Raw genomic sequence first — 57,671 nt, 5'->3', positions numbered from 1 at the left:
CTGAATGTCATGGTCCTGGTTCGGCCCCGGCTGCACTCTGAGCCCCTCGAGTACCGACCAGACGTTGGCTGGATCACCCGACAGGAAGATGCGGTCGCGGTGCATCTGGTCGGCGCGCTCGCGGCGAAGGTGCTCTGGCGTATCGGTGAGAGGATCGAGCGTGAGCGTGACGAGCTTCCAACGCCGAAGCCCGTCTTTCCCGAGACGCTGCGCGACGAGGTCCATGATAACGTCGCTCGGAGGGCATAACTGGACGCAGCCGGTGAAGGTGAACGACAGCAGGATCGGCTGCTTCGCGATGAGGCCGCTCACGAAATTCACTTCCGCGCCTTGCGCAGTGACGAGACGGCGATCGATAAGGTGAACGGTGGGCGGCTGCGTCTCGACCGCGAGGTCCTTGGCCCGCGCCTCCGGCCATACGCCGGACTCAGGGGCAAGCATGCCGCCTGCCATGCATATCGAAATGACTGCGGCTGCGCGAATGAAACGGCGCTGCGTCATCGCTTCACATCCACCACAGCGGGGGCAATGCGTCCATCGGAGGCTTCGACCCAAACGGCATAGCGGCCTTCGCGCGGAAAGGTGAGGGGGAGCGCCATTGAAGCATCCTTGTCCGGCTTCGCCGCCACCCGCGCGGACCAGCCGAAAGCAAGATCGTCGACGCGGATCATCAGCGATTCCGTCCGGTGGGTCCAGTTGTCGAGCGTCAACATCAGCGTGCCGGGAACCTTCGCCACTGGCGGCGCGCTTACGACGCGTAATGCGATAGGCGGCGGCTCGTCGGATCCAGGGCCGTCGACGGAGAACCCCGCGCACATCGTCGTGCCGCCGGCTCCTGTGGTGCTGACAACCTCGTAGGCGCCGCCTTTCGCGAGACGGAGGTTCGCCTCAAAGCGGCCTGTCGATGTTTCGTAGAGTCGTTGGTCGAAGCGCGAGATCATGCGCGGCTGATCGCCCCTTATCGTTACGGCTGCCATCGGCGCATCGCTGAGGCCGCCACCGGCCGCGATTGTATACGCAACATTGGAGCCGGGCCGAACGGTCAGCACGCTTGCCGTCGCCGGCGACGTGGCGATGCGTCCTGGGCCTCTCTCCTTTTGCAGGGTGTCGGGCAAGGGAAGCCGAACACGTCGCTCGACGGGTGCCGCCTCGGGCGAGGACAGCGGCGCGAGATCGATCACCGTCACTGTCGATGACGTGCGGTGGGTAAGGAAGATCGCGGAGCCCGATGCGGCGGTCTCGTCGACGATATCATCCGTTCGGATCGTGCTCACGACGCGCGCGCGTGCGATGTCGAGGATGACGGCCTTCGGCTCCTGTGCCGACCAGGCGATAAGATAGCGGCCGTCGTCGCGAACGAACAGGCCGTCGACGGCCATGCCGACAGGTACAGCTATGGTGCGGTCGAGATCATCCAGCCAGCGCAGCCGGATCGCCTGCTGCGGTCCTGCGGATGCGATCACGCCACCCCCGGCAGCCATCGCCCCGCTGAGACTTCCGGCTGGAAGACGGCGCGGCGCAGCATCGCCGGCCGCGATCACGACAGCGGATCCATCGTTGGCGGCGGCCACGACAGTATCCTTATTCGATGCCACCAGTGTGGCGATCCCGGATGTGAGGGCAACGGTACCGAGTTGCGCGCCGGTGGCGTCGAATTCGACCAGCCTGCCTCCGTCCGCGCCATCGGCCACCACGATATGGTCGCCGAACGGTGCGATCAGAACGGGATGCGTCAACCCTTGTGCGAAGCGGCTCGCCTTTCCCCATGGAAGGTCGACGGCGAGCACGTCGCCGGTGGCCGGGCGCGTGACGAACGCGCGCGGCAATACCGGATGGACGATGAAGCTCCCGGCGCGACCGCCTAGCGGCGCGACGCTGATCTGGTCGGCGCTTTTCAGCCGATGATCGAGATCGACCACGCGCAGGCGATCGTCGCTTTCCGCACCATCCCCGCCGAGCGAGACCAGATAGGATCGCTCCAGCGGAATGTCGTTCGCTGAGATCGCGCCTGTGGCACGCACGATCCAGGCTGCGTTGGCGCAGCTCGGGCTTCCCGGAGCCACGCGTCGGACCCAGGCGGCGGGCTTGAGCTTTGCGGCCGGAGTCTTCCGCAGCGCGTCGGTGAAGGTCAGGACAATACGAAAGTCCTCATTTGCACCGACCCGCTCGACCTCCCGCCCCTGACGATCGATCAGGCTCGCCTTTACGGCAAGGCCGCTCTCGCCGCTCGCGAACACGCCTTGTGCGATTGCTTCCGGCGCTGCCGCGAAGGCGAGCGCCGCGAGAGCGCAGGAAAACGAGTTCCTCAGTTGATGCCCGGCAAGCTGCACGAGGTCGCTCCTCCGGCTGCGCTGGCGCTGACGTGCAGATGACCCCACACGCCGGCCGCGAAGATCGGTTGCGGACCGTCGCGCCACAGATAGTCGCCGGCCGTGCGCGGCGCGCAGCCCCATGCCGTCATCGCCTTGGCAGGAGCGAGCAGCGTGGCATGGCCGGAGCCGAAGCCGGGGAACAGATCGTCATAGCCGGTGGTCATCGACAGGAACGCCCGCTGCCGCGCGCGTCCCTCGGGATGAGCGACGCGAATGGCGATCTCGTCGGCGGGTCTGACGTCGAGCCGCGGAGTCGGAATAGATCCGGCGAAGAAATCCGGCGGGAAACGCACGGTGTTGAGATCGTCCTCATCGCGCGGATAGGTGCGCAATCCGAAGTCGGCGCGGACGCCGTTGCGCCCCGCGACGCGCAGGTTGAAAGGCGCCGAGCGATTGCTGACGCCCTTTTCTCCCAGGTCGTAGGAGTCGTCGCAAATGCGGCAGTCAGGCACCGGGCGTCCGCTCATGCCGAGATAGCCGGAACCGCCCGGCGCGCGGCGCCAGTGGTTGAGGCCATCCTGCCACAACAAGACGTGTTCGCGGAATGATCCGGCCGGAATCGAAGCCTGCGGGATCGCGGGGGCGGCGACGGCGACGGTCGCGGCGTGGCGATAGGAGAAATCGCGGGCCGGGGACTCGCCGGCCGGTGCGCCGTTATTGCCGAGAGCGGTGGGCTCGACGATAAGCGTGCCGATCAGTCCTTGCGAGCCATGCGCGATCACGTCACCCACGGAGCGTATGGGAAGCGTTCCGAAGGCGTAGGGGATCACGCGCATCGCCTTCTTCCGGACCTCGTCCCGCGTGAAGTAGAGATCGGCGCCGTCCTGCGCGATCCGACGAACGGCGTCCTGCTTCTCTTGGGGGATAGGCACGGTATCGTCGTTCTGGTTGCGTGCATGGATACACAGATTGACGCCGTAGATTACGATCTGCTGTTCGGCACCGCACGGCGTGTCGCTGAGCAGGCGGAACGTCAGGCGGGACGGAATGTGAGCTTCGACCCGGTCCTTGATGGAATTCCAGAACGCGGGCTCGCGCGCCAGATCCATGATCGCGGTATCTTTCGGCCAGAGGAAGCCTGCATAGTGCCGCGTCACGCGAAACACCGGCGATCCCGCTCCGTCCGGTGCGATCGCCTCGACATCGTTGACGCCGACCGGAAGCGTTCCGCCCGGCTTCAGCATCGGGCTCGGCAGTGGCAGCGATAGCGAGACCCTGCGCGAGGGCGTGATCTGCCCGCGGAAGCGTGGCGATTGACCGATCCACTCGGCAAAGGTCTTCGAGCCGCCATACTGGCGCTCGTCGCTATCGACATTGAGTGGCACGATCTTCGGCATCGGCGCGTCGCCGTGGGCGTCCCACGGGTCGCCCTGTCCCGGCAAGGCGTTGATCACCATCAGGTCGAGGCAGTCGCCGGCTCTGACGCGCAAGACGAACGGCGATCCGGTGTTGTCACCGGCCGTCTTGAGCTTGGCGGCGGCGATGGTCTGGATCTGTGCGATGGACTTGGGCAGAGTGCCGTCGTTCTCGTAATCCATGAGCGGCTTGGAGAGGCCGAGGTCGCGCGGCTCGAGCGGGACAAGCAGGAGGCCGTCGCGATCGAACAGGCCCGCTTTATCGACAACGGTTCCGGGGAGGTTGATGGTGGACTTGTCCAGCACCTTTCCGGCGCGCACAGCAACAGTGATCGCCTCGATCCTCGGCGCGCCGGCAGGACACCAGCTTCTGACGCGCGACGCGGTCGGCGAGAGCGCTTCGACGACGTCCTGCTGAGCCGGCTCGGCCGCCGGAGAAGCACCGCCGACCCGCTGGCGAAGCGCGGCGAAGGTCTCGATGCGGTCGCCGATCGGGTGTTGTCCCTGGCCGGCCACGCACGCGGCGAAATCGGATGACGACGGCGCCTTGCCGAGGCAGGCACTCAGATCCGGCGAGGCGCTGCTGTCATAGCTCCGCACCAGACCCCATGCTCCGTTCCATATGGCATCGGTCGAGCCGAAATGATAGAGGTAATCGAGCGATGGACGGCCGTGAGAGTCGGCCGGCCGCGCGCTGAAGGATACCGTGCCTCCGCTCGGCTCGCGTCTGCGGAGCGGCGCAAAGACCGACGTTCCGGACGCGAACAGCGAGCCGACCTCGAAATGCTCGGAAATGCCGATCTCCTGTGCGGAGACGAAGCCGAGCGGGTTGTCGCAACCGGCCACCAGCCGGTCGAATTGATCCCACGCCGGATCGCTAAGTCCGATCGTCGCCCATTTCGGGAAGGCACGCGGACGACCGGCGCGCGCGGCGTCGCCTGACGCACAGCGTGCGGCTCGCGACACCAGACTTCCCTGCGCATCGGTCCCCAGCGGTCGCTCGCTCGGGAATGGCTGATCGACGTTGCGCCGGCCCGGGCGGCCTTCGACGACGAGCGTGTGCTGGACTTCCTGCGCGCCCTGGATCAGGCGCGCCACGATGCGGTCGCCGGCGAGGCCTTCGAGGATCGGCGTGCAGGGATCGCCATGAACGCGCGACAGGAAGAGCTGGGAGAGGTCGCCTTTGTCGTTCAACGGGCGTTGGCGGACGATGCTGTCATCGGACCCGCCGCTTGCGAAGGACGCGTCTTGCGGGCCGGGCAGGCGGCAGGGATTGCTGAGGAATGAAGGCGGCGCGCCGTTCGCGGTGGCTCCGACGCGCAGCGGCACCGGCTCGTTGCGATAATTGACGAGGTAGGGATCGTGGTGCCGTTGTGAGATCGCCTCGGGACGCGGTGGAGGCGCGACCGGCCTTCCGTAGGCCGTCCGCATGTCATTAAGGCGTTGGCGCAGTTTTTCCACATCGCCGCTTGACGGCGTCAATTGACGCTCGCGCAGGAAGTTGGCCGGCGCGGTTTCCTCCGCTTCGTCCTCGGCATTGGGCGGCGTGTTGCTGGTGGTTGCCTCAAGGATCAGCCGGTCGATGCCACCGGATTCCTCCGGCGTCGTCGGCGCGGTGGCGGTCTTGTTGCCGTCATAGAGCAGCGCGAAATCCGCAATAGCGATCGCATATTCCCGCGAATCGACGTGAACGGGATCACCCGATACACCATCGGCAGTAACGTCGGGCCGCGGCAGGAACACGTTGGAGCGCACGCCCACGAGATCGCGTTGCGCTGCCTGCGCGAGCTTGAACGGGAACACGGGTTGGGCTGCCGCCGCAGGGCCGCTCTGGCAATTCTTGCCCTCGTGGGTCGTCGAGTTGGCTTCTGCCAGCGGACATACCGCGTGTGTCGGGGGCTCGATCAGCAGCGCCGTATAGAAACCGTGCTGCTGGATGTTGGAAGGGCCGAAATGGTCGTGGGAGAATACCGTCCGCATCGTGCGGTCGGTCACGCCGGCGAGGCCGTTCTCGCCATTGTCGGAAAGGATCGGATCGGCGAACCAGCGCTGAATCGTGGTCTGGAAATACTTGATGTTGTTGCCGGTAAGCCGTGGAAGGGTCGGGACCTTTTCGATGAAGTCCGCCGCGCATTCCTCATCGCTGCGTGCGGCAACAGTTTCGCCGACAGCTTCACCCGGGCGCGGTGCGACTGAGCCGCCTGCCACGGTCCTCGATTTGCAGATGCGCTCCAGCACCTCGTCGGGTGCGAATGTGCCGTCCTCATAGTTGAAGCCGTTGCCGCTGCCGTCGGAGGACGTCACGTCGAACTTCACGAGATGAATGTGCTGGCCGATGATGTCGGTCGGCACCGAGGTCTGGAAATCGTCGAGCTTGAGCTTCTTCGGCGTTTCGTTGGTGTGGTGATATTCGATGCACTCGCCGGAGAACGCGCGGAAGAAGAACGGTTCGGCATCGGACCGCCATCTTCCCTTGTAATCATCGGCGACCGCCGACAGCACATTGATGCGCGCCTGCGGGTCGTGCCAGCCGGCGCGGTTGACGATCAATTTCAACTCGACCGCGGATACGTCGAATCGGCGGAACCCGATCAGTGCCGGGTCAGGAGTCATGACGCCCGGGTTGCCGAACGCATCGGCCTGGAAGCGGAAAGGCTCGGGTTCTTGTTGCCAGGTGCTGCGAAAGGCATCGAACCTGCGCAGCCGCGGTCCACCTTCGCTGGCGAGCACGAGCGGCGCCGAGCACGGATCCGCGAATGGTGCGCCCGGCGCACCCGGCGATCCATTCACGGCGAAGCGGGCGTCGTCAACAAGGCTTGCCGCGCCGCCGGTGGGTCCGGACCGGACGTTGTCGAGCGAGATCGCCTTGACCCGGTAGGCCGCGCTGTCGGGATCGAGACGGGTTTCGAGTGGGGGCGGCGCGGGGGCTGCCGGATCGCCCTCGAGCGTCACCGTGCGCTGCGCCGGCTCGCGGCCGGTCGCGTCGACCACGCGAACGCCGCTGCCGGTGCCGTGAAATGCCATGGCGTTGCGCTCAAGCGCAGTCCCCTGCTGCGGCAGCAATTCCAGATTGAGGTGTTCGTATTCGGACGTCATGTCGCCGAGCGCCAGCATCCGCGCCAGCACGCCCTTCTTGTCGACAACCTCGGCGCGTTTTTCAGCGGTGAGATCCTTCAGCACGGTCGGAAGCGCGACGCCACCGGCCACGACGTGACGGGGCAGGCCACCGTCGAAATGAGCACGGCCTTCCAGTGCTGCGATCTGCGCGTCGCCGATGCCGGCGGGCTCGTGCTTTTCCGCGCGCGCCATATCCAGCGGCGGCTGCGGCGAACGATGGCCGGCTTTCCCCGCCACATAGAACGGATAGCCGGGCATGGAGTCCGTGATGATCGGATCGGCCGGGGCAAGCGCCGCGGTGGCAACCGGGTCGGAATAGGTCGGCAGCAGCGGCAGACCTTGACCGGGCAGCGGGATCAAGCCGGGAATCGGGGTGCCGAGGCTCGACACCTTGCCGTCCGCGGCTGCCGCAGGATCGAGCCACTCGCCGGCGCGCCCGACGCTGCCGGGTCGCGCCTTGCCCTTCTCGGGATCGGCAATCACCGAGAGGCGCGCTTCGCGCTGTCCGTCGGGAAGAACTCTCGTTCCATCTTCCAGCACATCATGCACGCGCCATAGCGACCACATGCCTTGCGCGAAATGCGGATAGAGATGGCAATGGAAGATGGCGTCGCCGGGCGTGCGGTTGCGGTTGCCGGAGCCGAGCGAATCCCACCAGCCTTTCGGGGCGGCGCTGCCCGCACGGTCCATGGCGAAGCGTTCAAGGCCGCCGTGATAAATGCGGTAGCTGAAGCCTTGCTGCGGGCCGATGGTCTGGCTGTCGAGATAGGCGCCACGACCGGCGTCGTTGCCGGCGAACCATTGGTGGCTGTGCAGATGGAAAACATGCGTTTCCTTGCCGGCGTGAAAGTTCCGGAACACCACCTTATCGTTGAGGTAGGAGTGATAGACGTTCGACGGATCGTCAGGGAAGACTTCGAGCAACGCCGGATCGCCATTGGCCCAGCTTTCCAGGAAGAACTCCTCATACATGCATTCAGGGCAGTTGGCGGCCGGTCCGATACCAAGCCTGTTGGATAGGAGCGCGGAGCCAAGACCGCTCGAACCGTAGTTGATAGCAAATCCGTCGCGCACGCCGGAGAGCTGGCCGAATGAGCCGAGCTGCTTCAGTTCGTCGGCGTAGAAGGTTTTCAGCTCGTCATGGAAGATGATGGTGAACTCGCGGAACGGCGTCTGCGCTTCATGCATCTGGCGCCACTTGCGTCGATCGCTCTCCGATGTGGTCGGCCCGATCGGCGGCAACTCAGCGCCGGGCGGGACCACGATGGCGTTGAGATCGCCATGAATGATCTCCTCGACGATCGCTCCGTTTCGGGCGTCGCATGATCGCCGGACTGCAAGAACCGGAACGGTTGGTTTGTCGATGCACCAGAACACCGTGCTGTTGAGCGGCGGGGTGACGCGCGCGGGCGTCTCGGAATCGGGCACCGTCAAATTGAAATCGATCGCCTCGCTTCTCGCATGACGGACCGAGTCCTGCCGGCTCGGCCAGGCCCGTTCGAAGGCGGTTCGGTTCACCTGACTGCGAAAGGCGCGGCTTCCGGCCGGTTCCACGATCAGTGCGCCGAACAGGCCGTGCCCGAGCGACCCGGCGTCGCCTTCGCCGCCAGCGGGCGCGGCGAGGCTGGAAAACAGGTGCGTGCCTTCGCGCAGCAATTGCCAGCGGCAGGTTACGGTTTGGCCCGGCCTGATCGCGTCAAGTCCGGTGCATGCGCCATGAATTTGCGATGTCTTTCCATGGCGGACCGGGATCGGCTCGATGCCGGGGATAACGAATGAAAGTCCGCGCGTGAGAGGCCAATCCGTTCCCGGTTTCGACCCCGCCTGCGCTTCGTCGGCCTCGGTCTCGGCGGCCTTCCGGCATTGCTCCTCGCCGAAGGCTGTCCTCACGTCCTGGCGAATGGGCGCAATGGCTGATCCATCCTTCGCAGGCTGTTCTTCGCAAAAGCCGGAATCGTTCTTGGCCTTCTTCTCCTCGGAGAAACTTCCGCTGATGCCGGGCTGGTCCTTCCGCAACAGGTTTGTGAAGGTGACCTCGAGAATGTCGCCTGCATTGGCACGCAACACGAGCGGTCTCGGGCGCTTGCAGTCTCGCAGCCGGACCTCGCCTGGCTCCAGCTTGCCGTTCCCGGCCTCGGCACCGGTCTGCTCGGCGCAGCGATCCGCCGTCGGACGCTCGGCGTTGCCGGCCGCCGTCACGTCGCGACGCAACGCATAGATCATGCCGAAGGGATTGAAGGAGCCGAAGCGATTATAGACAAGCATATGATCCAGCGCGACGACATCCGCATGAATGATGCGGGGCGTCTCTGCTGGCGTGGAGGCGTGAGCTATCCCGGCGCCGGAAATGAGAGAGGTGATCCAGACGATAAGTGACTGGGCATGGCGCCTGCGTTGTTGTCTGTATGTCGAACCCGTAACCGTCTTCGCAGCTTGGCTCCAGGCAAACATGCAGCCCCCTTTTTGTATAAGCTCAGCGAGCCGATATATTCCAGCAGTAATATGTTAAGCGTGAACGTGACAAAACGCCGCCTTGTTGTATTGAGTCCTTTCAAAAGATCTTTGGTTCAAAACACTCTTTTCGAAATAACTTTTAGAAACGTTATCATCAATCGCCGCATCAAATTGATAACATACGAATCGGGAAAGCAGCATGACCGGAATTGCGGAAGGGCGTTATGCTGGAGCCTTTCGGCCTGACGGCCTGACGTTCGAAGCCCGCATCGCGCGCAACGGTGACGGCCGGTTCGAAAATCTGAGCGGTGATGTGTTTGCCGGTGCCGAGCATGTGCTCTCGTTCGTCGGCCGCGCCAGCGCATTGTCCGAAAGCACCGACGGCCGCCTGACCGGAATGGTTTCGTTCTTCTCAAGCCAGCCGCTTCACCGTAACGGAAGCTCGATCGCGGTATCGCTCTTGCGATCCACCGGGGCGGGAGCGTCGATATCGCTGACGCTGGACTTGGGCGCGGGAGACGTCACCGCCGAGCTCGAGCGGATCGGGCCGGAACTGCGTACATTGCGGATCGATATAGATGGGCTCGCAGGACTCCCCGAGCCTGACGCCTCATTGCTCGACGGCGATCAAAACGGTCACGATCTCGTCGCGGCGCTGAGGCGTGCGTCGATCGCGGCGACCGTCCATTCATCGCCGTTCCGCCCGGATACATCCGGCCGCAAGCGCCATACGATGGCGGAGCTGCATGCTCTGATGCAGGACTGGAGCCAGCCGGTCCAGGCTAACCAGCAATGGCGGCTGCATGTGCTGTTTGCAAATCGTTTCGATGGGCGCAACGGCGATGACGTCAGCGGCATCATGTACGACGTCGAGCCTGGTATGAGACCGGCGCGGCAGGGCCTCGCAGTCTTCCTCAACAGCAGCACCATCAAGGGTTGCGAGCCGGCGAACTGCCCCGACTGGCGCCGCGAGGTGGCTTTCACCCTGGTTCACGAGATCGGTCACGCCCTGAATCTTCCTCACGCTTTCGAGGATGGTCGGGCAGAGGCGTTGACCTGGATGAACTATCCGGAGCGGACGGCGATCGGCGCCGCTGCGTTCTGGTCGCAGTTCAAAGGTGTATTCGATTTGCGTGAGCTCGCCTTCCTGCACCACGCTCCGTTTTGCGATATCGCGCCGGGCCAATACGATTACGCGCAGCGCGACAGCGATCTTCTTTCCGGCGGCGGATTTCCGGCGTTTCGCAAAACCTGTTACAACACTCATCATTCGCAGCCGATAAAGGCCGCGTTGGCAATCGCGCCGCTGAAGCTGGTTTATGCATTCGGCGAGCCGATCTTTCTGAAGGCTTCCGTCACGAATAGCGGCCGCAAGCCCATCGCCGTGGCCAAGGCGCTCGATCCGAGCGACGGCTTTCTGTCCATTCAGGTTCGCACGCCGCTTGGAAAGGTCCGGCATATCCGCCCGCCTGCGGCACTATGCCAGCGCACGCCGATTGCCACGTTGCGGCATCGGCAATCGGTCAGTTTCGATGGTATTCTCGCTTCGTTCGACGCCGACGGGCCGATCTTCGATGAACCGGGCCGCTACCGGATCGACGCGACCTTCACCGGCGTTACGGGCGTTTCTCTCACGTCGCCCCCGGTCTATCTGCGGGTTCTCCATCCCGGCCGCGCGGAAGAAATCTTCGCCATTTCCATATGGGACGATCCGCAGCTCATGCGAGCGATCTATTGCCGGCAGCCGTTGCTGGCGCTCGATAGCTGGCGACGACTCGTCGACGAAACAGCGCAAGCGCTCGCCGCCGATCATGGCAATACGAGTGTGGCCTATCTGAAGTATATATCGGCAATAGGCTGGCTTTCATCCTTTGCGCCGGCATCGCGGACGAAAAAGTACCTGCCTCGGAAGCGCAAGGCCGCGGCGCATCTATCTCTGGTGGAGACGCGCGATCTTCCGAGCGGGGTAAGGTTGCGACGCAGCGAACTCATTAACCGCTCATAACGATCGAGCAACGTCTCACGTATATCGAATCCGGTAACCGATCCAGATCGTCGCAGGCGGGAATGCGGGTACAATTTCCGCCGCGCCGCCAGCAAGGACGAGCCACCTGAGCATCGCTCCGGGCGGCACACATGTCGGCATGTATGACAAGCCGGCCTCCGTCAAGATCGTCCTGCCTACGCTGCCGCATTCCGAACGCACGGCGAGATCATGGGCTGCGCGGGCGCCGGGGATAATCAGGAAACGACTCGTCGCGGACGGTGACGAGTTCACCTTGGATTACTTCACAGCGGCGATCCATGGCTGCTGCGAAGGTGATGCTGTCGAGTTCTATGGAACGGCAGCGAGGAGATGGAGCCCGCAAACGACCACGGTGGGACAGAGATCATGGACGGTGGCTCGCTTTGAAGTGATATCGCTGCGACGATATTCCCTTCATCTCCCGCCAGTCGGCTGCGTCTTCAAGAGTTTTCTGGCGTTAACGACGCTTTGCGATCTCGATCCCAAGCGGGACCGCTTCAAAGTTTATTATAATTTGCTGAGGTACCGCTTTCAGGAAGATGGATCTGGGGAAAAATATGAGGAAGCGGACAAAACGGGGAAAGACAAAAACGCTAGCACTTCCGGTCGCAGGAAGAGTTGCCATTGGCGTCATGGCCGTCGCCGCACTGGGGTACAGTTTGCTGTCTTGGCCTGCGAGCGTTCAACCGATTCGGAGGCCGTCCGTGCACCAAGTCCAGACTGCAGCTCACGTATCAACTCCGGTTCATGTCGCGTCAGCTCCAGTTGCAATCTTGGTTCCGGCACCTCGGGTCGAAACACCAAAAGCCGCTGACGCTCCCGACAGACTTGTTCGGCAGGTGGTTGACTATGTCAGTCACCAGGCGCCAGGCACAGTCATCATCGATACGAGAAACACATTCCTTTACCTCGTTCTGAACGAGGGGCAGGCGATGCGCTACGGCATCGGTGTTGGCCGCAAAGGTTTCGCATGGTCCGGCGAACAGACTGTGGTCCGTAAAACTGAATGGCCGGACTGGCGTCCACCGGTAGAGATGATATCGCGTCAACCTTATTTGCCGCGGTTTATGGCAGGCGGTCCCGGCAATCCTCTCGGCGCTCGGGCGATGTATCTGGGCGAGACCGAATATAGAATTCACGGCACTAATAAACCGGATACGATCGGAAAGCGGGTTTCGTCCGGCTGTATCCGGCTGACCAATGAGGACGTCATGGACCTTTATGATCGGGTGAACGTCGGAGCGAAAGTGATCGTGCTTCCGGCAATTGCCGCGACGGTACCCTTTCCGCCGGCAAGGTCATCCAGTCTGTAAGTCTTGCCGTCGGTCGCCGGAAGCCGAAACTCCGGCGCCGATGGCGAGGATCCCACGATGCTGGCGGAATGCCGCGGCTTGATTTACCTCAATCGTTCAAGATGCCAGCGCGCAGGGCAAGCCGGATCAACTCGGACAGGTTATGTGCCTGCATCTTGGTCATGACATTTGCCCGGTAGACCTCGATCGTCCGGGGACTGATATTATGTTCACGGGCTATCAGCTTATTGGACAGTCCTGCGACGAGGCCGTCCATGACCTGACGCTCGCGCTTGCTGAGACTCGCTATCCTTGATGCGATCTCGGCCGAGACCGCGTCACCCTTCGCATGATCGGCGCTTTGGATGGCAGCCTCGATCATTCCAATCAGCCGTTCATCTTCGAACGGCTTTTCGACAAAGTCGATCGCTCCCAATTTTATCGCTTCAACCGCGAGGGGAATATCCCCGTGTCCGGTCATGATGATGACGGGAAGGGACGAAGCATTGGCTTTGAGGCGGCGAAGCAGATCCATTCCATCGATGCCGGGCATGCGAACGTCGGACACGACACAGCCATAACCCAGGCCAGCATGGGCGCAGAGGAAGGCGGCGGCAGTGTCGAACAGCGTGACGTTGAAGCCTGCCGCCCCAAGCAAAAAATCGAGCGAGTCCCGCATCGTAGGATCGTCATCGATAACATAGACATTTCCCTTAGACGACATCGGGCAAATCCTCGGTCGAGGCTATAGGCAAGGTCAGCCGGAAGGTGGCGCCGCCGGAATCGTTCGTTTCGGCCCACATTCGGCCGCCGTGAGCTTCCACAATCGACCGGCTGATGGAAAGTCCCACTCCCATGCCGGTTTCCTTGGTCGTGAAGAAAGTCTTGAACAGGTTTGCAGCGGCGGCTTCACTGAAGCCATGACCGGTATCCGCTATGGACAGTTCGACCATCTCGTCCGAGGCTCTCCTGCTGGCGGCGACAAGTTCCCGTTTTGGTGATTCCGCCATCGCCTCCAGGGCGTTTCGAAACAGATTGACCAGGACCTGTTGAATCTGCACTCGATCCACCAGGACGCGGTCACATTTTGCATCCAGCTCAAGCCGGAGCATAACGTTCTGTTCACGGACGCCGGCAAGACCGAGCGCCCCGGCCTCTTCCATCAATTTCGTCAGGCTTTCGACGCGCTTCTCTGATTCCCGGCGGGAGACGAAATCGCGCAACCGCCGAATAATCTGGCCGGCGCGAATGGCCTGATCTGCGGCGCGATCCAGCGCAGTTTCGATTCTTGCAACGTTGGGGTCGGTACTAGCCGCCAGAAGACGGCGAGATCCCTTCATGTAGTTGCTGATCGCGGTCAACGGCTGATTCAATTCGTGTGCAAGGGTCGAGGCCATTTCACCCATGGCACTTAACCGGGACATGTGAATCAGCTCGGACTGCAGTTCCTGGAGTTTTGCCTGAGTTTGCTGATGCTCGGTAAGATCGCGAACAAAGCCGGTAAAATGTCGCTTTCCACCGGAGTGCATCTCGCCGACGGACAGATGCATTGGAAAAGTAGCCCCGTCCCGGCGTTTACCCGTAACAATCCGGCCGATGCCGATGATGTGCCGTTCGCCGGTGGATTTATAGCGTGCCAAATAGCTGTCGTGTAGGCCGCTGTCCGGTTCAGGCATCAAGATGCTGACATTCCGGCCGATGGCGTCGTGTTCCGAGTGGCCGAACAGACGTTCGGCTGCGGTGCTGAAGTGCTGCATGATGCCGTGATCATCGATAACGATCATGGCATCGGGAATCGTATCGAGGATCGAACGCAGATGATCCTCGCGCGCGAGCAAAGCTTCTTCGATCAATTTCTGATCGTCGACATCGAGCATTACGCCGCTCAGGCGCCGCGGCACTCCATCGTCGTTGATGACGAGACCGCCACGTGCCCGAACCCAGCGACTTCCTTCCGGTGTTCCACGGAGTCGGTACTGTATGTCAAACCTGCAGCCGGTCTCGATCGCGCGCTGGATAGCCGATTCAGTGCGTGCGCGATCTTCCGGCTGAAGCAGGGAGAGAAAGAGATCGTAGCTGACCGGGGTGTTTTCCGGGACACCAAAGAGCCGGCGTGTCGGTCCGGACCAGAACAGCTTCCAGGTCGAGAGATCGAGATCCCAGATGCCAACTCCGGATTCGTCGATTCCGCGTTGCAACTCCTCGTCACGAAACAGGCTGTTCAGGTGCAGCAGATCATCACGCGTCACGGTTCACTTCCCGCACGGCAAGTAAGCTTCGTGAGCATTCGTAGTCCCAGCTAAAGAGGGCTTAGCCGGGATCGTGGCCGCCACTTATGGAAGGGGCGATTGGCTCCAGCAAGAAGGATAAGACTTTGTCAGGCCAAAAAACACCATAAAATGCTGTGCTGTTATAGCCATCATCGGCTGATGCGGAAGCAGAGGCAGCGGAAGCGGAGGCAAAAGAACCGCCGTCTCCGTGCCGAAAGGGGATGAGTTGTGGATCAGCTTGCAGCGCCGAAGGTGCCGCAGGTTGACGACGCGCAGCGAAGCCATAACAGGCCGCCGATCGATCGAGCCTTTATACTATCGATCGCAGTTTGCGTTCTTGCACTCAAGCCGTCGTTGCCAGTTTGTTATCTTCGGAAGAATTCAAGTACAATCCGGACATGGGATCGACCCAGCAAAGGTTATCGTGAACTTCTTTCACGCCGGCAATATTTTCCGCCGCGACCACCGCAGCCTGCCGGGCCCGTTCGTCGATAATGGCCCCGCTGAGATGGACGGCTCCGTCGCGCACAATGACGCTCAGCCCGAAAGGACACCAGGCGCTCGCCTCGATCGAGCTCATGATACGGTCGCGAATATGATCATCATCTGCGGTCGGATCCGGAATTTCGCGAGCAAGCCCCACAACGGCCTGAAGCAAATTGGAGCGGGTCACGATTCCGACGATCTGGTCGCCCCGCACCACCGGCAACCTCTTGATGTCGTGCTTTTCCATCAGAGCCACAACGTCTTCCAGCGACGTATCTTCTGACACCGTGAGTGGTTCCGGGGTCATGATTTCACCGACTTTGCGGCCTCGCTCGTGAATGAAATCGGAGGCTTCTCTGCCGGTACCGAGCAGGACTTTCAGCCATCGCGCCCTCTTGCGCTGCGTACCGATTTCGATGCGGCAAATGAAATCACCTTCCGAAACGATGCCGACCAGCTTTCCTGCTGCGTCAATCACAGGAAGGCCGCTGATGCGATGGGTGAGCATGGTGTTCGCGGCATCGACGATGGTCGTATCAGGGCTAACCGTGATAACCCGTCTGGTCATGATCTGGTGAGCGCGCATGCCGAAGCTCCGGGGCTTGGATGAAATTGCCTGAATGCTATCGCTATTGCGTCGAGATGGCTTGACCTGGGTCAAGCCATCTCATTGGCGGGTTCTTGATCTGGATCATTTTTGCTCGACCGTTTCAGATCCATGCATGAATGGTGATTTGAGACAACCGAGCCGAAGTAAGGAAGGGAAGAATGAGCTACGCGACGATCATGGTTAGCCTGGCGTCCGATCAGGAGAACGAGCGCTGTCTTGCCATCGCCAGGGAAACGGTCGAGCGATTTGATGCGCGAGTGATCGGAATCGCGGCTGCTGAGTTCAGCCCGCCGCTCTATTTCACCTCGGGCGAACAAGCCGACAAGATGATTGAACAAGGTCGGAACGCCGTCAGAACCCGATTGTCGAAGCTCGAGACCGAGTTTCGAGAGGCCATGAGTCCGGCCTGGAAACATGTCGAATGGCGCTCCAGCATGGAGACGCCCATCCGGTTTATTGCGCGCGAAGCACGTACCGCCGATATTATCGTAATCGGGCAAAGTCGGGACGGCGCGTTTACAGACCCGTTTGCCAGGGCAAATCCCAGCGATCTGGTCATGCAGGCTGGCAGGCCGCTGCTCATTGTCCCGGAGGCGGCTGGCTGGCTCGACTTGCGAAGCGTGCTGGTCGCCTGGAAGGATACCGCGGAGGCGCGACGGGCGATCGTCGATGCGCTTCCGTTACTTCGCAAAGCCAAAGACATCACGATCGCCGAGATTGTCGAGGACGGCGGCAGCCGAGATGCCGCTTTGAACCGTACTCAAGATGTGGTCACGTGGTTGTCATATCATGACATTACGGCAAGCGCGCTTGTCCAGAAAGAAAGTTCGACGGCGGTCGCACTGGATGGCGTTGCGTCCAGTGTTGGAGCGGGCGTGCTTGTTGCGGGAGCCTATGGCCATTCGCGATTGCGTGAGTGGGTGCTCGGTGGCGTGACTCAGCATCTTGCGACTGAATCGACGCGTTGCGTGTTGCTATCGCGCTGATCTGCTCCGGCTGCAACAGACATCCTTTCTTTGATTTCGATCAAAATATTTCTGCCGGGCGCGTGGTGAGATAAGACCGCTCAGGACTCATTGTTTGGAGGATCAATCATGATGAAGTCGCTCATTCCGATAGGACGGGATAGTTCCCTGGCGCGTGCCGAAGCAAATCCATTGGCGATGCTGCAGCAAGAGATGGACCGGTTGTTCGATGGCTTCAGCAAAAGCTTTGCCGGTCTTTCGTCACGGACGCTGATGCCCAGCATGGATCTTTTCGAGACCGACAAGGAGATCGAATTAACCGCCGAACTTCCCGGCTTGGAAGAAAAGGATGTTCAGTTGAACGTCGTGGACAATCATTTGACGATTCGCGGCGAGAAGAAGAACCAGCGGGAGGAAAAAGAGAAGGACTATCATCTCGTTGAACGGAACTACGGCTCCTTCGCGCGGACTGTCGAACTGCCGCCGGGCGTAGACCTCGAAGGCATTAAGGCCGTAATGTCGAAAGGTGTCCTGAAGGTCACGGTCCCCAAGCCGGCGCCTGCGCAAGCCAGAGAAATCGAAGTCAAGGCAGCCGCCTGACTTGAAAAGCGGGGCGCACGCGGCGCAAGCGCGCGCTCGAGCTACAACTCGCCATAGAGTTCAGATGCAGCAGGTCGGGTGATATTTTGCATCAATTTATCGAACAGATCGTTGAACGTTACATGACACGCAAGGTCAGGACGGTGTCGTGTGAAGTCACGATGGACGAACTCAACGATCTGTTCGCCAGCGATGATTTCAATGCCTATCCCGTCGTCGACCAGCAGGAGGTCGTCGGCCTGGTAACGAAGTTCGATTTCCTCAAATGCTTCGCCCTCACGCTGAGTTCGATGGTTCCGCGCTATGATGAGCTTATGAAACGAACCGCCTCTGATGTGATGATCCACGAATTCATCTATGTGGGGGCAACGACGAAGTTGGTGCGCGTGTTGCAATTGATGGTCGAGCATCGGCTCCGAAGCATCCCCGTTATGGATGCTGACCAGCATCTTATCGGCATGATTGCGCGTGAGGATATCATGCAAGCTTTGCGCGACTGCACGCGGGACGACAAGCGCACTTTTGATTGAATAGTTCGCTGACCCCGAAATTGCCGCGCGATGGCCAATTTCGAGAAGGCTACCATTAGCACCGGCTATTCCAGAGATTTGAGAAACATAATCAAATCGTTGATCTGATCGGGTTCGAACTGGAATTGCGGCATGCTGGGATGCCCGGTCGTGATTCCTTCGGCAAGGGCTTCCTCGAGCGTTTCGACAGGATAGCGCTCGTGCAGCTTGCGGAACGGCGGCGCAACCCGAAGCGGGCTGGGACTGACCTTGTCGATTGCGTGGCACTCCGAACAATAAAGCAGCGCCAAGCGCCGCCCCTGTTCGACGTTCCCGGCTTCCATGCGCTGGACCGCTCCCAAAGTGAAAATCATGGACAGCGCCAGAAGCAACGAGGAGTTAGCAATGCGCATTGTCGCCTCCTGCATAAAAGGTTGAATACGGCGATACCTTCCTAGCAGGGCGTGTTCGAGTTTCGTTGACCTGAGTCAAGGCACCGACGTTCAGAGACGTGCGTTTTCGCCTTGAAGTACGTCAATTCGATTTGGCATCACTATTATATTTTGTTTCTTGAATTATATCCGTTGGGAGAATTCGTATGATCAAGGACATCATTCTCCATCTGGAGCGCGATCCGTCACGGGATGTCGTTCGCGACTTTGCCGCTTCGACAGCCGAAATGTTTGCCGCGCATCTGACCGGAGTCTCTTTCGCTTTTGCGGCGAGTATTCCGAGCTATATCGTTCCAAATTTCCCCGCAGGCGTTCTCGCCGACCTTTTTGCCGAAAGCGAGACAGCGGCGCGTGGCACAATCGACCGCTTTGAGGCCGCTATGAAGCGTAGCGGTCTGTCGGCTGAGCCACGGCTTGTCCTGCAGACTGAATTCGGGCCGCCCGGAACGTTTTCGGAGATGGCACGATGTTTCGATCTAAGCATCATCATGCAATCGGACGACTATAGTGGCATCAACAACAGCGATTTAATCGAAGCGACGCTGTTTGATTCCGGCCGGCCGCTTATCGTCGTTCCCTACATCCAGCAGAAGGGGTTGGAGCTCGACCGGGTCGTGTGCTGTTGGGATGGAAGCCGCGCCGCGGTGCGTGCCATCAATGATGCGTTGCCGTTGTTGAGAAAAGCCAATGCCGTCGAATTGTTCATCGTCGAAAACGAGAAGACCGCTAACGAGAACCTTATCGGCGGAGTTGAGATCGGCCGGCATCTGGCCCGTCACGATATCAAAATCGAGGTGAGAAGAACGCCCGCCGCGGATATCGATGTGCCGAACGTCATACTGTCGCATGTTGCCGACAGTTCGGCGAGCATGCTCGTGATGGGCGGCTACGGACATTCCCGCCTCCGCGAATTCGTGCTTGGCGGAGCGACACGCGGAATACTGTCTGCGATGACGGTTCCAGTTTTCTTGTCGCATTAGGCGTCGTCTCCGCGGCTGAGTTGCGCGTCATTTCGAGGCGCGAGGCGGCCTTCGTGGGGTGCTGACTACGCGGGAAGATCGCTTTTGATTTCGTCAAAAGCGGACAGACTCTAGGCCGCGATGATCACTTTCAGCGCGCCGGTATCGGAAGCGCGGCTGAATGTATCGTACGCTTCAAGAATCTGGTCGAGGAGAAAGCGATGGGTAATCAATTTGGCGGGATTGACCTTATTTGATCGGACCGTCTTGAGAAGCATCGGGGTCGTGACCGTATCGACCAGTCTGGTCGTAATTGAGACGTTGTGCGACCATAATCGCTCGAGATGCAAGTCGACCTTGCTGCCGTGCACGCCGATGTTGGCGATGGTGCCGCCGGGGGCGACGATGTCCTGGCACAGCACGAAGGTGGCAGGAACGCCGACGGCTTCGATCGCCGTATCGACGCCTTTGCCGCCCGTCAATGCTTTCACTTCGTCGGCAGCCCTTCCACTCGCGCTGTTAATCGTATGTGTCGCGCCGAATATCTTGGCGACCTCGAGACGTTTGTTATCCAGATCGATCATGATGAGTTCAGCCGGAGAATAGAACTGCGCTGTCAGCAATGCGGCAAGACCGATCGGCCCGGAGCCGACGATCGCGACGGTCGATCCGGGCGCCACCTTGCCGTTCAGGACGCCGCATTCGAAGCCGGTCGGCAGAATATCGCTCAACATGACGAGCGCTTCTTCATCGGCATCAGCCGGGATGTGATAAAGGCTGGTATCGGCATGCGGGGTCCGAACATATTCCGCTTGTGTCCCATCGATTTCGTTGCCGAGAATCCAGCCGCCGGTGGTGCAATGGGAGTAGAGACCTCGGCGGCAGTATTCGCATTTGCCGCAGGAGGAAATGCAGGAAACCAGGACATGGTCTCCCGGTTTGAAGGTCGTGACACCGGCGCCCACTGCATCGACGATCCCGACACCTTCGTGCCCGAGGATGCGGCCCGGCGCGCAGGTTGGCACGTCGCCTTTCAGGATATGCAGGTCCGTGCCGCAGATCGTCGTCTTCACCATCTTGACGATGGCATCTCCCGCAGACTGGATTTGCGGCTTGGGACGATCTTCGAGCGTTTTGTGCCCGGGTCCATGGTAGACGAGCGCTTTCATTGGAATGATCCGATCCGATAATTGCCTGTCGTTCGATAAGAGCCGGTCCGTCGCGCCGCACGTTGATTTTGATCAAGGTCGATCTTAGTTCGGCAGGTTTCGGCGATCGACACGCGCGCGAGTTTCACGCTCGACACGCACGATCCGGAGTGGGCAGGAAGACCTTGGGAAGGATTGCGACATACGCCGACGGAGTGCCGAAATATCGGGGCGACGTCCGCCTGATGTGATGGAACATCTCCGGCACCTCCGTAGAAGCCCCTAGGAGGCTCCCCTTAGGATATCGACCGAAATATTCCGGCGTCTACGTCTCGGGTAAACCAAACCATCCGCACCGAGGAGATGATGACATGCATACCCAGACGATCGCTCCCCCGACTGCCAAGGCTCTCAACATCTCGCATGTCATGGCGACTGAACCAGCCGATCAATTCAGTGCCATCGCTCGTTGCTCAGGAGTGGTCGCGAGCGAATTTTCCTACAAGAAAGAGGAGGAAATTTACGGTGAGGGCGAGCCTTCCGAATATCTTTACCAGATTATCTGCGGTGCAGTGCGCACCTATAAACTCCTGAGCGACGGGCGAAGGCAGATCGGCGCGTTCCACCTGCCGGGCGACATTTTTGGTCTCGACCCCGGTTCGGAGCACCGCCTCACTGCCGAGGCGATCGTCGATACCACCGTCCGCCTCGTGTCTCGCCGCAGCCTCGAGAAGGCCGCAGCATCGAACGTCCAGGTTGCCCGCAATCTCTGGACATTGACGGCAAGCGATCTCCGGCACGCCGAAGATCATATGCTGCTTCTTGGCCGTAAGACTGCGATGGAGCGGGTGGCCACTTTCCTCCTGGAAATGGACCGCCGGCTCGCCAAGGCCGGCATGATGGCACTCCCGATGTGTCGTCGCGATATTGGCGATTATCTCGGTCTGACGCTGGAAACCGTCTCACGGGCGCTTTCGCAACTCAGTGATGATGGCGTCCTGATGTTCTCGAGCGCTCGCCAGATCGCGTTGCGTAACCGGCGGCGGTTGTCCGCCATGGAGGCTTGAGGGCACTGCGGTTCACCCGGCCACCATTCAGAAAGACGAGGAGTTTCCGATGAACGACTATCGCGTCTCTTTCTACAAGAACCTGCTGAATTCGGACGGGCATAATTTCAAGTGTCTTCAGCGGCAGATCGATGTTCAATCAGATGATCCCTCTCAGGCGCTGATTCTGGCAGAACAGAAAATCCGCCATGAGCGACTGAACATCGACTGTGCTGAGGTCGCGTATCTGCCAGTCGAACCTCATGGATGCGACCATCGGTCTCGTCCCTGTGCCCGTGGCGCATTGCCTGCTGTCGCAATGTCAAATTTTAGCGTTTGAGGCTGGGCCATGTGTTGCGTAGCCTGGCGCTGCTGCGGGAGCCAATTGCGTCAGGAACCGACGAGCACACGGTGAGCGGTTGATGGCGACAAGTTAACGTTAAAAAAAGGTAAAAATTACGGTCTGACCGCGGTTCACCTATGGTCGCATGACGAACAAAAGATCGCGAATCGGTTCGTCGCCGCTCGGATCGGACAAACCGGCTCGGTAGAAACGGGCGTAACAGTCCGCTGTCTGAGTGGCAGCGGGGCCCGCAAACGCATTTTGCGGATTTGAAAGCGTACAGATCCTCCGTGCGACGTTGAAAAATCGGATCCGCACCGGATTAGCGACCCACAACTGGCTTGGATTTGATATTTTGTTAAAAAGCAGTATTTTATGTGTTCGTCTTATAATAATGGCGGAGATGATAAAGCGGCCGATGTTAAAGACGTCTGTCGATCGGACCGCGTCGAGGTTGGCCAGTGGTTGCCTGCAAATTACGTTGCATTGCAACTAACACCAATGGCTAACTTGCGCGGATACCGGATGATGATCGACATTGGGGCAATGCTGAATTACCAATAAATTTCTGTTGTGGCGTTATTTCCAACAATATTTACATTGGTTCTGATTTACATTGGTTCTGGCGTCGGCTTAGGCGAGTCGTTAATGGACGATGAACCGAGCGCATTTGGACGGTAAGATGAAGAAGCATTCGCACGAGGAAATTCTTTTGAAGCTGGCCCGGGCGGACGAACTGGCTCGCGCTGGCAATTCCCAGGTGGACGTTTGCAAGGCGCTCGGGGTGAGCGTGATGACGCTGCATCGGTGGCGGAAGCTTCCCTTGCCCAGGCCGGAATCAGACGTCCCCCGGAATCACGCCAATGATCAGGACCGCAAGGCGCTCGCCGGCTCGCCGGCGATGGACCAGATGCGCTATGTTCTGGAAGAGCTCAAGCTCGAGAATCAGCGGCTCCGAAAGATAGTGACGGATCTCTTGCTCGAGAAAATGAGGCTGGAGGAAGCCGCGGTAACAGCCTCATCCCGTCCATCAGGCACGCAAAACGTGATCCCCACTTTGCTTGGTCCTGCTGAGTCCAGATAACCTCATCGAGCTGAAGCGATCGGGTTTGCTCTATTCCTCCCGCTCAGCCCGTTCGATCGTATCCGCGAGCTGCTGGATTTCCTGGTCGGCCGCATCCCCCGGCATGAAGCTTGTAACCGACTGACCGTTGGTGAAGCAGCGGACGAAGGCGGCGCGGGCGGCGATCGACGGCGCGACGATTTCGCCGAACCCGCTCAATTCGTCGATCAGTTGCCGCCCTTCGAGCGTGCGGCGGTCTAGTCTGTTGGGCACGAGGATCACCTTGATTCGATCTCGCCGGTGTTTCCGCGCTGCGTCGATGATCGCAAGGGTCTGCAGCGTCGCGTCGAGATCAAGACCGGACGGCGTGCAGGGCACCAGGATCAGATTGGCCAGCGCGATCGAGGCGCCCATCTCGCGCGCATTTGGAGCCGTATCGATGACCACCACGCCGGCTTGAATGCTGCGCACCTCCTGGGCCCAGGCGGACACCGACGTTTGCTCCAAAGCCATTTCATAAACGGGGAATTCAAGATTGCCCGGCTCCGCCCATTGTGAAGCAGAGCGTTGAGGATCGCTGTCGACTAGCGCGACCTGATGGCCGCGGCGTGCGAGGGCTGCAGCGGCGCAGACCGCAATCGTGGTTTTGCCGACACCGCCTTTGCGCTGGGTAACGGTGATAATCCTCCGCATCGATCCGGAAAAGCTCATATGGGCGCCACAGTAACGAAATCTCACATTTCCGGGCAATAAAGCCCGACGGCATTACCATTCCTTAACTGACAATCACAATCGAGAACGGCGTGGAATCTGCTCCCGGATCGATATTCTAACGCATGCTTCGACGGCGAATTGCGAATGACAGTTCCGAAACGACGAGGAACCGGCCCAAACGCCCTGAAATCCCTTGTTAAGTGGCCTCGGAGGCGGTCAGGACCGGCTGTAGCGGACGATAAGAGTAAAATGTATGTTAACAGCCCGTGAATTTGACCCCTTGACTCAGGCGGCATCACACAACTAACATAACAAATATCGCGGTGCATCATAACATATAACGTGATGATGCATTCGGCGCGGATCAATTCCTGGTTCAAGCATAGAGCACCTTCGAGCCGCAGCATATTAGCGTCGATTGGCGTCGACCGGGGTATCTGCTTCGCTACAGATCTTGGGATTCCAGTCAGAGGGTACCATGGCCATTTCCTACCTGACGAAGACCGAGCTGGATCATTTCGTCCAGCATAACGGAAATATCGAAGCGGGCGTAAGATCAGCGCTGATCGACTCGCTCGAACAAAGCGGCGTCTTCCATGAGAATGAGGATGGCACAAGGGGATGGTTGGAGTCCGGACCATTTCACGGCGGACCGGTTCCGCCGATCGTTCAGATTTTGGACGTGTCGCAGTCGACGAATGTCCAGACTAATCCCAACCTGAAGGCGATCATTCTGGACGATCACAGCGCCCGGCTGAATGTGACCGGCGGTGACAACGACATATTCGTCGCGGCCGGCAGAGGGTCCGACACCATCAACCTGCACGACAGCGGCAACGATACTGTCTATGGCGGCAGCGGCAACGACGTGATCCGCGGAGGTCACGGTGACAGTTCGCTGTTCGGTGGTGCCGGTAATGACAGCATTTTCGGCGGCACCGGTAACGACACGCTGGATGGCGGCGGGGGCAATGACTATCTTGTGTCGGGCGCGCTGGCCTCAGGCGGAGGCGGCGGTCATTCGCACGATGCCAACGCGGGTGGTCACTCGCACCACGGCGGTCATGGTCACCCTCACGGCGGTACGGGCGGTCATACGCATCTTGCCAGTGCGGACAATAACCTCCACGGCGGCGGCGGCAACACGGGCGGGCACAGCACGCTTCTCGGCGGCGCTGGAAACGACACGCTGGTCGGCGTGCAGGGCGACGTCATGCAGGGCGGTGCCGGCAACGACCAGATCTGGCTGCGTGATGGCGGCGCTCATGGCGCTAACTCCACGCTGGAGGGCGGTGCCGGCAATGACACCTTCCATATCCAGACGCACCACGGCAACGATACGATCTTCGGGGGTGGCGGCAAAGACACCGTCGACTTTGCCGATCGCTCGATCTTTGACCTAACCAAGATTGATCCCGATTCGAGCACCAACACTTACACGCTCCACTTCAGCGATCACCAGACGATTGCGGTCAGCGGAGTTGAGGAACTTCACTTCAGCGACCAGATCGTCACCCTGCCGAAGCTTTCGTAATTCGGCCGCTAAAGACGCAACATTTGCGAAAGCCCCGCTTCTCCCGGCGGGGCTTTTGCTTTTGAGAGGTTCTGTAGACTCGATGTTAGTGATATGGAAAAGCTTCGATAGGCAATCATGCCTTTGTGAGGCCACATCGATAGGGTGATTGTAGTCGGCCCCGGAGCCGTCTCGTTCAACCCGCTTTCCGATAGCTCCAATCGGGATGTTAGGAGCCGATCTTGTCCGGTATCAAGCACTTGCTCAATGCGGGCTCCGGACCTGGACCGGCGCGGCGAATTGCTCACATGATCCATGAGCAAGAGTTGAAAGAGGTCCGGTTTGACATCGATCCCGGCGTCCAACCGGATGTCGTTGGTTCGGTCCTCGAACTCGAGAAATCCTTCGAACCGCAGTCGTTCGACGTGATTTGGTCATCGCACGTCCTGGAACACCTCTATGCCCACGATGTTTTTCCCACGCTGCGCCAGTTCCATCGGATTCTGAAGGAGGACGGGTTTGCCCTGCTGATGACGCCGGATCTCGAGGCCGTAGCTCATTTCATCGTCGAGCAAGGTATTGCGGCCGTCGCCTATCAATCTCCGGCCGGTCCCATCAGGCCCCTCGACATGCTTTACGGCCATTCCCGTGCGATCGAGGAAGGCCACATGCATATGGCCCATCGCACCGGATTTACGGCCGAGCGCCTCGGCAATCTGCTGTTGATGGCGGGCTTTCCCACCATCTCGGTGGCGACGGAAAATTTTGAGGTCTGTGCCCTGGCGCTGATGCCCGAGGCGGATGACGCAGCCATCAAGAGGACATTGTTAGGAAGCGGCTTCAACTTTCAGGAAGAAGTGACAGCCTAGTTCCGTTACGCCCCCGGCCGTCGAGGATTGCGGATTTATCGCGGCGGCGCCGGCCGCCAAATGTTCGTGTTTCCGTCACTTTTATTGTATCTAATGTTATCGATATGGGCGTGTTATCATTCAATCCGGAATGATACGCTCTGATGAGCAATAACAGACAGACCGGACTTTCATGATCGCGCAATCCGTCGCCGAGAATGCCGATATCGATCCGTTGCTTCCGTCCGGACTCGAATGTCTGGTCATCGTCGCACGACAGCACGGCCTGCATCTCACCTCGACTCAGCTTATCAAGGACAACCTTCTCAGCGGCGAGGAGGTGCTTCCCGGCCGGCTTGTCCGCTGCGCCGAAAAGGCAGGCATGCGATCGAAGCACGTTCAACTCGATTGGGACGGACTTTCTCATCTGAAAAAGGCGCTTCCGGCCATCGTTGGTCTGCGCAACGGAAGCTACATGGTGTTGTTGCGCGTCGATGGCGACGCCAACAATACCCGCATTGCGCTGAGAGACCCGAATGCGGCGGAAGACGCGCTGCTCGTGATCGATCGGCCGCGTTTCGAGGATATCTGGTCCGGGGACGTCATTCTAGCCAAGCGCAACTACGATATATCGGACGAATCCCAGCCCTTCAGTTTCGGTCTGGTTACGGCATTGATATTTCGCGAGCGGCGCATCGTCCGGGACGTGGCGATCGCCGCGCTGGTTCTCGGATTTCTCGGCCTCGCGCCCATCATGTTCTGGCGCCTGCTGTCGGACAAGGTGATCTTCTATCACGCGTACAATACCTTCTATGTGCTTTGCCTCGCGATGCTGGTCCTCATCGCTTTCGAAGCGATGTTCGCGTTCCTCAGGCAAATCCTTGTTCATCACCTGACGACCAGGCTCGATGTCAAGCTGTCCACCTACGTTTTCGAAAAAGTGCTCAATCTTCCCATCGACTATTTCGAGCAGACCGCGGTCGGCCTCGTCGCGCGCGACATCCGGGAAGTGTTCCGTATTCGCTCGTTTTTGATGGGCCAGTTGTTCGGCACGCTGCTGGATTCGACGACGCTGTTTTTCTTCCTGCCCGTCATGTTCTTCTTCAGCCCGGTCATGACCCTGGTTGTCCTGGCGTTGTCGGGGATGATCGTCGGATGGTTGATCCTGATGCTTCCGACCTATCGCAAGGCGTCGCATGCCGTCCTGGTCGCGGAAGGCGAACAGGGCGCGTTTCTGGTCCAAACGCTCAACGGCATCCGGACGGTGAAATCGCTCGCACTCGATTCGCGGCAGCGCCATTTGTGGGACGTGCTGGTTGCACGGGTCGCCAAGGCGCGGTTCGCGGAGGGAATGACGGGAAATGCGATCCAGGCGGTGGTGCGTCCGCTGGAGCGGCTTGCGGTGAGCGGTTCTTATGCGGTCGGCGTGTATCTCGCGCTGACCAACAGCGATCCCGTTTTTATCGGGGCGTTGTTTGCATTCCTGATGCTGTCGCAGCGGGTGTCGGCCCCGTTGATGCAGATGGCCCAGTTGATCAATCAATATGATGAAGCGCGGAGCGCGGTCGCGACCGTCAGCAACCTCGTGAACCAGCCGGCCGAGGAGGGGCGTTCCGGGCATGGCGTCCGCTCGCCGATCGAGGGCAGGGTGGAATTTTCAAACGTCACCTTCAGATATAAGGGCGCAGTCTCGCCGACGCTGAATGGCGTTTCCTTTGAGGTAACCCGGGGAACGACGCTCGGCGTGATGGGCAAGAGCGGTTCCGGAAAGACCACGATCACGCGACTCCTGCAGCGATTGCATTCCGATTACGACGGACTGATCAAGATCGACGGGATCGACGTTCGCGAATACGATGTCGATCATCTGCGCAGGAACGTCGGCATCGTTTTGCAGGAAAATTTTCTTTTTAGCGGGACGATACGCGAGAACATCTGCGCGGCCGTGCCGGACGCCACTTTCGATGATGTCGTCAAGGCGGCGCGAATGGCGGGCGCGGAGGAGTTCATCGACAAGCTGCCGCGCGGTTATGAAACCCGTGTCTATGAAGGATCGCCCAATCTCTCCGGAGGACAGCGGCAGCGTCTCGCAATCGCGCGAGCGCTGATCGTCGATCCGCCGATTCTCATTCTTGACGAGGCCACGAGCGCGCTCGACGCCGACAGCGAGGCCATCGTGAACGGCAACATTACGCGAATAGCGAATGGCCGGACGCTGATCATTATTTCTCACCGGTTGTCGTCGCTGACGGCGGCGGACGCTATCCTCGTGCTCGACCGGGGAGTGGTCGACGATATCGGGCGCCACACGGAGTTGCTGGAGCGGAACGATATCTACAGTTCGCTCTGGTATCAGCAGAACACCCATCTCGTGCCCGCGGTCCGTAGCGACAAGCCGAAACTCCGGAGCCCGACCCTTGTCCCATAGCCAGGCGTCGCTCGCCACCGTTCGCCAATTCCAGTCGGAGACGGACGCAATCCGGGAGGCGGCCGAACCACTCGCCGCGCGCGCCACGCTGTTCGTGCTTTCCGCGCTTCTTGTTTCGATTGTCGCAATTCTATGCCTGACGCGGATCGACCGCGTCATCACCAGCGTGACCGGCAATATCGTGCCGGCCGGTCATATCAATGTCCTGCAGGCGCTGGATCCATCGATCATCAAGACAATTAACGTGCGCGAGGGCGAGCAGGTTCAGACGGGGCAGTTGCTCGCCACGCTCGATGCGACCTTCACCTCCGCCGACTTGACGCAGGCGAAGTTGCAGATGGCAAGCCTTGAGGCGCAGGTCGCGCGTGACGAGGCCGAGTTGAACCAGAAGCCGCCCGTATTTGCTGACAAGTCGGATCCGGACTTCCAGAAATATGCGGCCCTGCAGAAGGCGCTCTATGGGCAGCGCGTGGCTCAGTACAACGCCCAAATCAACAGTTTTGAATCGAAGATCAAGGAGACCCAGGCGACGATCGAAAAGCTTCGTGGCGACGACGCCCGATATCGGCAACGCGATGATGTTCTTGAAAAAATCGAGAAGATGCGCACGACTCTCGCGGAGCACGGCACGGGATCTCAGCTCAACATGTACGTTTCCCAGGATGCCCGGCTGGAATTGCTGCGGACACTGGAGAATACGCACAATGGCCTGATCGTGGCGCAGAATACGCTGGGCTCGGTCATTGCCGATCGCGACGCCTTCAAACAGCAATGGTTCGCGCAATTGAGCCAGGATCTGGTGACGACGCGCAACAAGCTCGACGAAGCGAAAGCGACCTACGAGAAGGCGCTCAAGCATCAGAACCTGGTGCGCTGGACCGCTGCCGAACCCTCGGTTGTGCTGACCATGGCAAGGCTTTCGGTCGGCTCGGTGCTCAAGCCGGGAGATCCTTTCATCACGCTGATGCCGATCGACACCAAGCTCGAAGCGGAAATCAGGATTTCCTCGCGCGATGTCGGATTCATCCGGGCTGGTGATCCCTGCACTATCAAGGTCGACGCCTTCAATGCGGCGGAGCACGGTACGGCGGCCGGAAATGTGCGCTGGATCAGCGAGGGCGCGTTCACGACGGACGATGACGGCAAGCCGCTCGATTACACCTACTACAAGGCGCGCTGCTCGGTGGACGCGTATAATTTCAAGGACGTGCCGAGCAACTTCCGCCTGATTCCGGGCATGACCCTTCAAGGGGATATCAATGTCGGCACTCGTTCTGCCGCGATGTATCTGCTCGGTGGAATGCTGAAGGGCATTCATGAGGCTATGCGTGAACCATGATGCTTTCGCCGCGATCGCTTCTGGATTGGATTCGTCCAGCGTCCGCAACGTCGCGCCCTGGTCCTTTGGAGCAGGGGGTGGCTGCGTATGAGCGCGGTAAATACCTCGAAGCGATCGGGTGCTGGAAGCTGGCATCAGAGGCCGGCGAGGCCGAAGCGGGCTACCGAATAGGCACGCTTTATGTGAAAGGCGAGGGTGTCGTCAGGAGCGTGCCGGATGCCGTAGCCTGGTACGAGTGGGCGGCTCGGTTGGGCAATGTCGAAGCGCAGTTTCAACTTGGCCTGATCTTTCTGCATGGGGACAAGCCGCTGCTCGGTCCCTATCGCCACGAAACCTGGCGCAGATCTTCCGCCGTTCGGCTGGGCGAAAAAGCGTCGGATATCCACCATCTTGTATTTCCGTATGGAACGATCGTTGAAAGGGATGTCGAGGCGGCCTTCGGCTGGATCTCGGCCGCTGCGGAGAGAGGTAAAGCAGAAGCACAGACCGTCCTCGGCAACATGTACTGCGAGGGACTCGGCTGCGAGAAGGATTTAGGTGCGGCGCTCGGATGGTATCTGGCCGGGGCGGATCAGAACTGCGCGGCCGCGGAATTCGCGCTGGGCGACGTCTATTATCAGGGCAAGGGTGTTCCCGTCGATTTCGAACAGGCGGCGGTCTGGTATCGCAAGGCGGCCGAACGGGATCATGTCAGAGCGCAGGTTGCGCTTGCGTTCATGAACCTGAAAGGAACGGGTATGCCGGAGGCTCCGACGGAAGCCGCTCGCCTGTTCCATAACGCGGCCAAGCATGATGATGCGATCGCGCTCTACAATATCGGTCTGCTGCGTCTGGCAGGTCATGGCGTCGCGAAGGATGTCGACCGGGCCGAAACCGCGCTGCGCAAGGCGGCGCGCAAGGACTACTTTCCCGCAATCCAGGCCTTGGCCGATTTCTATTCGCACGGCGCAGGTGCCGAGCCGGATTTGAGGGAAGCGGCCGTCTGGTACGAAAAGGCTGCCGAGCGCGGAGACGTGCAGGCGCAGTTTTTCATGGGCCGCTTCTACGCGACAGGCACTGGCGTCGGTCCGAATATCCGTCAGGCTGCGAAATGGTTCGAGCGCGCGGCCGGCAATGGCCATGCGACCGCCGCGTTCAACATCGCCATCTTCTATCTCAACGGCTCCGGCGTTGAACGCAACGTGAAAGCCGCTATCGAGTGGTTCGAGCGTGCGTCCGAAGGCGGCATCCGCGCCGCGCAGTTGCAACTCGGCAAGCTGTATTCGGCGGGCAATGGAGTCCCGCGCGATCACAAGCGCGCGGGAGAGTGGCTCAGCAAGGCAGCCGCGGGCGGGGATCCGGATGCCAAGCTGTCCTATGCGCTTTTCCTGCTCCATCAAGAAGAAGGGCCGACTGAACGGCTTGAACAGGTGCGCTCGCTGTTGAGCGAGGCGGCTGAAACCGGTCATGCGCCGGCTGCGTTTCAACTCGGTATTTTGGAAATGGGGAGGTTCGGGGGACCTGCGAATGCCGAAGCTGCCGTTTCGTGGTTCACTCGCGCCGCTGGCGTCGGTCATATCGATGCTCAATACACATTGGCGCTGCTGTATCTCGATCAGGAGAGCGCCATCAGCGATACGAAAGCCGCGGCGGCGTGGATGACCGAAGCCGCACAGGCCGGCCATGCGGGCGCGCAGTTTCATCTCGCGGTGATGTATTGCACCGGTGCGGGCGTGGCCAAGGATGTGGCCCAGGGTGCGAGTTGGTACGAAGCGGCGGCGCGCCAGGGACACAAGGTCGCGCAATTCAATTTCGCGGTGATGCTTGGAAAAGGGCAGGGATGCGAGGCAGATCCTGAAAAGGCGGCCGAATGGTTCAGGAAGGCGGCCGAGCAGGACATGGCGGAAGCGCAAGTTGCGCTCGGCGATGCGCTGATGTCGGGAAGCGGCATTGCGCAAGACCGCGACGCGGCGGCGCACTGGTACCAGCAGGCAGCGCGTAAAAACAACGAAGTAGCCGTGCGTCGTCTAAACGCAATCGGCGTGGCGCTGGTCGATAGTTGAGCATCGCTCGGCGGCCGGATTGCTGAAGGTTTGGTGCAGCATTGTGTTTATTGCCGAGAACGAAGCACTCGCGAGATGCGAGTGGATGTCTTCGAACCGGTAACCGTGATGGGAAGCTGAGTGAGAGCGGATGAGGAAGAGCGTGCAGCGATATTCCTCCAGCATCCCGCTTCTTAAAATATGGGAATTGATCACGCCGACGATTCTGGGTCGATTCGATCCGAAAATCATCGTGATCTGATGGGTCCGAGGGCAGGGGATCGGAGTATGATGAATAAGATTGCGGAGCGCGATGTCAGGAATGCGAAGGGCATGCGGCCCGTCGCCAATCCTATTTCGCAAGAGGAAAATCTTCAAAGCGTGTTTCTTGATCCGGACTTGAGCGATCTGGACTCCGGCGCGCGTCTGCGTGGCGCGATACTCGAATATTCCGGCCGGGGAATTTCGGGCTGGATCGTCGATGCCAGATCGCTCACGGCATCCGTCTCTCTTTCTCTCTTTGTCGGATCCCATGCGATCGAAGAAACGAAGACCGATCGCGCGGCTCCCGCTGCGATTGGTTCGAGAAAAACGATCGGCCGGCCCGGCTTCCGCATCGATTTGGCGACCGTTGGCGCACGTCGACGTTTGGCGCGCGCTCTCAGACACACTTTGGTGGAGCGAAGCCAGCCGCAGATATATCTTCGCGTCAGCCTGGACGACGGTGAATTTTTCGAGATTCCGCTCTTTGACAACATCGCCCCCGACGAACTGGTCGTTGCGCTGGGATTCTCGAGCGATGACTGCTCCGACCTGCTGATTCCGAACAACAACAAGACAGCCCCGGCAGCGCCGGACCCTGCCGGGAAACAGGTGCGCCATGTCTGTTTCTATCTTCCGCAATTCCACTCGTTCGCGGAGAACGACCGGTGGTGGGGCCCCGGCTTTTCCGAATGGACAAATATCGCTCGCATGCGTCCGCAGTTTCCCACGCATCAATCTCCCTGGCTGCCGGCCGACCTCGGCTTCTACGACGTAAGATTGAAGGAGACCCGCCGGCAACAAGCCGAATTGGCGCGCCGCTACGGCATCCACGGCTTCTGCTACTACGTTTACTGGTTTCAGGGGCGCAGGCTTCTCGAAAGACCGCTGGAGCTCCTTCTGGAGGACGGAGAACCGGATCTGCCGTTCTGCATATGCTGGGCGAACGAGAACTGGTCGCGCCGTTGGGACGGCTCAGATGCGGAGGTGCTTCTCGGGCAAAATCATTCGCTGGATGACGATGTTCGCTTTATCGATGATATGGCGAAGCTTCTGCTCGATGAACGTTACATTACGGTGGATGGCCGCAAGATCATCCTCATTTATCGGCCTTCGCTCTTGCCGGACAGGCAGCGTCTGTTCGAGATCTGGCGTGAGAGAGCAAAGGAATTGGGAATCGGAGAGATTCTGATCTGCAACGCCATGACGTTCGGAGAGTTCGATCCGCGCGACCTCAATTGTGATGCGGCGGTGGAGTTTCCGCCGCATACCGTTTCGACGATGGAGCAGCCGCTCCCGGAACTGGGCGCCCCGCCGAGCTTTACGGGAAAGGTTTACGACTATGTCGATGCTGTGCGCTCGTCGTTGGGCAAGACGTACGATTTCCCCTACTTCCCGGCCGTCATGCCGCGCTGGGACAACACGCCTCGCAAGGGTTCGCGCGCGCACATCTTCAACAGGTCGAGTCCGGAGGCGTTTGAAGTATGGCTGCGGGATGCCGCAGGTCGGGCAAGAAGAAGCCAATTTGCCGATCCGATCGTCTTCATCAACTCCTGGAACGAATGGGCCGAGGGAGCTCATCTGGAACCGGACTCGCGTTACGGGCGAGCATTTCTGGAGGCGGTAAGACGAGTTTCATCCTCCGAACCGATCTCGAGCCAGGTTCGCTCAAATCCGGATCTGCTGGACTGCCTGAGCCGGCAGGAGCTTGAGGTGGCGGTAAGAGAAGCGGCCACTCATGTTCAACTGCTCGCTACCCTTCATCGATCGGAGATGATTTATTCGGGATTGCAGCATATACGCAGCGGTATTCCCGTCGAGGCTCAAGGCGCGTCCGAGAACCCGCCGGAATCGCTGCTCGTTATCGAGAACATCAATTCTCAATTCAGCGAGCGGGTGGTGGTCGATCCGCGATCGACGGTCCTCGTGCGAGGATGGGTATGGGCGGGCGGCACATTCGAGGCGACGAAGCACAGAATAGCGTTTCTGCTTCTCCTCTCCGTCGATGCTGAAAAGCATGATCATAACGGTTACTGCCTGGTCGTGGACTGGCACGAACGCTTGGACGTCAAGGACTATATGCAAGTGAAAAGCAGGGATTGTTATTTCGGTTTCCAGCTTGCCTTTTTCCTCCGCGACGTACCCGACGGCGAATACCAGATCGCGGTCCTGGAAGTGGGCGAGGGGAACCCCGCGCTGATCAGGTCCAATCATTCGATCATCGTTCGACGCTGAGTAGAGGGGTTCACATGCTGGCCAGCGTCGTCGTCGCTTGCTACAAGCACGAAGCCTATATCGAGGAATGTCTGGAGACCGTTCATCGGCAGACGTTTCCGGACATCGAGCTGATTGTTGTCGACGACCATTCGCCTGATAGAAGCTTTGAAATCGCGCAGCGGCTCTTCAAGAAGAAATCCTTCGCCAAGCGCTTTGTGTCCTGCTCGCTTCTGAGAAATCCTCTCAACCTCGGCGCGCACTGCAGCTGGAACAGGGCGTTGTCGCTTGCGAAAGGCGACATGATCTTCTTCCTGAATTCCGACGACGTTTTTTCTAAGGATCGCATTCGGATATTCGCCAGTCAGTATGACAACGAAAAGTATTTCTTCGGCTTTTCCGCGGTTGAACCAATCGATGAACGTGGCAAGCAGATAACGACCCATCAATTCCCGATGAGCCTTCGCTACGCCGTCGACCGGGCCCGGATAACCGGATCCCCGCTCTCCTGGGCATTTCTGGATTCGCAGGTCGCTGCTTCAACCGGAAATTTCGTGTTGAGCCGGGAGTTGCTGCGGAAGGTCGGACTGCTGTCCGATCTGAAGTACTGCCACGACTGGGAGTTCGCCCTGCGCGCCGTTACCGTTGTCGAACCGAAGTATGTGGCTTCCGATCGCTACATGTATCGGCTTCATTCGTCGAACAGCTTTCGAAGCCTGAGCAATGTCGCCGAAAGCGAGACCAGGGCCTGTATGTCGTCGTACTGCATCAATGCGATAGCTCGGCGACCGATCAATAGAGCCTGCCTCAGTCCGATAAACTTCGGTGAGGCATTCTACAAGTTCGTCAAGCTCCATCCGAATTTCAATTATTGGGTGAAGCAGTTGTACGCGCCCTATCAGCCCGACCATCGGACAGCGGACTGGAACGAATGGACCATGCCGCTCGCCTGGCGATAATTCCAGCCTGACCGGTTCAGGACGGCGCAAAGGAGTACGCGGAGCGTCTCCTCCTTTCATATGCCGGATCTTCCGGGTTGCTCGGTCAAAACACTAAATTGCGGAGTGCCACGCTATGAAAGTGTTTTCACGACGGGAATTTCTTATATCAAGCGCTATCGCTCTGCTGCCTTTTCGCGCGAGATCGGCTCAGCAGCAAGATGTGGAGATCGGAATCATTCGTTGGGACGCATGGTTTCCTGGAAGTCCTTATTCGAAAGTACTAGCCGAGCCTCGTTGGCAAGGGCGCCTACCCGAATTCACGAAGGGAAACGGCAAGGACATCTGCATCTGCGGAAGCGATCCGAAGACTCTTGCGACGGAGGTCAAGGAAGCCCTGAACAGTGGTATAACTTACTTTGCCTTCAACTATTACTTTCCGGAAGATGGATCTGGAAACTTTAGCCAGAACTGGCAGGGAATGGGGCAGGCGTTAAGGTCATTCCAGAAACTGGATACCAAGCTCAAATATTCTCTGATATTCGACGCCCGCTTTGCGATGTTCAACAATCCAAAATACCGCTCAAACGTCGTTGACGAACACGTCGCCGCATTTGCCTCCAGGAACTACCTAAAGACTCAAAGCGGAAGGCCGGTAATATACATTCTGATGCAGAACCATAACGAGTTTCGGCAAGGCATGTCTCATAGAGACCGGATCGAGGAGTATTTCTCCCGCCTCAAGTCGGAATGTGCTGAACGCAATTTAAAAAGTCCGTATCGCGTTGTCGTCACTTTCAGTCCGACCGATGCACGAATGCTCATATCGATGTTCGGCTTCGATGCGGCCACGTCCTATGGAAATCCACGTGGATCGCAGAAAATGCCACCGGGGCATGAACTGCCATTTTCCAATTGCGCGAATGGCAGCCGTCAATATTGGAAAACGGCAAAATCGATCTCAATTCCATTTATCCCGCCCGTTTCCTTGGGATGGGATTATCGGCCCAACTTGGACGAACCAAATCTGGCGAAAGGCCGGAATATAGCGGGCGACTACTGCGATGCTCCTTCCGATCAAGAAATAAAAAGTCTCGTGAGGGACGCGTGTGACGTTGCGTCAGAGTCAAATGTCAGCTTCCCCTCAATACTGATCTATGCGTGGAATGAATACACAGAGGGAGGGTGGATTGCTCCGACAAAAGGTGAAGGCCGGAGACGTCTTGATGCGTTGAAGTCAGCGTTGTCGTCCCGGAGTAAATAGACGCCTTTTTAAAGATCCAGGCATTGTGATCATAACTTCAAGACATCTCTCGCTATCTTGTCTCCGTTTTGCACGAAGTATTTAAGCGCGTCTTGATCGGTTTTGGAGTTGAACTCGATAATTCCGGAGTCCTGCAGGCGCATGGAATGCAACGGGATCGTTTTGCTCGGCGCCTGTTGAACACTTTTCTGAGCAATCAACTGCTTTAATTCGGAAACATAGAGCTGGATGTTATAGCTGTCTTTCTCCGTTGTTCCGCGAGCGACAATCTCTTCAGGCGTTTCCCCCGTTTTCGCAAAACCTCTCGCAATCAGCTTATTGACATTTGTGACGATGCGCTGCTCGGGGTAAAGTTGAGTCATATGTTTAACAAATAGCCGGGTCGAAAGCGGACCAGCGAAACACTCTCGGGGAATCTGGGTATTGTGACCAATAGTGCCGGCCTTTCCCTTAGGCCAATTCCTGATGATGGGTTTTCCCCACATCAAGCCGTTATGCAGGCTCGTCGCACTTGGTCCGAGATAGAACATGTCCGAGGAGAGCGGTACGTTATATATCCACGTGGACGTAAAAACCGAAGTTGTGGGATTGTCCTGTAACAATGCCTGCACATCGAGCGACCATTTCGATGCGTCTGGATCGACACAAACGAGAAACTCGTCAGTATCGAGAAACATCAGGCTGTCTGACGATTTGTAGACGGCGTCATAAAGCGCGTCCATCAGGACGTGATCATGAAGGTCATTGTGAAAGCCGGAGTACTGGAAGATTAAAATGTCCGGGTCAATTTGATTGTAGAAATCCAGAACTTTCTGGTCGGTAGACATGTTGTCGATTATGATAAGCGCTGACCTGGGAACTATGCGCGAGTGATGCTCGACCCAGGCAGCCAGATGAAAAGGATCATCTTTGGTCTTCAGCATAATACGGAGATAGGATTCGGTTTCACTGACGCGCTCTAAAATTTCCGCTTTCTGCGTCGCCCAGTTCAACGGCATTTCTGCTCCAATCCGTTGGTCTCCCTATGTGGGATGGCATTTGTGAAACTCTTTGAATCTATGGGGGCGCCCCGAGGGTGTCAACATTTCGTATGTTATGATTGATAAGGATAACGCGTGCGATGAAGCGCGAACAATTGTCCAGTTCTGTTTCCGGCCGAGGATAATCCCGTTGTCCGGCGTGCAGGGTTGGGCAACCGCATTCCATCACACGATCGATAACTATCGAAAAAAGCTCTGAAGTGATGCGCCTTTATGGATGCGGCGAGTTCCTAACCTGTCAGCGACGATCCCTCGGATGCGAGCGACGACGCCATTCAGTGCGAGACGAGACGTCGCCCGGAGGCAGCGGCCCGCACACGCAAAGCGGCGATCGCAGACGATGTCAGGACGGAGCTTCGCTGCTTGGACCCATCACTCGTTATCGACCGCCTGACGGAGCCGCCGCTTCCTCATGGTCTTCTCGTTGAATGGTCTTCTCGTTGATCCCGAAGCGCCAGGCTGAATCCTGCGATCGCTTTAGCTCCGTTCGAACGCGTGCGTAGCCATGGCGCTCCCGCGAAGAACCCGGGCCATAGCGCGTCCGTCTCTGACGACGATAATGATACGCCGTCACCCCGCGGGACAAATGCCTCAAGCCCTGCTTCTGATGTAATCAGAAGCAGGGCTCTGGATTTTGTCTTGCGCATTCCTGACGCGAACCGATATCCATCCTCGAATCAGGTTCGAGGACATGCTTCGAGAACGCTACAGCGGGCGCGAACGCTAGTCGTTCCGCAGGTTCTCGGCGGTGCGCTTCCACTGCGCGACGTTCTCAGCGATCATCCGCGTCGACTTCATCGCAGCCTGACTCAACTGGGCATAGCCCGAGATCTCGCGCTGGACGCGCTGTCCTTCCGCATGCAGCAGGTCGCGGAGGCTTTCAAGCTCGGTGACGAGATTCTCGATCTCGGCGAGCGACGTTCCGGCCACGCGCTGGATCAGCGAATTGACGTTATTCACGGTCGCTTCCGTGTTCGCCTCCAGCTTCGTCTCGGCGGCCGGAGGAGCCCCGGCGGCGGGCCGACGCAGGTAGGCGATGTCGTTGCGAACAAAATCGCGGATGCCCGCTTCGACTTCCGAGACGGCGGCGAGATTGGTGTCGGCCTCGGTCGTGCTCGGTTCGGTCTGTTCGGATGAGGTGGCTGGTGTGGCTGGATTGGCGTTCATCGGCTTGTTCCCTGTTTCGCGTTGAGCGAGCGCGGATGTCCCCCCGCACGACGAGTCTCTAACATCTTATCAGCACTGCAGATTTTGACAACATCGCGGCCAATCTGCGGCGAGCTCCGTTCATTCCCCGAAATCGGTCCTGGCTTCCGGCTGGCTTGCCATTTGCGGTTGGGGTGAGGAGGTGAGGCAGGATGAGGAGTGGGGGGCCGCGAGCGGATCAGGACTTCGAGGATTTGGCGGGTTTCGATCTCGCTGTTTTGGCGGAAGCTTTTTTCGGTGCTGCAAGCGGTCGCGTCGCGAGGGTATCAGCCGTTCGCCGCATCGCGCGCGCGTAGCTGTCGGCGGCGTTGTCGGCCGACATTTGCAGCCGTCGCGCGGCCGCGGTCCCTTCCTCGAAGGCCTGCTTCGCCATCTCACGGAAGCGCTGCTTGCCGGCGGTGTCCTTCGCCTTGGCGGCGAGGGCGAGGTAGCGTGCGCGCCGCGCCTTCACGGCCGCGGTCAAGCTCTTGTGCTGCTGCCTTGCAAGCTTGCGAATGATGACGTCGAGATCGGCGTCGGCCATGGAAGTCATGTCCCTGATTGTCGCGAAAGTCGGCGGTGAGTAGCAGGGGGCTGGAGGAATGACAATCGGGGGTCTCCCGGTCGCTGTCATTGAGAGGTTTTGAATGTCGAAGAATTTTTCGCCAAAGGTAACGACACTGCTGATCGGTGTGCCGCTCGCGCTTTCCGGCTTTGCTTTGTGGGTGGCGTTCGCGCTGTGGCCGGCGCAGCCGGGTGCGCCGCTGCTCGTGCGCGAGGCCTGGGATGCGCCGCGCTTCTGGACGCTGGGCGTACCGTTGCTCCTGCTGGTCCAGGCGATCGCCGCCGGTGCTCACGATGGCGTAGCAATCGGGCGCCTGCCGCTATGGGCTCTCGGCGGTCTATTTGCCGGCGTTGTTCTGCTCCGGCCGGCGGGCAGCGATCTCGGTCTGCTGCCGCTTGCGTTGATCCTGATCGGTGCGCCGCTTTACGGCGCGCTGTGGGTGGCCGGCGTAGTCGGACGCCGGGTCGTGGATGCGATACGAGGCTAGATTTTGTTTTGAGGCGTTTTCTTCACGCGAACCGGTTTCCAACTCGCTCGAAAACGCTCTACCGTGTGCCGCGACGCGGCGGCCCTGCCCGCAAGCCGCGCCTGTCTGTCATCCCTTCTTCCATCCACCCCGCTTACCCGGCGCGCCGCCGGATGAACGTGGGCGAGGTCCAAATTCCGGGCCTGCTTCGCGGGATGAAGTCGGCTGATAGATTCGGCTTTCCGTGCCGGGGCCCATTTCGTCCAGCGTCGGTTTGCGCGGCTTCGGGCGTGCGCCGGTCGGTTTCACCTCGTGCCAGGTGGCGATGCCCATTTCGTCGAGCGAGGGTTTGTGAATTTTGGATGAGGACCGCGCCGGCAGATTCGCCGCGTCACCATACTTCTTCCTGCCGGCGTAGCTGCCGGCTTTCGCCGCGACGCCGCGCTGCTTGATGGTGGGATCGTCCACCACAGCAAGCTCGGTGGCGCGCAGCCGCTTCACCTCGTCGCGGAGCCGCGCCGCTTCCTCGAAATTCAGGTCGGCGGCGGCCTCGCGCATCCGCGTTTCCAGATCGGAGAGAACCGCCTCGAAATTGTGGCCGATGGCGACCGCGTCGTCCGCGATGCCGCCGTCGCCGATCTCCACCAGCACATGATCGCGCTCGTAGACGCTGTTCAAGATATCGCCGATGGATTTCTTGACACTCTCCGGTGTGATGCCGTTGGCGGCGTTGTATTCCACCTGCTTTTCCCGACGGCGGTCGGTCTCGGCGATGGCGCGCTGCATCGATCCCGTCACCTGATCGGCATAGAGGATGACGCGGCCGTCGACGTTGCGCGCGGCGCGGCCGATGGTCTGGATCAGCGAGGTCTCGCTGCGTAAGAATCCTTCCTTGTCCGCATCGAGGATCGCGACCAGCGCGCATTCGGGAATGTCGAGACCCTCGCGCAGCAGGTTGATGCCGACCAGCGCGTCGAATGCGCCGAGCCTCAGGTCGCGAATGATCTCGATGCGCTCGATGGTGTCGATATCGCTGTGCATGTAGCGCACGCGAATGCCCTGCTCGTGCAGGTATTCGGTGAGGTCTTCGGCCATGCGCTTGGTCAGCACGGTGACGAGCGAGCGATAGCCTTTCGCGGCGGTGGCGCGCACCTCGCCGACGAGGTCGTCCACCTGCGTCCGCGCCGGGCGGATGTCGACCGGCGGATCGATCAGGCCTGTGGGACGGATCACCTGCTCGACGAACACGCCGCCGCTTTCGTTCAATTCCCATGCGGCCGGCGTGGCCGAGACCGCGACCGTTTGCGGCCGCATCATGTCCCATTCCTCGAAGCGCAGCGGTCGGTTGTCCATGCAGGATGGCAGGCGGAAGCCATATTCGGCCAGCGTCGCCTTGCGGCGGAAGTCGCCGCGGAACATGCCGCCGATCTGCGGTACGCTGACGTGGCTCTCGTCGGCGAACACCAGCGCGTTGTCGGGGACGTATTCGAACAGCGTCGGCGGCGGCTCGCCGGGGCGGCGGCCGGTGAGATAGCGCGAATAGTTCTCGATGCCGGCGCAGCTTCCGGTCGCCTCCATCATTTCAAGATCGAAGGTGGTGCGCTGCTCCAGCCGCTGTGCTTCGAGCAGGCGGCCCTGCGCATGCAACTGGTCGAGCCGCTGCTTCAGCTCGACCTTGATGTTCTTGATCGCCTGCACCAGTGTCGGTCGCGGCGTTACATAGTGGGAGTTGGAATAGACCTTGATGAAGTCCAGTTCGTCCTGCTTGTGGCCGGTGAGAGGATCGAACTCCTCGATGCTCTCGACCTCGTCGCCGAACAGGTTGACGCGCCAGGCCCGGTCCTCGTAGTGCGCGGGGAAAATATCGATGGTGTCACCGCGCACGCGAAAAGTGCCGCGGGTGAAGTCGGCGCTCGTGCGCTTGTACTGAAGTGCCACGAGGTCGGCGATGAGCTGGCGCTGGTCGATGCGCTCGCCGCGTTTCAAGGCGAACGTCATCGCGGTGTAGGTTTCGACCGAGCCGATGCCGTAGATGCATGAAACCGAGGCCACGATGATGACGTCGTCGCGCTCCAGCAGCGCGCGGGTCGCGGCGTGGCGCATGCGGTCGATCTGTTCGTTGATCGAGGAATCCTTCTCGATGTAGGTGTCGGTGCGCGGGACGTAAGCTTCCGGCTGATAGTAATCGTAGTACGAGACGAAGTATTCCACCGCGTTGTCGGGAAAGAAGCTCTTGAACTCGCCGTAGAGCTGCGCCGCCAGCGTCTTGTTCGGCGCGAGGATCAGCGCCGGGCGCTGCGTCGCCTCGATCACCTTGGCCATGGTGTAGGTCTTGCCGGAGCCGGTGACGCCGAGCAGCACCTGGGTGCGGTCGTTGCGGTTGATGCCTTCGACCAGTTCGCGGATCGCCTGCGGCTGGTCGCCTTTCGGCTCATATTCCGACTTGATCTCGAAGCGGACGCCGCCTTCGCTCTTTTCCGGGCGCGGCGGACGGTGCGGCGTCCAGAGCTTCAGCGAGCCGTCATCTTTCTTGAACTCGGGACGGCCGTCGCGCAGCAGCGCCTCCAGCGATTCCGCGGTCGCCTTGACGCCGAGCCCTTCCATCTTGCTGCGCGGCGGTCGCGCCAGGGCCTCTTCATCGTCCTCCGCGGTCGGCAGGCCGAGCTGGCGCGCCAGTTCCGGATCGAGTGTCGGGATGATCGCCGATGTGCCGTAGACCGCCTGCGGTGCTTCCTCGAAGCCTTGTTCATTCGCAGCTTTGTTTTCTTCGGTCTTGCCCCTCTCAATTTCCTCCCCGCCAGAGGGCGGAGGTGAGATGGCGGCATCCCGCTTCGCCGTCGTGTCGCTCTTGCCGCGCGTCGATTTCCGCGCGCGATGCGCGGCGGCTTCGCCGCCGGAGCGCCGATCCCAGGAATTATCCGGCGGCGGCTGCAATCCGGTACCGGAGCCGAGGCCGGCATCGCCGCGATTGATCGCCGGATTGAGCAGTTGCGCGAGCGCAGGCCCGATCGGTTGCACCTCGGGGCGATGCGCCTTCGATTTCGGGGTCTTGGGTTTCGGAACCTTGGATCCCGGCGCTTTGCCGGATCGTTTCGGAGGATCGGGAGTGTTGGCCATGCCGGCAATATGGGGCGAGTCCGGCTCGCACGAAAGGGCGCATTCTCACGCATGCGCAAACGTCGGGATCATGCCGACGCTGATGAGCGCGCTGCCGCCTTTCGCAGGCAATCGCGGCACAGGCAGTCGCCGCCCTGGGCCGGCATCGGTAGCCGCGCCGTTTCCTCGGCGCACCAGCAGTTCCCCGACAGGTCGCACCCGAATTCCGTTCCGCATCCGGAACAGACGAGACGACGTTGGCTCTGCTGTCCGATCTGCTGGGTCATGAACAAGGAGGCTCGTCGCGCCGGGGTCACGAGGTTCGACAAACCATACTCCCGGAATCATTGGTGGTGAAAGCCGGGAGCCGGATCTTTTACAGCGCGAAATTGGGGCAGGGCTGATTGAGCGCGGCGTCCCGAATCGCTACCTCATTCCGCCGCGCGCAGATGATTGATCTGGGAGCGATGGGCGCCACCGCGCAGCGACAGGTAATAGTCGGTATCGGCCGGATCGTCGGTGCGACGAACGAGATCAGTCACCGGCGTATAGCTCAGCATCCGGCCGCCGTCCGGAAGTGCCGTGCAGCAGAAGCGCAGCACCTCGCCGTTCCTGAGTTTGATGTTGATCGGGGTCTGGTCGCCCGCACGCATCATCTTGGTGCGCTCGGCGATGAAATGGTTGAGTTCGTCCTCGGGCAATTCATACGCGCCGGTATCGCGCCCGTGGTACATGAGTGCAATGAATGGCGGTTTGCTGTCGGCCTTCTCGTCCGGGAGCGAGAAAAAATTCCGGAAGGCTCGGTTGATGAATTCAGCGCGCGTGTCCCCGTCGAGCAGTACGATGCCGATGTCGATCCGGTCGAGAGCGGCGGACAGCCGAGCCGCGGTCGCATGCTGCTCGCGCCATCTGAGGGTGTCTTTCAATCGTCGCCGTAGCAACCCGGTGATGACGGCGGTGCCAACGGTGGTCACGGCCAGCAGCGCCAGATGCGGAAGATAGACGGAATGCGTGGTGCCGTGGTGTGCAAGGAAGGGCGTGGAGGCGGCGAGGGCGATAGCAGCGCTGATCAGGCCGGATGTCGTTCCTCCGAGCGAAGCTGCGAGCGCGACGATACAGACAAACAGCGCTGCTAGATCCGGAATGGTAACGACATTGCGCTCGACAAAGATGGACGCGATCGCCACCAGTGCCGCGAGAGCCGGGCCAAATATGGTTCGCCAGTCGAAACCCATTGCCTGTTTCCCGGAACGAAAAACGAGGATAAGCCTGCTTCGACGACAAGTGGTTGCGCAGCCGGCAATGTTTTCACCGCCAGTGTTAATTGCATCTAACGCGGCGGAATCTGTTTGCGATGATTTGAAATCAAATGCGGCGTTATCGGAACCCGGGCCACACACGGCGGCTTTGCGCGGCCGAAGCCGATTGCCCCTTCTGGGGAACCGCAGTTCCATAGCGCGCTGCAAGCGGCCCCACGCAAGTCGTGGATCATTTCCGGATATGGCGGATCGCGGACCGGCGTGGTTTCGCCGCACATTGCCGCATCAGCCCCACGGCTCTCGCGCTCGTCGTGCCGTTCTGCAAAAGTGCGGATCGAATCATTGTCGTGACGGAGAGCAGATGACCGGCCGAAGCCTTTCATGGGTCCTGATGATTGTCACCGCCTGCGTGCTGCGTGTCGGCGCGACCCAGGCCCAGGACGTTCCTGGTATCGAGATCTGTACCGCCGAAAAGAAAATGGAGCGGCGGACGAGCTGCCTGCAGAGCAACGTCAACTTCCTGCAGGGGACCATCAGCAGACTTGTCACCGACAGCGGACAGAAGATCGATGCCGCCAACCGGCGGATCGAGGCGCTGGAGAGCAGGGTCGCGGAATTGCGGAAGACCGTAGCCGAGCTTCAGGACGCGCGGAAAAAGCAGCCGCAGCCGCCGGTGAAGGAGGGCGGAAAAGACAACGCGAAGGAGAGCGGGAGGTAGTTCAGGCGGTTTTTCGGCGGGGACGACATCCGCATTTTTCTCGGAGCAGGGCTGGCGGAACGCGGAGCCGGAAATAAATTGGTTTTGCCGATGTATCGCGATCTCCCAATGCCATGGCGATAACGGTACGAGTTTGCGGAGTAAACCATGTCCTGGCTACAGCCCGTCACGCTCGAAGGGCCCTATGCGCGGCTTGAGCCGCTGGCGCACGATCACCGTGGCCCTCTCGTCGAGGCGGTAAGAGACGGCGAGATCTGGAAGTTCTGGTACACTTTCGTTCCTGTGCCGGAGAAAATGGGGGTCGAGATCGAGCGGCGGCTGTCGCTGCAAGCCTCCGGCACCATGCTGCCGTTCACCGTGCGGGACGCCGAGGGCCGAATTGCAGGCATGACCACCTACATGAACGTCGATGCCGAGAGCCGCCGCGTCGAGATCGGCTCGACCTGGTATGCGAAGCGGGTTCAGCGCACGGCCGTCAATACCCAGTGCAAGCTGTTGCTGCTCACGCACGCTTTCGAAAAGTTGGACTGCGTCGCGGTGGAATTCCGCACTCACGTTTTCAATCATGTCAGCCGGCGCGGCATCGAGCGGCTTGGCGCCAGGCAGGCCGGTACCCTGCGCAACCATCAAACGTCGCCTTACGGATTGCGGGACACCGTCGTCTACAGCATCCTTCCTGCGGAGTGGCCGAAGGCAAAAGCGCGTCTCGCCTACGAACTCGATAAAAAACATCGATAGCCCCTCACAAAGCGGTCTCCATCCTGTCGCGGTCGCGTTCGAGTTCGACAAGGCCGCGCAGCGTGTCTTTGTCGGCTGCGGCTCGTTCCATGCCGCTTGCCAAAATTGCCTGGTCCGGGCAAAAGCAAGGCCTGCGTAGGCCGGGGCGCGGCGTCGAAATCGTCAGTTGCCGCATCAGAGCATGATCCCGAAAAGTGGAAACCGGTTTTCGGAAAAGATCACGCTCAGTCAAAGGGATAACGACGAGTCTGATTCAACGCAGTTGAAACGGACTCTAGCGCGTCGGTACGGCAGGACTCCCCGTCATGATTGAAGTGGCTCGCGATCTGGTGGGGAATATCGAGCGGTCGCTTGCCCCATCCGGCGACCGGTCAGGGGCGCCGCGCGGATTGCGCATGATCGCCGGGCGGGATTTGTACGACCTCGCTTCGCTCGTCCTGCTCGCCATTCTGGCGATCCTCGTCCTGACCACATTCCGCGACTATGCGGTCACCAACGATGAATGGATCCAGCATCGCTATGGCGAACTGATCGTCGCCTACTATCGCAGCGGTTTCGCCGACCGCTCGCTCTTCGCGCTATATAATCTCTACCTCTACGGCGGGCTGTTCGATTCCCTCGCAGTCCTGCTCGGCCACATTGTTTCCCTCGATATCTTTGATCTGCGGCACCTGATGAGCGCCGCCATCGGTGTCGGCGGACTCGGTGCGGCGCTCGCCACCGCGCGGTTGATCGCCGGTCCCCGCGCCGGATTTCTGACGGGCGTGGCGCTGGCGGTGTGCGGATCGTGGTACGGCACCATGTTTCACCACACCAAGGATATTCCGCTCGCCGCGGCGATGGCTGGCGCGATCTACTTCCTGGCGCAGGTTGCCCGCGACCTGCCGCATCCGCGGCTTCGTCATGTCATAGGCTTCGGCGTACTGACGGGCGCGGCACTCGGCGTCAAGGTGCTGGCGCTCCTGCTGGTTTGCTATGTCCCCGTCGCGATCGCGCTCAATGCGCCCGCGCACTGCGTCCATGCGCCCCGTGACGCGATATCGTTCATGGCCACATCGCTGCTGCGATTCATGCCTGCCTTCCTGATCGCCTATGCGATCATGATCGTCGCCTGGCCTTGGGCGGCGCTGGCGCCGCTCAATCCGATCCGCGGGCTCATCAGCTTCGGCGATTTCGGCTACGACATCCCGACGGTACTGGATGGACATATCTATCGCATGGCCACGGTGCCGCGGTGGTACGTGCCGGCCTATCTTCTCATCAAGGTGCCGTTGTTGATGCTGGCAGGAACGGCGCTGGCGCTGCTGTTCGTGGCCGTTCCCGCTCTCACGCAGGAAGCGGTATCGGGCCGTCGCCGCCGCGACGTCGCGTTGATTGCGTTCGCAGCCTTCTTCCCGCTGCTCTGCGAGGCGATCGCGCACGGCCCCGCATTCTGCGGCCTGCGTCACTTCCTGTTCGTGCTGCCGCCGATGGCTGTGCTGGCCGGGGTCGGGCTGGATACGGTGGTCGCGCGGGCCGCGGCTTGGCACCGGCCGGTTGCGGCGGCCCTGCTGGCGGTGATCGCCGCCGGGTTTTCCTGGAACGCGCTCACGCTCTATCGGCTGCACCCCTATGAATACGTTGTCTATAACCCGCTCGTGGGTGGGCTCGCGGGTGCATCACGGCTCTATGCGACGGATTATTGGGCGACGATCATGCCCGAAGCGGTCGATGGGTTGGAAGCCTATCTCGCCAAAACCGAGCCGGTTGCGAGCCGCGACGCGCATCATGTCTATACCGTGGCGTTCTGCGGCGAGCGTGCGGCGTTCCTGAAGAAGGCCAGACCCCATCTACACTGGGCGAAGGTTTGGGAAAGCGCCGATTTTTTCATCGCGCCGACCCACATGAACTGCGATCTGAACAGCCGAGGCAAGGTGGTTGCAACGGTCAAGCGCCTTGGCGTGCCGCTGGGTTACGTCAAGGATCAAAGGATGATGATTGCACTGCGGCGCAGGGGTTGAGCGCGACAGGAGCGCATCCGTCGCTGCTCGATGCCGAGAAAAAGCACGTTGGTGCTGGCGAGCGTTGTTGAAAAGCGGCTTGCGTTTATCGTTTCAAGTCAGGACCTCACACCGGAAAACGGCCACCGTTGTCGGCGGCCGTTTGGGGAATGCGAGGTTGGCGTCAGGCGCGTTTGATGAACGCCACGACCAGGAGAACGATGATGGCGCCGATGGCCGCATTGATGACCTGGGCGAAGAAGCCGCCGCCGATCAGGACTCCGAACAGCGGCAAAATCCAGCCGGCGACGATTGCGCCGATGATGCCGATGATGATGTTTCCGATCAGCCCGAAGCCTCCGCCTTTTACGATCAGGCCAGCCAGCCAGCCCGCGATCGCGCCGACGATCAACCACACGATAACGCCCATAAATCGCTCCTCCTGAAATGCCGCTCTCATCGGCATTTCCTTGATGTTCGCCTGCTTGTATCGCGTTTGGCAATAGGCCGAGCAGCAGATCAATTCTAGATGAAAAAACCGACAGGTCCAGGAGATCACTTGTTGCGGTTACTTTACATCCGTGGGGAGCATTGCGTTAAGCATGATTTGCCCTTCACGCCGATTGTGCGAGGATGCTTCGCATCGTTTGTCCAATCCGAGCTTTCCCCGTGACACGGGGAAAGGAAAGGCCGGAGGTAAAAATGACCCAGACGATCACGCGCGGCATCAAGTCGTTGCTCGAGGAAGCGAACAAGGAAATCGAGACCATGAGCGTGGCCGACGTCAAGGCGGCTGTCGAACGCGGCGATGCCGTTCTCGTCGACATCCGCGATCCGCGCGAGCTCGAGCGCGAAGGCAGGATTCCCGGCTCGTTTTCCTGTCCGCGCGGCATGCTTGAATTCTGGATCGATCCTGAAAGTCCCTATGCGAAACCGATCTTCCAGGAGAACAAGAAGTTCATCTTTCATTGCGCTTCGGGCTGGCGTTCGGCGCTGGCGGCGAAAACCGCGCAGGACATGGGCATGAAACCGGTCGCGCATCTCGGCGGCGGATACAAAGCCTGGCGCGATGCGGGGGAAGCAGGCGAGACTGTCGAGCCGAAGGCGAAGGCGTGACATGATCCAGTCATGCCCGGCCTTGCCACGGCCATCCACGCCTTCGTGGTCTGACCTCGCATTCGTCTGTCCACGCAAAAGACGTGGATGGCCGTGACAAGCAGGGCCATGACGGCGGTTACATTGATAATTTCCTCATGCGGGCATAGGCGCGAAGTGCCGTTTCCGTCCGCCTGTGACCCGCGTGTCGATCTTTCGAGAAGAAGATGGATTGCCGGGGCATGAGACAAGCGGAAGCGACGCCGTTCTTCGAACGGTTATGTCCGGCAATGACGTGCAAGCGGAATATCTGACCATGACCTCCACCACCGACGATCCTCTCGTTTCCACCGAATGGCTGGCCGCGCATCTCGGCGATGCCGGGCTCAAGGTCATCGACGCCTCGTTCAAGATGCCCGGCGTTCTGCCGCTGCCGGTCGATGATTTTCTCGCCGCGCATATTCCCGGCGCGGTGTTCTTCGACGTCGACGCCATCTCCGATCACGCCTCGACTTTGCCGCATATGTACCCGGATGCCACGCAGTTCGCGCGCGATGTCGGCGCGCTCGGGATTTCGTCCGGCGATACGGTTGTGATTTATGATTCCGGCGGCTGGGTCGCCGCGCCGCGGGCGTGGTGGATGTTTCTGTCTTTCGGCCATGGCAACGTCCGTGTGCTCGACGGCGGCCTGAAGAAATGGCGCGCGGAAGGCCGCCCCGTTCAATCCGGCGCCGCCTCGCCGAAGCCAGGCCACTTCACGGCGGCGTTCGACCCTGCCCGTGTACGCAGCAAGGCGCAGCTCGTGGACAACCTGTCATCGCGTCGCGAGCAGCTCGTCGATGCGCGTGCCGCCAATCGCTTCGAGGGCAGCGTGACGGAGCCGAGGCCGGGTTTGCGTTTGGGGCACATCCCCGGCAGCCGCAACCTGCCATATGGCGCGCTGTTCGACGCCGAAACCGGCACCATGAAGCCGCTCGACGAGCTGCGCGCCGCCTTTGCCGGCGCCGGTGTCGATCTCGCGAAACCTGTCGTTACGACTTGCGGCTCCGGCGTGTCCGCTGCGGTTCTTACGCTCGGGCTTTATCGCCTCGGCGTCCGCGGCTCCGCGCTCTACGATGGGTCGTGGTCGGAGTGGGGATTGCAGGATGGACCGCCGATCGCCACCGGCCCCGCCTGACCTCTCTCACTCCAGCGCGAACGGCGATGCCGGCTGCGATGCAGGGGGTGGGGCTGCCGGTCGCAGACGACCGGGTTGCCGGATCACTTGGCGGCGATGGGCGCGTTTGGCGAGGGTCGGCTTCGCTGATGATCGCTTGGCGACCGATGACGCTTTCCCGGTGGCCTGGGCTATCTGCGTGGGACGGTGGCCTGGCAAGGGTGGCTTGAAATTCGCTCCGAACGGCGACGTCATCGTTTCGGCGACGTCGGATGCGCCTGCAGATTTGGGTGCGTCGGATTTTGCGACATCGGTGTTTGCGACATCGGTGGTTGCGGCGCCGGCGTTCGCGCTATAGGCTTTCGCGATGTCCGGCTTGACGGCATCGCCTGCCTCGATCGACGTGTCGACTGGCGGCGGCTCCGATGGTTTTTCCGTGGCTGCTTCGGCGGCGGGCGCGGTGTCCGAAACGGATGGCGCGGCGGAGTCAGACAACGCCGGGGAAGCGGCGGACGCGGTGCTGTCGGTCGCGCCCGAAGCTGCATCCGCGGCAGGAAGCACGATGTCGGTAGAGTCCGGCTGCGCACCTGGCGCGGTCGCCACGGGCGCTTCGGCGTGCTCCGGCGTCGGCCCGGCGGCGGGCGTGTCGACCTGCAGCACCGCCAGCGTCGGCTGTTGCGTGTCCTCTCGCGATCCGAATGTGACTTCAGGCATCTGCTTGAGTGGCAGGCTTGCGAATTCTTCGTGCGTGGCCCGCAGCAGGGCTGCGGCACCTAGGCCGAAGACCACCATCGAGACGGCCATTAGGATCGCGACGAACAGGAAGCGCAAGCCGGGCAGCATGGATGTTGGGTTCCGCTATCGCCGCGCGGGTGAGCGACGTGATCGAGCCATCGGAACGCGGCGAGTTACGCGCCTGATCGATGTGCGCGCCAGCCGGTTCCAGCGAATCAAGCGTTTCGAGAATACCGCAACAGCCGAACAGGTGCGCCAAAAATCGCCGCATAGAATGCCGGCTTTGTCCGATAAGACGAGACGGGTGAGGCTTAGAGGTCACGCTTGCCGGCGAATTCGTAATTATGATCGAATTAGGACGCTTTTGTCGGAATTGTCTTGAATGCGCCGCTATCCTGCGCGATGTGGCCGTTAACGATCCGGTGGTTTGTCGGGCTTATACAAGGGCAATGATGATCAAGCGCATTCTGACGGTTTTTGCGACAGTTTTGGCTGGCGCAGCGGGAACCTCGCTCGCCTCCGCCCAAGGCTATCCGCCCGCGCCGGGCACGATCTATTCCGCATCGCCGCCCGCGTACCCTGGAGAGTCCTCATATCCGGCTGAAGATGGCCGCCCGGCTGCGATGGACGGACTTCCTGATTTCGATTCGGCCGAGGATCAGTCGCAGCCGCCGCACGATTCTGCCGCGCTCCCTGCGCCGGGTCCGATCATGTCGCCGGACGATCCTCGTTACGGCAGCCCTGCATCTGCTCCGCCCTACCCGAACGGCGGCATGGCGCGTGGCCCGGTGATGTCGCCGGATGATCCGCGTTACGGTCAGCCGGGTCCCGCGCAGTATCCGACACGTGCACCGGAAGCGGTTGCCTCGACGGGTGGGCCGACCGCAGGATTCGCGCCGCCGGCGCCCGTTGGGGCGGACGGCAGGCCCACTCCGTTGTCGGCGCTGCCGCCGGACGAGCAGCCCGAAGCCGATCAGGGCGGCGAAAAGCAGTTGGCGCCGAGACTGCGCCGTCAGGAAGTCACGTTCGCGACCAAGGAGCCGGCAGGCACCATCGTCGTCGATACCTCGAACACGTACCTGTACTATGTTCTCGGCAACAATCGCGCGATCCGCTACGGCGTGCGCGTCGGCCGCGACGGATTCACCTGGACCGGCGTGCAGAAGATCAGCCGCAAGGCCGAGTGGCCCGACTGGCATCCGCCGACGGAAATGATCGAGCGCCAGCCTTACCTGCCGCGCTTCATGGCCGGCGGCCCCGGCAATCCGCTCGGCGCCCGCGCGATGTATCTCGGCTCGACCGTCTATCGCATCCACGGCACCAACCAGCCCTCGACGATCGGCAAGTTCGTCTCGTCGGGTTGCATCGGGATGCTCAACGAAGACGTCTCGGACCTGTTCGATCGCGTCAAGGTCGGCACCCGCGTCGTCGTGCTCCCCGGCGGTCCGCCGCACACGGACACAACGGCTTCCACCCAGCCTGCCGGTCAGCCGCCAATGTCGGACGCAGCGCCCGTTCCACAGCCGCCGCTGACGGCGAGCCTGCCCGGAACTCAGCCGGCCGCCGTGGCCCCGCTGCCGGCGCCGGTCACGATCCGGTAGTCGGCACGCTGCTCCGAGATCGCCTGACGCCTACGGCGGATGAGCCTGTGCCTTCGCAGGGACGGCTCCAAGGCGGAGCTTGGCCCTGCGGCAATTCTACCGAGGCCCTGTTACCTGCGCGCCCTTGAGCCACGCGGCGATGTCCTCGATCATCTCGACGTAATAGCGTCGGTAGTTTTCCGGAACGGTGTCCGGCCTGGCGCCGGCGATCGAACGCGCCTTCGGTGCAGCCTGGTCGACAATCGGTCCGCGCATAGTTGTTCGCGCGACGCCCTTACGTGACGCGAGATCGCCGCTGCGCAGCCGGTTCATCGGGAACCGCCCGGTGGATGCTGGCCGTGTTTGGCGTGCCAGGCGGGTCCGGGTCCGCGCATGTAGTGCAGCTCGGGCCGGTAGGAATTGAAAGCGGTCGCAGCGAAATCGCGCCAGAAGCCGCGAATCCTATCGAGCCACCCGCGCTGCTGATCCCGTTTTTCGTTCTGGTGGGATGCTGACGCCGATACGCTGGTCGTCATGGTCGTTTCTGCCGTGTTAGGTCGCGAGCTTCTGCTGAAGGCCGCCGTGATCTTCGATCCCGCCATTCTTGGTGGATACAATTAAAATGCAGTTCGAATGAGACCGGGAAGAATACTCATCTCGTCAAGCTTTCCGGATGGTTAAGCCAAGGTTGCCCTTTGGCTCCCGCGCCGCTACATCAGCGTCAGCAAACTCCCCCTAAAATTGCAACGCTTTCAGGGATCACGATGGCGCGCCAATTCGTCTACTTCATGCAGGGCTTGTCCAAGACCTATCCGCCGAACCGGAAGGTGCTGGATAACATCCACCTGTCGTTCTATCCGGACGCCAAGATCGGCGTGCTCGGCGTCAACGGCTCGGGCAAATCGACTCTGTTGAAGATCATGGCCGGCCTCGACAAGGACTACACCGGCGAGGCCTGGGTCGCCGAAGGCGCCCGCGTCGGCTATCTCGAGCAGGAGCCGCAGCTCGATCCCGCCAAGTCCGTGCGCGAGAACGTCATGGAGGGCGTCGCCAAGCAGAAGGCGATCCTCGATCGCTACAATGAACTGGCGATGAACTATTCGGACGAAACCGCCGACGAGATGACGAAACTGCAGGACGAGATCGAGGCGCAAGGCCTGTGGGATCTCGACAGCAAGGTCGATCAGGCGATGGACGCACTGCGCTGTCCGCCGGACGATGCCGACGTCACCAAGCTGTCGGGCGGCGAGCGCCGCCGCGTCGCGCTGTGCCGCCTGCTGCTCGACCAGCCGGAGCTGCTGCTGCTGGACGAACCGACCAACCATCTCGATGCGGAGTCGGTGTCGTGGCTCGAAGGTCATCTGCGCAATTATCCGGGCGCGATCCTGATCGTCACCCACGACCGCTACTTCCTCGACAACGTCACGGGGTGGATTCTCGAACTCGATCGCGGCAAGGGAATTCCCTACGAGGGCAACTATTCGTCGTGGCTCAAGCAGAAGCAGAAGCGGCTCGAGCAGGAAGGCCGCGAGGATGCCGCGCATCAGAAGACGCTGGCGCGCGAGCAGGAATGGATCGCGGCTTCGCCGAAGGCGCGGCAGGCCAAGTCCAAGGCGCGCTATCAGCGCTATGAGGACCTATTGGCCAAGGCCAGCGAGAAACAGACCCAGACCGCGCAGATCGTCATCCCGGTGGCCGAACGGCTCGGCAACAATGTCGTCGACTTCGAGGGCCTGACCAAGGGCTTCGGCGATCGGCTGCTGATCGATAACCTGACCTTCAAGCTGCCGCCGGGCGGCATCGTCGGCGTCATCGGTCCCAACGGCGCCGGCAAGACGACGCTGTTCCGCATGATCACCCGGCAGGAGAAGCCGGACAGCGGCAGCATTACCGTCGGCGACAGCGTGCATCTCGGCTACGTCGATCAGTCGCGGGACGCGCTCGACGGCTCGAAGAACGTCTGGGAGGAGATTTCCGGCGGCAACGACCAGATCCTGCTCGGCAAGAAGGAAGTCAATTCGCGTGGCTACTGCTCGGCTTTCAACTTCAAGGGCGCGGACCAGCAGAAGAAAGTCGGCTCGCTCTCGGGCGGCGAGCGCAACCGCGTGCATCTGGCCAAGATGCTCAAATCCGGCGCCAACGTTTTGCTGCTGGACGAGCCGACCAACGATCTCGACGTCGATACGTTGCGCGCGCTGGAAGAGGCGCTGGAGGATTTCGCCGGCTGCGCCGTCATCATCAGCCACGATCGCTGGTTCCTCGACCGCATCGCGACGCATATCCTCGCCTTCGAGGACGATAGTCACGTCGAATGGTTCGAAGGCAATTTCCAGGATTATGAGAAGGACAAGATGCGGCGGCTGGGCCAGGACAGCGTCATTCCTCACCGCGTGAAGTACAAGAAGCTGACGCGGTGAGAGGATGACGGCGCGGGGGAGCCGCCGATTATGACAGCCGTTCTTTCAGGCCGATCGTTCGGGTGGCAGGTCGCTCTCAGGATCGGTATTTTCCTGACATTTATAATCGGCCTTCCGCTCACTCTCTATGTGCTGGATCGTCTCAATGGCGCTGAAGACGTGGCGGGCGAGGCCGTCTCACTCGTCACGGCTACGCCGCTCGGGTTTTTACTGTTCTTCCTCCTCGTTGTCTCGCTGGTCCGGCCAAGCTGGCGGCGGATGAAAACGCTGGGCTTGCCCGGCTGGTCCGGGCTGATCGTCCCGTGGCTGCTGTTTGCCGACATCAGCTACATCGTCTCCAGTCAAGGCGGATTGGGATTCTCAAGCAGCACGCTGGATGGACGAATACCGCTCTATGCGATAACGGCTCTCGGTCTCGTCCTCGCCATGGCCAGCGCCCGTCCCCCGGCCGAGGCATCTGACGGTTTCGTCCGTCTTGGACTTGCGGGCAGGATCGCGGCCATTTTGATTGCGCTGATTGTTTTGCGTATCCTGTTCGATTTCGGAATGGCGAGATGGCTCCACAGCGTTTTATTGCAGCCGGAGGAATATGCGCCACCTGCTGCGTTCATGATCCTCATGAGGTCGTCGTATTGGACCTATATGATCGGTCCCTACATCTGCCTGATGCTTTTGGGCGCCGCATCCTGGTGCGTGATCCTCTCACGCCGCGATTCCCATGGGGTGACCGCACCAGCCTCTCCTGAGTAGGTTTTGACAGCCAGTTGGGGAGAGGGACAGGGCAGGGGGCACCGCCGTCTCCGTCGCGCTTATGGAACCAAAACGCCCCGGCGATCATTGATGATCCTGAATATTCGGGGTCATGCCGGCTGTGAGTCTGGATCTGGACGCAAGGGTGACGCCACGGAGAGCCGGTTTCGGCGACGGGGCGATGGCATCGGCGGTCATCGCCGCTCTTGTGATCTGCGGACTGTATGTTGGCCGCGAGATTTTCGTCCCCATTGCGCTGGCAGTGCTTCTGAGCTTCGTGCTTGCTCCGCTGGTGGAAATTCTGGAGCGATGGCATTTCCCGCGCCCCGCCAGCGTACCGGTCGTGGTCGTGGTCGCCTTTATCGCGATCTTCGCACTCGGCAGCCTGATCGCGAACGAGGTCAGGCACCTGGCCGAAAGGCTGCCCCTCTACCAACAGACCATGCAGCAGAAAATCCAGTCGCTGCGGGCGCTGAGCTCGACAGTGGCGCTCGATCGCGCTGCCGATATTCTTCAGACGCTCGGCAAGGAAATCAACGTGCCGCAGACGCCGTCGACGGCACCGTCGCCCAACGCGCCCGGCGAGGCGAAGCCGATCCCGGTCGAGGTGCGTTCTCCGCCGCCGTCCGCCCTCGAAAGCATCCTGGCGCTCATCAGTCCTCTGCTGCATCCGCTGGCGACGGTAGGCGTCGTCATCGTGTTCGTGGTCTTCATCCTGTTTCAGCGGGAGGACCTGCGTAACCGGGTCATCAAGCTCGCAGGTTCGAACGATCTGCAGTCCGCAACCGCGGCGATCGATGACGCGGCGGGTCGTCTCAGCCGTTTCTTTCTGATGCAGGTTGCGCTCAACACCAGCTTCGGCGTGCTGGTGGGCCTCGGTCTTCTGGTGATCGGCGTTCCCAGCGCCATCCTCTGGGGAATCCTGGCTGCGATCCTGCGGTTCGTTCCCTATGTCGGCGTCTTCATCGCGGCGTTCTTTCCGTTGACGCTGTCCGTGGCGGTCGATCCTGGCTGGTCGATGCTGCTATGGACGGGCGCGCTCATTTTCCTGACGGAACTCATGATCGGTCAGGTGTTCGAACCTTTGCTCGTCGGGCATAGCAGCGGATTGTCTCCCGTAGCCGTTATCGTCTCGGCGACGTTCTGGACGGCGCTGTGGGGGCCGATCGGCCTTGTCCTTGCCACTCCATTGACGGTGTGCCTCGTTGTGCTGGGCCGCCACGTCGAGCATCTCAGGTTTCTCGACATCCTTCTCGGCGATCGTCCGGCACTATCCCCGCCGGAACTGTTTTATCAGAGGATGCTGGCGAACGATCCGGCGGAGGCCGTCGACACGGCGGAAGAGTTTCTGAAAGAGGGCTCGCTCGCCGAATACTACGAGACCGTCGCGCTGAAGGGATTGATGCTGGCGCAGGCCGACCTCAGGCGCGGACGGCTGCTCCCTGATCGTCTGGCCGAAATCAAGGACAGCGTTGCCGAGGTGGTCGACGATCTGTCCTCCGAGTTCGACGATATTCCGGCGGGGGGCCGGACCAAGGACGCGGAAGCCGCCGACGCCGTCGAGGAAACGGCCGATGCGCCGATGCCCGAACTTCCATTCATTATTCGCGAAGGCCTTCCGCCGGACTGGCAGTCCGAATGTCCGGTGTTGTGCGTCGCCGAGCGCAGCGATCTCGACGAGGCGGCCGCGATGTGTCTCGCTCAGATCCTGTCGAAGCATGGTCTCGAAGCGCGGGCTGCGAGAAAGGAGGAAACTTCGACAAGCGGAATATTCCGGCTTGACGGCACCGGCGTGAGGCTGGTGTGCGTGTCGACCCTGGAGGACGGGAGCACCGCCCACACCCGCCATCTCGTGCGCAGGCTGCGGCGCAAGATGCCGCAGGCGCGCATCCTTGTCTGTTGCTGGGGGCGGACCAACACTGAGATGACCCGCGATCACCTCAACGCCGACGCCGTGGCGGACAATCTTGGGGAAGCCGCCGCTTATTGTCTGTCGCTGGTCGAGCAAACTGCCGTGCAGGACAATGGTACCAGGCCGCGAGCGGCGTCCCGGCCCCGCCCGGCTGTTTCCGGGCGGGGAGGTGAGCGGAAGGCAGGGCGGGGTGAGCGAAAGGCGGATCACGCCGGACCTTCATGACGTCCGTCTTTCCGCCGCGATCGCTTATTGTCTGTCGCTGGTCGAGCAAACTGCCGTGCAGGACAATGGTACCAGGCCGCGAGCGGCGTCCCGGCCCCGCCCGGCTGTTTCCGGGCGGGGAGGTGAGCGGAAGGCAGGGCGGGGTGAG

General features: G+C 60.5%; 47 protein-coding genes (1 of these 47 cut by a window edge). 27 read left to right on the top strand and 20 right to left on the bottom strand.

The features are described 5' to 3' along the window. The 3 genes in view from ACS3WB_RS09430 to ACS3WB_RS09420 are tightly spaced (each overlapping or abutting the next) and all read right to left on the bottom strand, a layout consistent with a single transcriptional unit that may run on beyond the window. Positions 1–501, bottom strand: the 5' portion of a protein-coding gene (locus ACS3WB_RS09430; RefSeq protein ID WP_438275302.1) for an SCO family protein. It extends 96 nt beyond the left edge of the window; 501 of the gene's 597 nt are visible here — the first part of the coding sequence; its start codon is at positions 499–501; its stop codon lies off the left edge, out of view. After that, positions 498–2,330 (bottom strand): hypothetical protein, encoded by a 1,833-nt coding sequence (locus tag ACS3WB_RS09425; protein ID WP_438275301.1) that lies wholly within the window; start codon positions 2,328–2,330, stop codon positions 498–500. Before ACS3WB_RS09425 ends, ACS3WB_RS09430 begins: the two co-directional genes overlap by 4 nt. Continuing rightward, positions 2,306–9,295, bottom strand: coding sequence for a hypothetical protein (locus ACS3WB_RS09420; RefSeq protein ID WP_438275300.1), 6,990 nt, complete (start codon positions 9,293–9,295; stop codon positions 2,306–2,308). The genes ACS3WB_RS09425 and ACS3WB_RS09420 overlap by 25 nt, the downstream gene beginning before the upstream one ends. Positions 9,296–9,497: 202 nt before the next feature. Between ACS3WB_RS09420 and ACS3WB_RS09415 the strand changes: the two genes are divergently transcribed. Both ACS3WB_RS09415 and ACS3WB_RS09410 read left to right on the top strand, forming a co-directional pair. After that, positions 9,498–11,303 carry a hypothetical protein gene (locus tag ACS3WB_RS09415; RefSeq protein WP_438275299.1) on the top strand — a complete coding sequence of 602 codons (1,806 nt, stop codon included), beginning with the start codon at positions 9,498–9,500 and terminating at the stop codon, positions 11,301–11,303. Between the two features lie 578 nt (positions 11,304–11,881). After that, the gene (locus ACS3WB_RS09410) at positions 11,882–12,637 is read left to right on the top strand and encodes a L,D-transpeptidase (protein WP_438275374.1); all 756 of its coding nucleotides are present in this window, start codon (positions 11,882–11,884) and stop codon (positions 12,635–12,637) included. A gap of 88 nt (positions 12,638–12,725) precedes the next feature. Here ACS3WB_RS09410 and fixJ read toward each other — a convergent pair whose 3' ends face one another. From fixJ to ACS3WB_RS09395, 3 genes are all read right to left on the bottom strand, one after another. Further along, entirely contained in the window at positions 12,726–13,340 is a 615-nt protein-coding gene (fixJ, locus tag ACS3WB_RS09405; protein WP_438275298.1) for a response regulator FixJ, read from the bottom strand. Continuing rightward, on the bottom strand, positions 13,330–14,865 hold the full coding sequence (fixL, locus tag ACS3WB_RS09400) for a sensor protein FixL (protein ID WP_438275297.1): 1,536 nt from the start codon (positions 14,863–14,865) through the stop codon (positions 13,330–13,332). The genes fixJ and fixL overlap by 11 nt, the downstream gene beginning before the upstream one ends. A 364-nt stretch (positions 14,866–15,229) precedes the next feature. Continuing rightward, the gene (locus ACS3WB_RS09395) at positions 15,230–15,958 is read right to left on the bottom strand and encodes a CBS domain-containing protein (protein ID WP_438275373.1); all 729 of its coding nucleotides are present in this window, start codon (positions 15,956–15,958) and stop codon (positions 15,230–15,232) included. 182 nt (positions 15,959–16,140) lie between these two features. On the opposite strand from ACS3WB_RS09395, the gene ACS3WB_RS09390 reads away from it, so the two are divergent. The 3 genes from ACS3WB_RS09390 to ACS3WB_RS09380 all read left to right on the top strand — a co-directional run bounded on the left by ACS3WB_RS09390 (position 16,141) and on the right by ACS3WB_RS09380 (position 18,077). After that, complete coding sequence (locus tag ACS3WB_RS09390) at positions 16,141–16,968, top strand: universal stress protein (RefSeq protein ID WP_438275296.1); 828 nt, start codon at positions 16,141–16,143, stop codon at positions 16,966–16,968. A gap of 108 nt (positions 16,969–17,076) precedes the next feature. Then, a complete protein-coding gene (locus ACS3WB_RS09385; protein WP_438275295.1) occupies positions 17,077–17,547 on the top strand; it encodes an Hsp20/alpha crystallin family protein in 471 nt (156 codons plus the stop codon). Between the two features lie 86 nt (positions 17,548–17,633). Further along, entirely contained in the window at positions 17,634–18,077 is a 444-nt protein-coding gene (locus tag ACS3WB_RS09380; protein ID WP_438275294.1) for a CBS domain-containing protein, read from the top strand. A 65-nt stretch (positions 18,078–18,142) separates the two neighbouring features. Here ACS3WB_RS09380 and ACS3WB_RS09375 read toward each other — a convergent pair whose 3' ends face one another. Next, positions 18,143–18,400 (bottom strand): c-type cytochrome, encoded by a 258-nt coding sequence (locus ACS3WB_RS09375; protein ID WP_438275372.1) that lies wholly within the window; start codon positions 18,398–18,400, stop codon positions 18,143–18,145. A gap of 254 nt (positions 18,401–18,654) precedes the next feature. On the opposite strand from ACS3WB_RS09375, the gene ACS3WB_RS09370 reads away from it, so the two are divergent. Further along, positions 18,655–19,488 carry a universal stress protein gene (locus ACS3WB_RS09370; protein WP_438275293.1) on the top strand — a complete coding sequence of 278 codons (834 nt, stop codon included), beginning with the start codon at positions 18,655–18,657 and terminating at the stop codon, positions 19,486–19,488. Between the two features lie 110 nt (positions 19,489–19,598). Here ACS3WB_RS09370 and ACS3WB_RS09365 read toward each other — a convergent pair whose 3' ends face one another. Beyond that, positions 19,599–20,636, bottom strand: a complete 1,038-nt coding sequence (locus ACS3WB_RS09365) for a zinc-dependent alcohol dehydrogenase family protein (RefSeq protein ID WP_438275292.1) — start codon at positions 20,634–20,636, stop codon at positions 19,599–19,601. A gap of 350 nt (positions 20,637–20,986) precedes the next feature. On the opposite strand from ACS3WB_RS09365, the gene ACS3WB_RS09360 reads away from it, so the two are divergent. From ACS3WB_RS09360 to ACS3WB_RS09350, 3 genes are all read left to right on the top strand, one after another. Beyond that, the gene (locus ACS3WB_RS09360; RefSeq protein ID WP_438275291.1) at positions 20,987–21,682 is read left to right on the top strand and encodes a helix-turn-helix domain-containing protein; all 696 of its coding nucleotides are present in this window, start codon (positions 20,987–20,989) and stop codon (positions 21,680–21,682) included. 49 nt (positions 21,683–21,731) lie between these two features. After that, positions 21,732–22,001: a hypothetical protein gene (locus ACS3WB_RS09355; protein WP_438275290.1), complete on the top strand. Its 270-nt coding sequence runs from the start codon at positions 21,732–21,734 to the stop codon at positions 21,999–22,001. Between the two features lie 685 nt (positions 22,002–22,686). Continuing rightward, positions 22,687–23,088, top strand: coding sequence for a transposase (locus tag ACS3WB_RS09350; RefSeq protein WP_438275289.1), 402 nt, complete (start codon positions 22,687–22,689; stop codon positions 23,086–23,088). A gap of 30 nt (positions 23,089–23,118) precedes the next feature. On the opposite strand, the gene ACS3WB_RS09345 is transcribed toward ACS3WB_RS09350, so the two are convergent. Beyond that, on the bottom strand, positions 23,119–23,760 hold the full coding sequence (locus ACS3WB_RS09345) for an AAA family ATPase (protein ID WP_438275288.1): 642 nt from the start codon (positions 23,758–23,760) through the stop codon (positions 23,119–23,121). Between the two features lie 439 nt (positions 23,761–24,199). On the opposite strand from ACS3WB_RS09345, the gene ACS3WB_RS09340 reads away from it, so the two are divergent. From ACS3WB_RS09340 to ACS3WB_RS09305, 8 genes are all read left to right on the top strand, one after another. Continuing rightward, a complete protein-coding gene (locus ACS3WB_RS09340; protein ID WP_438275287.1) occupies positions 24,200–25,315 on the top strand; it encodes a calcium-binding protein in 1,116 nt (371 codons plus the stop codon). A gap of 218 nt (positions 25,316–25,533) precedes the next feature. Further along, entirely contained in the window at positions 25,534–26,163 is a 630-nt protein-coding gene (locus ACS3WB_RS09335) for a class I SAM-dependent methyltransferase (protein ID WP_438275371.1), read from the top strand. A 172-nt stretch (positions 26,164–26,335) separates the two neighbouring features. Beyond that, the gene (locus ACS3WB_RS09330) at positions 26,336–28,570 is read left to right on the top strand and encodes a peptidase domain-containing ABC transporter (RefSeq protein ID WP_438275286.1); all 2,235 of its coding nucleotides are present in this window, start codon (positions 26,336–26,338) and stop codon (positions 28,568–28,570) included. Beyond that, the gene (locus ACS3WB_RS09325; RefSeq protein ID WP_438275285.1) at positions 28,560–29,909 is read left to right on the top strand and encodes an HlyD family type I secretion periplasmic adaptor subunit; all 1,350 of its coding nucleotides are present in this window, start codon (positions 28,560–28,562) and stop codon (positions 29,907–29,909) included. The genes ACS3WB_RS09330 and ACS3WB_RS09325 overlap by 11 nt, the downstream gene beginning before the upstream one ends. Continuing rightward, a complete protein-coding gene (locus ACS3WB_RS09320; RefSeq protein WP_438275284.1) occupies positions 29,909–31,951 on the top strand; it encodes a tetratricopeptide repeat protein in 2,043 nt (680 codons plus the stop codon). Before ACS3WB_RS09325 ends, ACS3WB_RS09320 begins: the two co-directional genes overlap by 1 nt. Positions 31,952–32,263: 312 nt before the next feature. Then, on the top strand, positions 32,264–34,426 hold the full coding sequence (locus ACS3WB_RS09315; protein ID WP_438275283.1) for a glycoside hydrolase family 99-like domain-containing protein: 2,163 nt from the start codon (positions 32,264–32,266) through the stop codon (positions 34,424–34,426). A gap of 14 nt (positions 34,427–34,440) precedes the next feature. Further along, positions 34,441–35,364 carry a glycosyltransferase family 2 protein gene (locus ACS3WB_RS09310; RefSeq protein WP_438275282.1) on the top strand — a complete coding sequence of 308 codons (924 nt, stop codon included), beginning with the start codon at positions 34,441–34,443 and terminating at the stop codon, positions 35,362–35,364. 115 nt (positions 35,365–35,479) lie between these two features. Then, entirely contained in the window at positions 35,480–36,607 is a 1,128-nt protein-coding gene (locus tag ACS3WB_RS09305; RefSeq protein ID WP_438275281.1) for a hypothetical protein, read from the top strand. Positions 36,608–36,636: 29 nt separating this feature from the next. On the opposite strand, the gene ACS3WB_RS09300 is transcribed toward ACS3WB_RS09305, so the two are convergent. The 3 genes from ACS3WB_RS09300 to ACS3WB_RS09290 form a co-directional block, all read right to left on the bottom strand. Then, positions 36,637–37,605: a hypothetical protein gene (locus ACS3WB_RS09300; protein ID WP_438275280.1), complete on the bottom strand. Its 969-nt coding sequence runs from the start codon at positions 37,603–37,605 to the stop codon at positions 36,637–36,639. 765 nt (positions 37,606–38,370) lie between these two features. Then, on the bottom strand, positions 38,371–38,814 hold the full coding sequence (locus tag ACS3WB_RS09295; protein WP_438275279.1) for a hypothetical protein: 444 nt from the start codon (positions 38,812–38,814) through the stop codon (positions 38,371–38,373). A gap of 217 nt (positions 38,815–39,031) precedes the next feature. Continuing rightward, positions 39,032–39,376: a hypothetical protein gene (locus ACS3WB_RS09290; protein ID WP_438275278.1), complete on the bottom strand. Its 345-nt coding sequence runs from the start codon at positions 39,374–39,376 to the stop codon at positions 39,032–39,034. 103 nt (positions 39,377–39,479) lie between these two features. Between ACS3WB_RS09290 and ACS3WB_RS09285 the strand changes: the two genes are divergently transcribed. Continuing rightward, entirely contained in the window at positions 39,480–39,884 is a 405-nt protein-coding gene (locus tag ACS3WB_RS09285) for a hypothetical protein (RefSeq protein WP_438275277.1), read from the top strand. 108 nt (positions 39,885–39,992) lie between these two features. Here ACS3WB_RS09285 and uvrB read toward each other — a convergent pair whose 3' ends face one another. From uvrB to ACS3WB_RS09270, 3 genes are all read right to left on the bottom strand, one after another. Continuing rightward, complete coding sequence (gene uvrB, locus ACS3WB_RS09280; protein WP_438275276.1) at positions 39,993–42,980, bottom strand: excinuclease ABC subunit UvrB; 2,988 nt, start codon at positions 42,978–42,980, stop codon at positions 39,993–39,995. A 68-nt stretch (positions 42,981–43,048) separates the two neighbouring features. Next, the gene (locus tag ACS3WB_RS09275; RefSeq protein WP_438275275.1) at positions 43,049–43,246 is read right to left on the bottom strand and encodes a hypothetical protein; all 198 of its coding nucleotides are present in this window, start codon (positions 43,244–43,246) and stop codon (positions 43,049–43,051) included. 144 nt (positions 43,247–43,390) lie between these two features. After that, a complete protein-coding gene (locus tag ACS3WB_RS09270) occupies positions 43,391–44,194 on the bottom strand; it encodes a PAS-domain containing protein (protein WP_438275370.1) in 804 nt (267 codons plus the stop codon). A gap of 385 nt (positions 44,195–44,579) precedes the next feature. Between ACS3WB_RS09270 and ACS3WB_RS09265 the strand changes: the two genes are divergently transcribed. Both ACS3WB_RS09265 and ACS3WB_RS09260 read left to right on the top strand, forming a co-directional pair. Continuing rightward, positions 44,580–44,936, top strand: a complete 357-nt coding sequence (locus ACS3WB_RS09265) for a hypothetical protein (RefSeq protein ID WP_438275274.1) — start codon at positions 44,580–44,582, stop codon at positions 44,934–44,936. Positions 44,937–45,083: 147 nt separating this feature from the next. After that, positions 45,084–45,674: a GNAT family N-acetyltransferase gene (locus ACS3WB_RS09260; RefSeq protein WP_438275273.1), complete on the top strand. Its 591-nt coding sequence runs from the start codon at positions 45,084–45,086 to the stop codon at positions 45,672–45,674. 4 nt (positions 45,675–45,678) lie between these two features. On the opposite strand, the gene ACS3WB_RS09255 is transcribed toward ACS3WB_RS09260, so the two are convergent. Next, a complete protein-coding gene (locus tag ACS3WB_RS09255) occupies positions 45,679–45,849 on the bottom strand; it encodes a hypothetical protein (protein WP_438275272.1) in 171 nt (56 codons plus the stop codon). A 130-nt stretch (positions 45,850–45,979) separates the two neighbouring features. Here ACS3WB_RS09255 and ACS3WB_RS09250 point away from each other — a divergent pair, with 130 nt between their 5' ends. Beyond that, positions 45,980–47,674 (top strand): glycosyltransferase family 39 protein, encoded by a 1,695-nt coding sequence (locus tag ACS3WB_RS09250; protein WP_438275271.1) that lies wholly within the window; start codon positions 45,980–45,982, stop codon positions 47,672–47,674. Positions 47,675–47,837: 163 nt separating this feature from the next. On the opposite strand, the gene ACS3WB_RS09245 is transcribed toward ACS3WB_RS09250, so the two are convergent. Beyond that, on the bottom strand, positions 47,838–48,083 hold the full coding sequence (locus ACS3WB_RS09245; RefSeq protein WP_438275369.1) for a GlsB/YeaQ/YmgE family stress response membrane protein: 246 nt from the start codon (positions 48,081–48,083) through the stop codon (positions 47,838–47,840). Between the two features lie 272 nt (positions 48,084–48,355). On the opposite strand from ACS3WB_RS09245, the gene ACS3WB_RS09240 reads away from it, so the two are divergent. Both ACS3WB_RS09240 and sseA read left to right on the top strand, forming a co-directional pair. Then, entirely contained in the window at positions 48,356–48,769 is a 414-nt protein-coding gene (locus ACS3WB_RS09240; RefSeq protein WP_438275270.1) for a rhodanese-like domain-containing protein, read from the top strand. A 295-nt stretch (positions 48,770–49,064) separates the two neighbouring features. Continuing rightward, positions 49,065–49,925, top strand: a complete 861-nt coding sequence (gene sseA, locus ACS3WB_RS09235; RefSeq protein WP_438275269.1) for a 3-mercaptopyruvate sulfurtransferase — start codon at positions 49,065–49,067, stop codon at positions 49,923–49,925. Between the two features lie 6 nt (positions 49,926–49,931). Here sseA and ACS3WB_RS09230 read toward each other — a convergent pair whose 3' ends face one another. Continuing rightward, on the bottom strand, positions 49,932–50,747 hold the full coding sequence (locus ACS3WB_RS09230; protein ID WP_438275268.1) for a hypothetical protein: 816 nt from the start codon (positions 50,745–50,747) through the stop codon (positions 49,932–49,934). Between the two features lie 341 nt (positions 50,748–51,088). On the opposite strand from ACS3WB_RS09230, the gene ACS3WB_RS09225 reads away from it, so the two are divergent. Continuing rightward, positions 51,089–52,240, top strand: coding sequence for a L,D-transpeptidase family protein (locus tag ACS3WB_RS09225; protein ID WP_438275267.1), 1,152 nt, complete (start codon positions 51,089–51,091; stop codon positions 52,238–52,240). Positions 52,241–52,336: 96 nt separating this feature from the next. On the opposite strand, the gene ACS3WB_RS09220 is transcribed toward ACS3WB_RS09225, so the two are convergent. Continuing rightward, positions 52,337–52,495 (bottom strand): hypothetical protein, encoded by a 159-nt coding sequence (locus ACS3WB_RS09220; RefSeq protein ID WP_438275266.1) that lies wholly within the window; start codon positions 52,493–52,495, stop codon positions 52,337–52,339. A 53-nt stretch (positions 52,496–52,548) separates the two neighbouring features. Next, positions 52,549–52,755: a hypothetical protein gene (locus ACS3WB_RS09215; protein ID WP_438275265.1), complete on the bottom strand. Its 207-nt coding sequence runs from the start codon at positions 52,753–52,755 to the stop codon at positions 52,549–52,551. Between the two features lie 228 nt (positions 52,756–52,983). On the opposite strand from ACS3WB_RS09215, the gene ettA reads away from it, so the two are divergent. From ettA to ACS3WB_RS09200, 3 genes are all read left to right on the top strand, one after another. Beyond that, positions 52,984–54,636, top strand: a complete 1,653-nt coding sequence (gene ettA, locus ACS3WB_RS09210; RefSeq protein ID WP_438275264.1) for an energy-dependent translational throttle protein EttA — start codon at positions 52,984–52,986, stop codon at positions 54,634–54,636. 30 nt (positions 54,637–54,666) lie between these two features. Then, entirely contained in the window at positions 54,667–55,386 is a 720-nt protein-coding gene (locus tag ACS3WB_RS09205; protein ID WP_438275263.1) for a hypothetical protein, read from the top strand. A 181-nt stretch (positions 55,387–55,567) separates the two neighbouring features. Then, complete coding sequence (locus ACS3WB_RS09200) at positions 55,568–57,523, top strand: AI-2E family transporter (RefSeq protein WP_438275368.1); 1,956 nt, start codon at positions 55,568–55,570, stop codon at positions 57,521–57,523. The last annotated feature ends 148 nt before the right edge of the window (positions 57,524–57,671 follow it).

This window comes from Nitrobacter sp. (genome assembly GCF_051535215.1).
GTDB lineage: Bacteria > Pseudomonadota > Alphaproteobacteria > Rhizobiales > Xanthobacteraceae > Nitrobacter.
This window is presented reverse-complemented; position numbering and strand designations above follow the sequence as displayed.

What these genes read in the sequence shown, in the direction of transcription:
- ACS3WB_RS09420 (WP_438275300.1), bottom strand. Translation starts at nt 9,295, where the DNA reads ATGTTTGCCTGGAGCCAAGCTGCGAAGACGGTTACGGGTTCGACATAC.
- ACS3WB_RS09415 (WP_438275299.1), top strand. Translation starts at nt 9,498, where the DNA reads ATGACCGGAATTGCGGAAGGGCGTTATGCTGGAGCCTTTCGGCCTGAC.
- ACS3WB_RS09410 (WP_438275374.1), top strand. Translation starts at nt 11,882, where the DNA reads ATGAGGAAGCGGACAAAACGGGGAAAGACAAAAACGCTAGCACTTCCG.
- fixJ (WP_438275298.1), bottom strand. Translation starts at nt 13,340, where the DNA reads ATGTCGTCTAAGGGAAATGTCTATGTTATCGATGACGATCCTACGATG.
- ACS3WB_RS09395 (WP_438275373.1), bottom strand. Translation starts at nt 15,958, where the DNA reads ATGCGCGCTCACCAGATCATGACCAGACGGGTTATCACGGTTAGCCCT.
- ACS3WB_RS09390 (WP_438275296.1), top strand. Translation starts at nt 16,141, where the DNA reads ATGAGCTACGCGACGATCATGGTTAGCCTGGCGTCCGATCAGGAGAAC.
- ACS3WB_RS09385 (WP_438275295.1), top strand. Translation starts at nt 17,077, where the DNA reads ATGATGAAGTCGCTCATTCCGATAGGACGGGATAGTTCCCTGGCGCGT.
- ACS3WB_RS09375 (WP_438275372.1), bottom strand. Translation starts at nt 18,400, where the DNA reads ATGGAAGCCGGGAACGTCGAACAGGGGCGGCGCTTGGCGCTGCTTTAT.
- ACS3WB_RS09370 (WP_438275293.1), top strand. Translation starts at nt 18,655, where the DNA reads ATGATCAAGGACATCATTCTCCATCTGGAGCGCGATCCGTCACGGGAT.
- ACS3WB_RS09365 (WP_438275292.1), bottom strand. Translation starts at nt 20,636, where the DNA reads ATGAAAGCGCTCGTCTACCATGGACCCGGGCACAAAACGCTCGAAGAT.
- ACS3WB_RS09360 (WP_438275291.1), top strand. Translation starts at nt 20,987, where the DNA reads ATGCATACCCAGACGATCGCTCCCCCGACTGCCAAGGCTCTCAACATC.
- ACS3WB_RS09355 (WP_438275290.1), top strand. Translation starts at nt 21,732, where the DNA reads ATGAACGACTATCGCGTCTCTTTCTACAAGAACCTGCTGAATTCGGAC.
- ACS3WB_RS09350 (WP_438275289.1), top strand. Translation starts at nt 22,687, where the DNA reads ATGAAGAAGCATTCGCACGAGGAAATTCTTTTGAAGCTGGCCCGGGCG.
- ACS3WB_RS09345 (WP_438275288.1), bottom strand. Translation starts at nt 23,760, where the DNA reads ATGCGGAGGATTATCACCGTTACCCAGCGCAAAGGCGGTGTCGGCAAA.
- ACS3WB_RS09330 (WP_438275286.1), top strand. Translation starts at nt 26,336, where the DNA reads ATGATCGCGCAATCCGTCGCCGAGAATGCCGATATCGATCCGTTGCTT.
- ACS3WB_RS09320 (WP_438275284.1), top strand. Translation starts at nt 29,909, where the DNA reads ATGCTTTCGCCGCGATCGCTTCTGGATTGGATTCGTCCAGCGTCCGCA.
- ACS3WB_RS09315 (WP_438275283.1), top strand. Translation starts at nt 32,264, where the DNA reads ATGCGGCCCGTCGCCAATCCTATTTCGCAAGAGGAAAATCTTCAAAGC.
- ACS3WB_RS09310 (WP_438275282.1), top strand. Translation starts at nt 34,441, where the DNA reads ATGCTGGCCAGCGTCGTCGTCGCTTGCTACAAGCACGAAGCCTATATC.
- ACS3WB_RS09305 (WP_438275281.1), top strand. Translation starts at nt 35,480, where the DNA reads ATGAAAGTGTTTTCACGACGGGAATTTCTTATATCAAGCGCTATCGCT.
- ACS3WB_RS09300 (WP_438275280.1), bottom strand. Translation starts at nt 37,605, where the DNA reads ATGCCGTTGAACTGGGCGACGCAGAAAGCGGAAATTTTAGAGCGCGTC.
- ACS3WB_RS09295 (WP_438275279.1), bottom strand. Translation starts at nt 38,814, where the DNA reads ATGAACGCCAATCCAGCCACACCAGCCACCTCATCCGAACAGACCGAA.
- ACS3WB_RS09290 (WP_438275278.1), bottom strand. Translation starts at nt 39,376, where the DNA reads ATGGCCGACGCCGATCTCGACGTCATCATTCGCAAGCTTGCAAGGCAG.
- ACS3WB_RS09285 (WP_438275277.1), top strand. Translation starts at nt 39,480, where the DNA reads ATGTCGAAGAATTTTTCGCCAAAGGTAACGACACTGCTGATCGGTGTG.
- uvrB (WP_438275276.1), bottom strand. Translation starts at nt 42,980, where the DNA reads ATGGCCAACACTCCCGATCCTCCGAAACGATCCGGCAAAGCGCCGGGA.
- ACS3WB_RS09275 (WP_438275275.1), bottom strand. Translation starts at nt 43,246, where the DNA reads ATGACCCAGCAGATCGGACAGCAGAGCCAACGTCGTCTCGTCTGTTCC.
- ACS3WB_RS09270 (WP_438275370.1), bottom strand. Translation starts at nt 44,194, where the DNA reads ATGGGTTTCGACTGGCGAACCATATTTGGCCCGGCTCTCGCGGCACTG.
- ACS3WB_RS09265 (WP_438275274.1), top strand. Translation starts at nt 44,580, where the DNA reads ATGACCGGCCGAAGCCTTTCATGGGTCCTGATGATTGTCACCGCCTGC.
- ACS3WB_RS09260 (WP_438275273.1), top strand. Translation starts at nt 45,084, where the DNA reads ATGTCCTGGCTACAGCCCGTCACGCTCGAAGGGCCCTATGCGCGGCTT.
- ACS3WB_RS09255 (WP_438275272.1), bottom strand. Translation starts at nt 45,849, where the DNA reads ATGCGGCAACTGACGATTTCGACGCCGCGCCCCGGCCTACGCAGGCCT.
- ACS3WB_RS09250 (WP_438275271.1), top strand. Translation starts at nt 45,980, where the DNA reads ATGATTGAAGTGGCTCGCGATCTGGTGGGGAATATCGAGCGGTCGCTT.
- ACS3WB_RS09245 (WP_438275369.1), bottom strand. Translation starts at nt 48,083, where the DNA reads ATGGGCGTTATCGTGTGGTTGATCGTCGGCGCGATCGCGGGCTGGCTG.
- ACS3WB_RS09240 (WP_438275270.1), top strand. Translation starts at nt 48,356, where the DNA reads ATGACCCAGACGATCACGCGCGGCATCAAGTCGTTGCTCGAGGAAGCG.
- sseA (WP_438275269.1), top strand. Translation starts at nt 49,065, where the DNA reads ATGACCTCCACCACCGACGATCCTCTCGTTTCCACCGAATGGCTGGCC.
- ACS3WB_RS09230 (WP_438275268.1), bottom strand. Translation starts at nt 50,747, where the DNA reads ATGCTGCCCGGCTTGCGCTTCCTGTTCGTCGCGATCCTAATGGCCGTC.
- ACS3WB_RS09225 (WP_438275267.1), top strand. Translation starts at nt 51,089, where the DNA reads ATGATGATCAAGCGCATTCTGACGGTTTTTGCGACAGTTTTGGCTGGC.
- ACS3WB_RS09220 (WP_438275266.1), bottom strand. Translation starts at nt 52,495, where the DNA reads ATGCGCGGACCGATTGTCGACCAGGCTGCACCGAAGGCGCGTTCGATC.
- ACS3WB_RS09215 (WP_438275265.1), bottom strand. Translation starts at nt 52,755, where the DNA reads ATGACGACCAGCGTATCGGCGTCAGCATCCCACCAGAACGAAAAACGG.
- ettA (WP_438275264.1), top strand. Translation starts at nt 52,984, where the DNA reads ATGGCGCGCCAATTCGTCTACTTCATGCAGGGCTTGTCCAAGACCTAT.
- ACS3WB_RS09205 (WP_438275263.1), top strand. Translation starts at nt 54,667, where the DNA reads ATGACAGCCGTTCTTTCAGGCCGATCGTTCGGGTGGCAGGTCGCTCTC.
- ACS3WB_RS09200 (WP_438275368.1), top strand. Translation starts at nt 55,568, where the DNA reads ATGGCATCGGCGGTCATCGCCGCTCTTGTGATCTGCGGACTGTATGTT.